This is a genomic window from Pseudobacteriovorax antillogorgiicola, from assembly GCF_900177345.1.
GTDB classification, from domain to species: domain Bacteria; phylum Bdellovibrionota_B; class Oligoflexia; order Oligoflexales; family Oligoflexaceae; genus Pseudobacteriovorax; species Pseudobacteriovorax antillogorgiicola.
In genome coordinates this window covers 1-57,671 of record NZ_FWZT01000007.1, presented here as the reverse complement: position 1 = coordinate 57,671, position 57,671 = coordinate 1, and the positions used below count along the sequence as shown (strand labels likewise).

At 47.9% G+C, this 57,671-nt stretch carries 57 protein-coding genes, 1 tRNA gene and 1 riboswitch (1 of these 59 running past the window's edge); of the genes, 29 read left to right on the top strand and 29 right to left on the bottom strand.

From position 1 onward, the window contains the following. The 4 genes in view from B9N89_RS10805 to maiA are tightly spaced (at most 18 nt apart) and all read left to right on the top strand, a layout consistent with a single transcriptional unit that may run on beyond the window. Positions 1–257, top strand: partial view of a protein-disulfide reductase DsbD family protein gene (locus B9N89_RS10805; RefSeq protein WP_132318551.1) — the 3' portion only. It extends 1,537 nt beyond the left edge of the window; the window shows 257 of its 1,794 coding nt (coding positions 1,538–1,794); its start codon lies off the left edge, out of view; the stop codon is at positions 255–257. Position 258: 1 nt separating this feature from the next. Continuing rightward, positions 259–1,827, top strand: coding sequence for a patatin-like phospholipase family protein (locus B9N89_RS10800; RefSeq protein WP_132318553.1), 1,569 nt, complete (start codon positions 259–261; stop codon positions 1,825–1,827). Further along, positions 1,787–2,485, top strand: coding sequence for a DNA/RNA nuclease SfsA (sfsA, locus tag B9N89_RS10795; protein WP_132318555.1), 699 nt, complete (start codon positions 1,787–1,789; stop codon positions 2,483–2,485). The genes B9N89_RS10800 and sfsA overlap by 41 nt, the downstream gene beginning before the upstream one ends. A gap of 18 nt (positions 2,486–2,503) precedes the next feature. Further along, on the top strand, positions 2,504–3,136 hold the full coding sequence (maiA, locus tag B9N89_RS10790; RefSeq protein WP_200820694.1) for a maleylacetoacetate isomerase: 633 nt from the start codon (positions 2,504–2,506) through the stop codon (positions 3,134–3,136). A 10-nt stretch (positions 3,137–3,146) separates the two neighbouring features. Here maiA and B9N89_RS10785 read toward each other — a convergent pair whose 3' ends face one another. Continuing rightward, entirely contained in the window at positions 3,147–5,519 is a 2,373-nt protein-coding gene (locus B9N89_RS10785) for a lytic transglycosylase domain-containing protein (protein WP_132318557.1), read from the bottom strand. Between the two features lie 252 nt (positions 5,520–5,771). Between B9N89_RS10785 and B9N89_RS10780 the strand changes: the two genes are divergently transcribed. Next, positions 5,772–6,446, top strand: a complete 675-nt coding sequence (locus B9N89_RS10780; RefSeq protein ID WP_132318669.1) for a YqaA family protein — start codon at positions 5,772–5,774, stop codon at positions 6,444–6,446. Here B9N89_RS10780 and B9N89_RS10775 read toward each other — a convergent pair. The 8 genes from B9N89_RS10775 to hmgA form a co-directional block, all read right to left on the bottom strand. Further along, on the bottom strand, positions 6,443–7,174 hold the full coding sequence (locus B9N89_RS10775; protein ID WP_132318559.1) for a tetratricopeptide repeat protein: 732 nt from the start codon (positions 7,172–7,174) through the stop codon (positions 6,443–6,445). The genes B9N89_RS10780 and B9N89_RS10775 overlap by 4 nt on opposite strands. After that, positions 7,168–8,907, bottom strand: a complete 1,740-nt coding sequence (locus tag B9N89_RS10770) for a BatD family protein (RefSeq protein WP_159455296.1) — start codon at positions 8,905–8,907, stop codon at positions 7,168–7,170. Before B9N89_RS10770 ends, B9N89_RS10775 begins: the two co-directional genes overlap by 7 nt. After that, on the bottom strand, positions 8,891–9,946 hold the full coding sequence (locus tag B9N89_RS10765) for a CDC27 family protein (protein WP_132318563.1): 1,056 nt from the start codon (positions 9,944–9,946) through the stop codon (positions 8,891–8,893). Before B9N89_RS10765 ends, B9N89_RS10770 begins: the two co-directional genes overlap by 17 nt. Further along, positions 9,943–10,461 (bottom strand): hypothetical protein, encoded by a 519-nt coding sequence (locus B9N89_RS10760; protein WP_132318565.1) that lies wholly within the window; start codon positions 10,459–10,461, stop codon positions 9,943–9,945. The genes B9N89_RS10765 and B9N89_RS10760 overlap by 4 nt, the downstream gene beginning before the upstream one ends. Further along, positions 10,461–11,441: an AAA family ATPase gene (locus B9N89_RS10755; protein ID WP_132318567.1), complete on the bottom strand. Its 981-nt coding sequence runs from the start codon at positions 11,439–11,441 to the stop codon at positions 10,461–10,463. The genes B9N89_RS10760 and B9N89_RS10755 overlap by 1 nt, the downstream gene beginning before the upstream one ends. A 13-nt stretch (positions 11,442–11,454) precedes the next feature. Beyond that, complete coding sequence (locus B9N89_RS10750) at positions 11,455–13,233, bottom strand: S8 family peptidase (protein WP_132318569.1); 1,779 nt, start codon at positions 13,231–13,233, stop codon at positions 11,455–11,457. 416 nt (positions 13,234–13,649) lie between these two features. Next, positions 13,650–15,128, bottom strand: coding sequence for a UDP-N-acetylmuramoyl-L-alanyl-D-glutamate--2,6-diaminopimelate ligase (locus B9N89_RS10745; protein WP_159455295.1), 1,479 nt, complete (start codon positions 15,126–15,128; stop codon positions 13,650–13,652). A 16-nt stretch (positions 15,129–15,144) separates the two neighbouring features. Then, complete coding sequence (hmgA, locus tag B9N89_RS10740; protein ID WP_132318573.1) at positions 15,145–16,452, bottom strand: homogentisate 1,2-dioxygenase; 1,308 nt, start codon at positions 16,450–16,452, stop codon at positions 15,145–15,147. A 148-nt stretch (positions 16,453–16,600) separates the two neighbouring features. Here hmgA and B9N89_RS10735 point away from each other — a divergent pair, with 148 nt between their 5' ends. Then, complete coding sequence (locus B9N89_RS10735) at positions 16,601–17,230, top strand: sel1 repeat family protein (RefSeq protein ID WP_132318575.1); 630 nt, start codon at positions 16,601–16,603, stop codon at positions 17,228–17,230. Between the two features lie 26 nt (positions 17,231–17,256). On the opposite strand, the gene B9N89_RS10730 is transcribed toward B9N89_RS10735, so the two are convergent. Next, positions 17,257–18,099, bottom strand: coding sequence for an alpha/beta fold hydrolase (locus B9N89_RS10730; protein ID WP_132318577.1), 843 nt, complete (start codon positions 18,097–18,099; stop codon positions 17,257–17,259). Between the two features lie 297 nt (positions 18,100–18,396). Between B9N89_RS10730 and B9N89_RS10725 the strand changes: the two genes are divergently transcribed. Next, positions 18,397–19,941: a S1 RNA-binding domain-containing protein gene (locus B9N89_RS10725; RefSeq protein ID WP_132318579.1), complete on the top strand. Its 1,545-nt coding sequence runs from the start codon at positions 18,397–18,399 to the stop codon at positions 19,939–19,941. A gap of 5 nt (positions 19,942–19,946) precedes the next feature. Continuing rightward, positions 19,947–20,459: an adenine phosphoribosyltransferase gene (locus B9N89_RS10720; protein WP_200820692.1), complete on the top strand. Its 513-nt coding sequence runs from the start codon at positions 19,947–19,949 to the stop codon at positions 20,457–20,459. Between the two features lie 77 nt (positions 20,460–20,536). Here the strand turns inward: B9N89_RS10720 and B9N89_RS10715 are convergent, their stop codons facing one another. The 7 genes from B9N89_RS10715 to lspA form a co-directional block, all read right to left on the bottom strand. After that, on the bottom strand, positions 20,537–21,796 hold the full coding sequence (locus B9N89_RS10715) for a tetratricopeptide repeat protein (RefSeq protein ID WP_132318583.1): 1,260 nt from the start codon (positions 21,794–21,796) through the stop codon (positions 20,537–20,539). Then, complete coding sequence (locus B9N89_RS10710) at positions 21,793–22,419, bottom strand: energy transducer TonB (protein WP_132318585.1); 627 nt, start codon at positions 22,417–22,419, stop codon at positions 21,793–21,795. Before B9N89_RS10710 ends, B9N89_RS10715 begins: the two co-directional genes overlap by 4 nt. 3 nt (positions 22,420–22,422) lie before the next feature. Continuing rightward, a complete protein-coding gene (locus B9N89_RS10705; protein ID WP_132318587.1) occupies positions 22,423–22,830 on the bottom strand; it encodes an ExbD/TolR family protein in 408 nt (135 codons plus the stop codon). An 11-nt stretch (positions 22,831–22,841) separates the two neighbouring features. Then, positions 22,842–23,366: a MotA/TolQ/ExbB proton channel family protein gene (locus B9N89_RS10700; protein ID WP_132318589.1), complete on the bottom strand. Its 525-nt coding sequence runs from the start codon at positions 23,364–23,366 to the stop codon at positions 22,842–22,844. Beyond that, a complete protein-coding gene (locus tag B9N89_RS10695; protein WP_132318591.1) occupies positions 23,363–24,733 on the bottom strand; it encodes a MotA/TolQ/ExbB proton channel family protein in 1,371 nt (456 codons plus the stop codon). Before B9N89_RS10695 ends, B9N89_RS10700 begins: the two co-directional genes overlap by 4 nt. Then, positions 24,733–25,512 carry a DUF3450 domain-containing protein gene (locus B9N89_RS10690; RefSeq protein WP_132318593.1) on the bottom strand — a complete coding sequence of 260 codons (780 nt, stop codon included), beginning with the start codon at positions 25,510–25,512 and terminating at the stop codon, positions 24,733–24,735. The genes B9N89_RS10695 and B9N89_RS10690 overlap by 1 nt, the downstream gene beginning before the upstream one ends. 437 nt (positions 25,513–25,949) lie before the next feature. Continuing rightward, positions 25,950–26,597 (bottom strand): signal peptidase II, encoded by a 648-nt coding sequence (lspA, locus tag B9N89_RS10685; RefSeq protein WP_132318595.1) that lies wholly within the window; start codon positions 26,595–26,597, stop codon positions 25,950–25,952. A 326-nt stretch (positions 26,598–26,923) separates the two neighbouring features. Here lspA and B9N89_RS10680 point away from each other — a divergent pair, with 326 nt between their 5' ends. Then, positions 26,924–27,172 carry a hypothetical protein gene (locus B9N89_RS10680; protein ID WP_132318597.1) on the top strand — a complete coding sequence of 83 codons (249 nt, stop codon included), beginning with the start codon at positions 26,924–26,926 and terminating at the stop codon, positions 27,170–27,172. A 23-nt stretch (positions 27,173–27,195) separates the two neighbouring features. Here B9N89_RS10680 and hisS read toward each other — a convergent pair whose 3' ends face one another. Beyond that, positions 27,196–28,635 (bottom strand): histidine--tRNA ligase, encoded by a 1,440-nt coding sequence (gene hisS / locus B9N89_RS10675; RefSeq protein WP_132318599.1) that lies wholly within the window; start codon positions 28,633–28,635, stop codon positions 27,196–27,198. Between hisS and B9N89_RS10670 the strand changes: the two genes are divergently transcribed. From B9N89_RS10670 to B9N89_RS10660, 3 genes are all read left to right on the top strand, one after another. Next, a complete protein-coding gene (locus B9N89_RS10670; RefSeq protein WP_132318601.1) occupies positions 28,629–29,516 on the top strand; it encodes a hypothetical protein in 888 nt (295 codons plus the stop codon). The genes hisS and B9N89_RS10670 overlap by 7 nt on opposite strands. Positions 29,517–29,617: 101 nt before the next feature. Then, a complete protein-coding gene (gene yhbY / locus B9N89_RS10665) occupies positions 29,618–29,908 on the top strand; it encodes a ribosome assembly RNA-binding protein YhbY (protein WP_132318603.1) in 291 nt (96 codons plus the stop codon). A gap of 108 nt (positions 29,909–30,016) precedes the next feature. After that, positions 30,017–30,412 carry a DUF983 domain-containing protein gene (locus tag B9N89_RS10660; protein WP_132318605.1) on the top strand — a complete coding sequence of 132 codons (396 nt, stop codon included), beginning with the start codon at positions 30,017–30,019 and terminating at the stop codon, positions 30,410–30,412. Here the strand turns inward: B9N89_RS10660 and B9N89_RS10655 are convergent. After that, entirely contained in the window at positions 30,409–31,101 is a 693-nt protein-coding gene (locus B9N89_RS10655) for an HAD family hydrolase (RefSeq protein ID WP_132318607.1), read from the bottom strand. The genes B9N89_RS10660 and B9N89_RS10655 overlap by 4 nt on opposite strands. 216 nt (positions 31,102–31,317) lie before the next feature. Between B9N89_RS10655 and egtB the strand changes: the two genes are divergently transcribed. The 3 genes from egtB to B9N89_RS10640 all read left to right on the top strand — a co-directional run bounded on the left by egtB (position 31,318) and on the right by B9N89_RS10640 (position 33,928). Then, on the top strand, positions 31,318–32,565 hold the full coding sequence (egtB, locus tag B9N89_RS10650) for an ergothioneine biosynthesis protein EgtB (RefSeq protein WP_132318609.1): 1,248 nt from the start codon (positions 31,318–31,320) through the stop codon (positions 32,563–32,565). Continuing rightward, positions 32,566–33,531 (top strand): L-histidine N(alpha)-methyltransferase, encoded by a 966-nt coding sequence (egtD, locus tag B9N89_RS10645; protein ID WP_132318611.1) that lies wholly within the window; start codon positions 32,566–32,568, stop codon positions 33,529–33,531. It begins immediately after the preceding gene. 76 nt (positions 33,532–33,607) lie between these two features. After that, a complete protein-coding gene (locus B9N89_RS10640) occupies positions 33,608–33,928 on the top strand; it encodes a translation initiation factor (RefSeq protein WP_132318613.1) in 321 nt (106 codons plus the stop codon). Between the two features lie 17 nt (positions 33,929–33,945). Here B9N89_RS10640 and B9N89_RS10635 read toward each other — a convergent pair whose 3' ends face one another. Continuing rightward, on the bottom strand, positions 33,946–34,245 hold the full coding sequence (locus B9N89_RS10635; protein WP_132318615.1) for a hypothetical protein: 300 nt from the start codon (positions 34,243–34,245) through the stop codon (positions 33,946–33,948). A gap of 180 nt (positions 34,246–34,425) precedes the next feature. Further along, complete coding sequence (locus B9N89_RS10630) at positions 34,426–34,920, bottom strand: hypothetical protein (protein WP_132318617.1); 495 nt, start codon at positions 34,918–34,920, stop codon at positions 34,426–34,428. 228 nt (positions 34,921–35,148) lie between these two features. After that, a riboswitch (TPP riboswitch) is annotated at positions 35,149–35,246 on the top strand. A 44-nt stretch (positions 35,247–35,290) separates the two neighbouring features. Between B9N89_RS10630 and thiC the strand changes: the two genes are divergently transcribed. The 9 genes from thiC (at position 35,291) to B9N89_RS10585 (ending at position 44,674) form a co-directional block, all read left to right on the top strand. Next, positions 35,291–37,045: a phosphomethylpyrimidine synthase ThiC gene (thiC, locus tag B9N89_RS10625; RefSeq protein ID WP_279433270.1), complete on the top strand. Its 1,755-nt coding sequence runs from the start codon at positions 35,291–35,293 to the stop codon at positions 37,043–37,045. Beyond that, the gene (locus B9N89_RS10620) at positions 37,042–38,091 is read left to right on the top strand and encodes an FAD-dependent oxidoreductase (RefSeq protein ID WP_132318619.1); all 1,050 of its coding nucleotides are present in this window, start codon (positions 37,042–37,044) and stop codon (positions 38,089–38,091) included. Before thiC ends, B9N89_RS10620 begins: the two co-directional genes overlap by 4 nt. After that, positions 38,088–38,288 carry a sulfur carrier protein ThiS gene (gene thiS / locus B9N89_RS10615; protein ID WP_132318621.1) on the top strand — a complete coding sequence of 67 codons (201 nt, stop codon included), beginning with the start codon at positions 38,088–38,090 and terminating at the stop codon, positions 38,286–38,288. Before B9N89_RS10620 ends, thiS begins: the two co-directional genes overlap by 4 nt. 1 nt (position 38,289) lies before the next feature. Beyond that, positions 38,290–39,078, top strand: coding sequence for a thiazole synthase (locus tag B9N89_RS10610; protein ID WP_132318623.1), 789 nt, complete (start codon positions 38,290–38,292; stop codon positions 39,076–39,078). Next, positions 39,075–40,511: a thiamine phosphate synthase gene (gene thiE, locus B9N89_RS10605; protein WP_132318625.1), complete on the top strand. Its 1,437-nt coding sequence runs from the start codon at positions 39,075–39,077 to the stop codon at positions 40,509–40,511. Before B9N89_RS10610 ends, thiE begins: the two co-directional genes overlap by 4 nt. Positions 40,512–40,603: 92 nt before the next feature. Then, positions 40,604–41,635 carry a transaldolase family protein gene (locus B9N89_RS10600; RefSeq protein WP_132318627.1) on the top strand — a complete coding sequence of 344 codons (1,032 nt, stop codon included), beginning with the start codon at positions 40,604–40,606 and terminating at the stop codon, positions 41,633–41,635. Between the two features lie 70 nt (positions 41,636–41,705). Then, positions 41,706–42,347, top strand: a complete 642-nt coding sequence (locus B9N89_RS10595) for an O-methyltransferase (RefSeq protein WP_234996091.1) — start codon at positions 41,706–41,708, stop codon at positions 42,345–42,347. Positions 42,348–42,472: 125 nt separating this feature from the next. Next, complete coding sequence (gene tatB, locus B9N89_RS10590) at positions 42,473–43,093, top strand: twin-arginine translocase TatA/TatE family subunit (protein WP_132318631.1); 621 nt, start codon at positions 42,473–42,475, stop codon at positions 43,091–43,093. Between the two features lie 192 nt (positions 43,094–43,285). Beyond that, on the top strand, positions 43,286–44,674 hold the full coding sequence (locus B9N89_RS10585) for a hypothetical protein (protein WP_132318633.1): 1,389 nt from the start codon (positions 43,286–43,288) through the stop codon (positions 44,672–44,674). On the opposite strand, the gene B9N89_RS10580 is transcribed toward B9N89_RS10585, so the two are convergent. Further along, a complete protein-coding gene (locus tag B9N89_RS10580; protein ID WP_159455292.1) occupies positions 44,671–45,486 on the bottom strand; it encodes an MOSC domain-containing protein in 816 nt (271 codons plus the stop codon). The two genes, B9N89_RS10585 and B9N89_RS10580, sit on opposite strands and share 4 nt — an antisense overlap. A gap of 224 nt (positions 45,487–45,710) precedes the next feature. On the opposite strand from B9N89_RS10580, the gene B9N89_RS10575 reads away from it, so the two are divergent. Further along, a complete protein-coding gene (locus B9N89_RS10575) occupies positions 45,711–46,652 on the top strand; it encodes a hypothetical protein (RefSeq protein ID WP_132318637.1) in 942 nt (313 codons plus the stop codon). A 12-nt stretch (positions 46,653–46,664) separates the two neighbouring features. Further along, positions 46,665–46,949 carry a DUF4389 domain-containing protein gene (locus B9N89_RS10570; protein ID WP_132318639.1) on the top strand — a complete coding sequence of 95 codons (285 nt, stop codon included), beginning with the start codon at positions 46,665–46,667 and terminating at the stop codon, positions 46,947–46,949. A gap of 69 nt (positions 46,950–47,018) precedes the next feature. Here B9N89_RS10570 and B9N89_RS10565 read toward each other — a convergent pair whose 3' ends face one another. The 3 genes from B9N89_RS10565 to B9N89_RS10555 all read right to left on the bottom strand — a co-directional run bounded on the left by B9N89_RS10565 (position 47,019) and on the right by B9N89_RS10555 (position 48,978). Continuing rightward, entirely contained in the window at positions 47,019–47,648 is a 630-nt protein-coding gene (locus B9N89_RS10565; protein WP_159455291.1) for a DUF4360 domain-containing protein, read from the bottom strand. A gap of 281 nt (positions 47,649–47,929) precedes the next feature. Next, positions 47,930–48,409 (bottom strand): STAS domain-containing protein, encoded by a 480-nt coding sequence (locus tag B9N89_RS10560; protein WP_132318643.1) that lies wholly within the window; start codon positions 48,407–48,409, stop codon positions 47,930–47,932. A gap of 104 nt (positions 48,410–48,513) precedes the next feature. Further along, complete coding sequence (locus B9N89_RS10555) at positions 48,514–48,978, bottom strand: STAS domain-containing protein (protein WP_132318645.1); 465 nt, start codon at positions 48,976–48,978, stop codon at positions 48,514–48,516. A 100-nt stretch (positions 48,979–49,078) separates the two neighbouring features. Between B9N89_RS10555 and B9N89_RS10550 the strand changes: the two genes are divergently transcribed. Further along, on the top strand, positions 49,079–50,170 hold the full coding sequence (locus B9N89_RS10550) for an ATP-binding protein (protein ID WP_132318647.1): 1,092 nt from the start codon (positions 49,079–49,081) through the stop codon (positions 50,168–50,170). Here the strand turns inward: B9N89_RS10550 and metH are convergent. Further along, positions 50,167–53,871 carry a methionine synthase gene (gene metH / locus B9N89_RS10545; protein WP_132318649.1) on the bottom strand — a complete coding sequence of 1,235 codons (3,705 nt, stop codon included), beginning with the start codon at positions 53,869–53,871 and terminating at the stop codon, positions 50,167–50,169. The genes B9N89_RS10550 and metH overlap by 4 nt on opposite strands. A 233-nt stretch (positions 53,872–54,104) precedes the next feature. Here metH and B9N89_RS10540 point away from each other — a divergent pair, with 233 nt between their 5' ends. After that, positions 54,105–54,440: a hypothetical protein gene (locus B9N89_RS10540; RefSeq protein WP_132318651.1), complete on the top strand. Its 336-nt coding sequence runs from the start codon at positions 54,105–54,107 to the stop codon at positions 54,438–54,440. A 33-nt stretch (positions 54,441–54,473) separates the two neighbouring features. Here the strand turns inward: B9N89_RS10540 and B9N89_RS10535 are convergent, their stop codons facing one another. After that, positions 54,474–54,824 carry a PilZ domain-containing protein gene (locus tag B9N89_RS10535; RefSeq protein WP_132318653.1) on the bottom strand — a complete coding sequence of 117 codons (351 nt, stop codon included), beginning with the start codon at positions 54,822–54,824 and terminating at the stop codon, positions 54,474–54,476. Between the two features lie 284 nt (positions 54,825–55,108). Between B9N89_RS10535 and B9N89_RS10530 the strand changes: the two genes are divergently transcribed. Continuing rightward, positions 55,109–55,192: transfer RNA gene (locus B9N89_RS10530), tRNA-Leu, on the top strand. 63 nt (positions 55,193–55,255) lie between these two features. On the opposite strand, the gene B9N89_RS10525 is transcribed toward B9N89_RS10530, so the two are convergent. After that, complete coding sequence (locus tag B9N89_RS10525) at positions 55,256–55,861, bottom strand: class I SAM-dependent DNA methyltransferase (protein ID WP_132318655.1); 606 nt, start codon at positions 55,859–55,861, stop codon at positions 55,256–55,258. Between the two features lie 60 nt (positions 55,862–55,921). Further along, complete coding sequence (locus tag B9N89_RS10520; RefSeq protein WP_132318657.1) at positions 55,922–57,217, bottom strand: helix-turn-helix domain-containing protein; 1,296 nt, start codon at positions 57,215–57,217, stop codon at positions 55,922–55,924. Between the last annotated feature and the right edge of the window lie 454 nt (positions 57,218–57,671).

The following is a 57,671-nucleotide window of genomic DNA, read 5'->3' as shown; positions in this document are numbered from 1 at the left end:
GTCGCGAGATGGATGCCACGATTTTCCAGGACCAAGAGGTTATTTCTGAGCTGCAAAAAAACTGGGTATTGATTAAGCTGGATCTAACAGAAATCAACGATGAGAACGAAGCTCTGGTGGAAAAGTATAATATGCCAGGCTTACCGACATTAGTCCTTGTGCCCAGTAACGGCGACCTTTCCAAGTCAGTGAGAATCGCCGGGGCCGTGAGCAAGGAAAGACTTTTAAAGGAGCTTCGTCAATTCTCTAGGAATTAACATGCTCCAGCATTTGCTCTATATTATTGCTCCCTCTCGACTGGAAGCATTCAAAGCGGCCATGGGTCGCTTAAACGCTGAGCCCTTAAGCGGGCCAGATATCACAGTCAATTTCATGGTCAAGCACCGCCTGCTCGAAGGCATGAGCCTACAAGTTAGCATTCTCACCGATGTCGATGGCGTGACACCATTCTTAAGACAAAACCCTGTTGATCTTCTTATCTATGACGAGCGTGGCCATGAGCTGCCAGACACTCTGGACGCGATTCGCCTGATTCGCTCTGATGTGAAGCAGTTGGCAGAACTTTGGGGCCCTGACTTTCAGTTTCCCATTAGCCGTGTGGTAGTCATACTCAATAAGGGCCAAGACACAGATAATAAGGTCTTTCAACTGGGTCGCCTGAATGTCCGCGATGTGTTGATTGAGCCTCGCAACACGGCGCTTGTTCTCCGCTGGCTGAAAAATATTCTCTATCATGGCATCATTCGTACTGAAATGGTTGGGCTTGCCCTTAGCGGGGGTGCGATTGAAGGCTTTCTCTATCAGATTGGCGTTATTCATGCCTTGAATCAGGCGATGATCAACCGCAACCTGCAAGACGTCGACGTGGTATCTGGAGTGAGCAGTGGCTCCATAGCTGGTTCTATGGTGGCCAACAAGATTCCGGTGATCGAAATCTTACGATCACTTCACGCAATGGATGCAGAGGTTCAACCACTGAAGCTTAGCACTCTTTTTGACTTTGCTGGCCTTCATATCCTCAGGCGGTTTGCCAAAGTATGGCTTTCCATGCGCACCACGCCACTATCCCAGTGGCTTTCAAACCTAGCCCGCAGTGTTCCCACTGGCTTTTTCAAAGGCAACAAGCTTGAAGAGTACTTCGAGACCACTATCACACAGTATGGTAAAGGCCCTAAGTTCAGTGACTTAGAGGGCATTCAGCTGTATATCGGGGTCACCGATCAAGATAGTTTCAAACACGTAACTCTAGGTAAGCCGCCTCTCCATGATATAAATATTAGCGCAGCCATTCGCGCCTCGGCAGCACTGCCGCCACTTTACACTCCCAAGTCCATCAAAGGACGGAATTACATCGACGGCCAGGTGACGAGAAGTTGCAATCTAGAGTCGGTGGTAGAGGCTGGAGCCCGATTGATATTCATTATCGATCCATTGAAGCCATTTAAAACCAATACAGCAGGCTCAACGGACAAAGAAGGTGGGTTCTACGGCATCGTACAGATGGTTAAGGCGCTTGTTTCAACTCGATTCGACGCATCTCTCAAGGCGATGAGTGAACGATATCCCGATGTTGACTTTATGGTGTTTCAGCCTGATGACCAATGCGCTAAGCTCATGTCCGGCTCGCCGCTCCGTGCTAAGTTTCGCACGGAAATTATTCAGCTTGCCTACGAGGGCACGCTACGCAAGCTTCGCGAGCGCCACAATGTCTATAATGCCATCATGAGCCGTTACGGATTTCACCTTCGCACCGAAGAGGAGATTCGCAGCTTAGAAGGAAGTTATTTTGAGATTCTCGAGCCCACTGGTTCAAGGAACCCTGATTAAACGCTACAAACGATTTCTTGCCGACGTCACCCTGGACGACGGCTCTGTGATTACGGCTCACTGTGCAAATACAGGTAGTATGAAAACCTGCGGCGATCCCGGAGACCGCATCGCGCTCCGCTACGACCCCAACCCAAAGCGTAAATTAGCCTATAGTTGGGAACTGACTCACACCAAAGGTGGGTTCATTGGTATTAATACGATGAACCCCAATCGCATTGTCGAAGAAGCTCTGGTGGAAGGCCGAATAGCGGAGTTTGGGGACTACACCAGCATCCGCCGCGAAGTAAAATATGGGGAAAAATCCAGGATCGACTTCTTGCTAGAAGACGACAGTCATCCCGATTGCTATATCGAAGTTAAGAATGTCACTTTGAAAGTGGGGCAACACCTAGCCTTTCCTGATGCTGTCACCAGCCGGGGGCTAAAGCATCTGCAAGAGTTGACAAGGATGGTCGAGCAGGGACATCGCGCCGCATTGCTGTTCGTCGCCAATCGCCCCGAAGGAAACCACGTCGCCATTGCCAACGATATTGATCCTGCCTACGGAGATGGTATTTTAAAAGCCCGCGATGCTGGAGTTGAAATACTGGCTTATCGGGTAAAATCAGACTTGAACGGCATGCGCATCCAAGGCAAGATTCCAGTTCACTTTTGATCGAGGAAGGACTGCGATATGAGCCAGCTGACACTTTACCATTATTGGCGTTCATCCTGTTCCTGGCGTGTTCGCTGGGCTCTTGAGCTTAAAAAGATTCCTTATCAATCAGTCGCTGTAAATCTTCTCAAGAACGAGCAACAAGATCCCGTCTATACACAAAAGTCTCCTGCTGGATTAGTACCATGCCTTGAGTTTGGTGGTCAGTACCTAAGTGAGTCCATAGCGATCTTAGAGTGGCTTGAGGAACGCTACCCGCAGATGCCACTTCTACCAAGAAACCTGTGGGATCGAGCAAAGGTGAGAGAACTCGTTGGACTGATTGCGTCTGACACCCAACCGATTCAAAACTTGAAAGTTCTCAAATTCCGCTCCTCGGATCAAAAAGAGCGAGCTGTATGGGCCAAGCACTTTATTAGCGAGGGACTGGTTGCCTATGAAAAAGCCATCCAAAAAACCGTTGGGACCTACAGCTTTGGCGGGCAGATCACCTTTGCTGATCTTTGCTTGATACCCCAAGTCTACAATGCGCACCGCTTTAATGTTGATATGAATCAGCTACCTTACTGTGAGGCCATCTACCAAAGATGCCTGAAGCTCCCAAGTTGTGACGCTGCAGCCCCTCATAATCAGCCTGGAGCCCAGCCTTAAACATTAAGCCCTATCGTGTTAATTCTTGAGGCCTCTCTCCAGCCTTTGCGAGTTCGATAGACTTTGGAGCCAGAAAGTCCATAAACGGACTCGGCTCATTGGCATCGCGATACCAGCGTTTGTAATAGAAGTAGTTACGCATCACAAGCTTCACGTAGGCACGAGTCTCGCGATACGGAATTCGCTCGATGTAGGCTAAAGTATCGCTGGCATCGATATTGGCCATCCATTTTTCAGTTGCCGTTGGGTTTGCGTTGTATGATGTGAGCACATGAATCGGATTCTTGTACTTTTTAAACAAGCGATAAACGTGGTGAATCCCCAAAGCTAAGTTCGCTTCAGCCTCATAGATCCTCTTTTTTCGTGCTTTATTGATAAGTGCTTTACGGTGCTTGTTAGGAACGTAGCCCCGCTGCAAGCTCCGGGCTTCCAGCCTGGCTGTCGCTGGCATCAACTGCATGAGCCCCGCCGCCCCTACTGGAGATCGAGCTTGTGGGTTGAATACACTTTCCTGACGGATGATAGCAAAGACATAGTCTGGATCGACATCCAATCGCCTTGCATAGCTCTGCACTGTATCAGCGTATGCCTTCGGAAAGAGCAGCCGCTCCATGCCCCTGGGCAGCGAATGCCGAAACGCTCTTGGTAGGTTGACAAACTTTTTGATCGAGGCCAACCAATCCCCGGATGCATGTAGATACATCGCCTTCACTAGATTCTTCCGGTGATCATCTGGCTCCCCGCCTAGCTCTTTAGTCTCACACGAGGCTTCGCCCTTGAGCCCTAGTTTTAACAGTGCTTCGATCCGATCCACAGTGACTTGCTCGTCCTTGGTGTAGACTTTTAAAAGATGATCTTTATCAAACTTCGGAACTCGAACTGGCTGCAAAACCAATCGTTTACCCATCAGAGTTTCGAGCATGTAGTGACCGACCGCACCATAGAAAGTCGAGTAGAATTCACTAGCCAAGCGTCGCCAGTATTCCATCGTCTTGATACGATCGCCCATGGACAAACTCAGCTTGCCGGCCCAAAAAAGTGCCAAAGATAGAGTTGACGCATCACGATCATCCATCGCTTTCAGGGTTTCACTGGTGATCAATTCTTCCGCATAGCGCAGCGCCGTCTGAGGCTTGCCTGTGATGGTATGAAGCATCACTAGCGAGGTTTTGGCTTCGTTGACCTTTTCATCTTTCGGGAACTGATTCACATAGGACTCGTAGCTCGCAACAGCCTTCTCCAGCTTGCCCTCGTTCTCATCAACCCTAGCTGTCGTGTAGAGAGTACGCGCTAAGATTTCCTTGTGATTGCCTTTCTTGGCATTTTCCACAAGATAGCTAAGGATCTCCCGCGTCTGCTCAAACTTATCTCTGGACCAGTAGATTAAGGCCTTCCGTCGGAGTACGATTTCTTCTCCTTGGAAGCCATATTGAGCTTCCAGGTGCTTTTTCATACGACTCAAGAAGCGAAGGCGAGCCCTACGCCCTTGGCGACGAAAGCAACTCTCCACCTTGTTTGTCATGGTTGCTACTTTCATAAGTTGAGACTTATCGGTGTCTTTACGAATCCCCGAAATCAGATGTTTCTTTGCGGTGTTACAGCGCCGTCGCTGGGTATTCTCGGTAACCTTCGAAAGGCTCAAGTGGGGCTCTTGTAAGGTCTCATCCTCCGCCTTGGTCTTTTCATCAAGCACCCACTTGTGATCACTGACTAGCTTAGAGTGTGGCCTTATTGCTTCTGCAAGCTCCTCTCTGATCTCATGGTGCTTCTCTTCATCTGTCATTTCCAGCAGGTCTTCTAGGGCCATCCGTTGAAATCTCTGCGAGTTGAAGCCACTGATTTTAGTTAAAAAGCCTCTCACCTCAACCGCCGATAGAAGCTCTCGATCCCCTCGATCGAGCTGTCTCAAGATCATCTCCTTTTGGGGACAAATATGCCCAGGCCATGCAGCAATATCTTGGTCGAGACGAGCAATCAGCGATTTCGAAGCAAGGTTTGACTCGATCACTTCATTTAAAACATCTGGGTAAAGAATATGCTCCTTTAGCTTGTTTCGATAAGTTTCATTGGCAAAGTTTCTTTCGAAATCGGCAATAAACTGACGGCGCTTCTTCCGCGAAAGCTGACGAATCCGCTTAAGATCGACAAATAACCTTTCCGTTAGACTCAGACCTTGAACGAACTCTTCAAATTGCTTTGTACTCATGTCTGTTGGCTCAACAACAGCATTGACGGACTCTTCCCAGGCAGCAAAGGCCGGATCAACTAAGGCCTCTCCAGGCTTGAGCTCCTTTAGTGCATAGGACTCGGGAGGGGTTGGAGCTTCGATCCTAGGGGCCACCGAAAATGATAGGAAAATAGAGATTGCCACAAAATATCTCAAAATGGATAACTCCTGTCATTTTTTACGGGCGCGAAAGGCAACAGGCCAAGACAGCCAGAGTCATTGCCTTCGATTAGCGCTGGAATAAACGCATCGTCCTTAGTATAGCAGAGTTCCCAGATTTTTCTTTGTAAGTCAGTCAAGTCTTCTGATTACTCCTATGAATTCTGACTGCTTCTAGGTTATTGTGAGTGAAAGTTCTTGTCACTTAGAGGTTCATGGATGCAAAATACCGCTCATTCAAAAGAAGCTATGAATACAGAAAAGCCTTCGATTGTTCGCAGACTCTACGACTGGGTCCTCCATTGGGCTGACACCCCTTATGGGTTTACGGCATTGGTCCTCATCTCGTTTGTAGAAAGCAGCTTTTTCCCTATTCCTCCCGATGTGCTCCTCATGGCTCTTGTCTTAGCAGCACCCACAAAGTGGGCAAAAATTGCCTTTGCATGCACACTGGCCTCCGTTGCAGGTGGAGTCGCTGGCTACGGAATTGGCGTCCTAGCCTGGGACACCATGGGAATGTGGATTGTGGAAAATCTGGTACGAGTGCCTCTAACGCCAGTGGACGGCCGCATGGATATAGCGTTACCAGCATACATGACCAAAATGTTTGGTGACTCACTTGGTGGCAGCTACCTGTTTCAAGTCTACGACACTTGGGGTGCCTGGATTGTTGGCATCTTCGGCCTGACACCCCTGCCTTATAAACTTGTGACCATCACAGCTGGGGTTGCCCAACTCAACCTGCCGGTGTTCATCATCACCTCGATCGTTGCCCGGGGCTTTCGTTTCTTCGTGGTGTCCTACATCTTGTTCAAGGTTGGAGAGCCAGCAAAAGCTTTTATTGATAAGCATTTTAACAAGCTAACGATCATCTTCGTCGTTCTGCTTATCGGTGGCTTTGCTGTGCTCAAGCTGATTTTTTAGAAAAATAATGCCTGGTCTTCTGGTAGCCAACCACGCTTTTGATCAGCCAGCTCGATGGCATACCAGCGACCTTGCTTCTCTAATAATTTTATTGCTGCTCCCTCGTGGAGCTTAAAAACAACCACACTATTCTGATCGCTCGGGCCAGCATAAACGTCAACGGATTTGGCAGTGACGGCCCCCCACTGTTCTTGTTGGACCATGCGAAGACCCAGCACTGAACCAGTCATAAGCCCAAGCAATCCTAGCAAAGCTGCTCCTGACCACGTAACCTTGCGCCAGGGGATTGACCAAAAGCCAAAGCTAATCAAAATGGCGGCCCCCGAGACCAAGATCATAACGACGAAAAACAGTTCTTTGAGGCTCAGAAACGATTTGAGCGTAAGACTATCTTGAATGGACGACTTAGTGGTCACCTGATCTTTCAACTGCTTCTGTAAAAATTCAATATTGGCTTTAATGTCGGGATCTCTAGGAGCTAGGTCCTGCGCTCTCAAGTAAGCTGCCATAGCTCGCCCCTTGTCGCCGGCCTTGTAGTAGCTATTTCCCAAGTTGAAGAGAACTGATGCATTTTGATGCTCTTCTGAAAGAGCCTGTCTATACTTCTGAGCAGCAGCTTCAAACTTACCTTGCTGATAAAGACCCAAGGCTTCACCTAAAGGTTCCCCAAAACCCAAATTCTCGGGAAAGAAACTGAAACATATCAAAGGTAGGATCAACTTTAACATTGCTTCTCCAGAGTTTTTACAATTTCATCTGTTTTCGCTACGAGAGCTGTGACATTTTCTGGCTCAGCTTTTGAGTAGCGAACCCGATCCATCTCGCGAAATAGCGTAACTGCTGCTCCCACCGTTTCGGAGGAGATGCCTCGGTCCTGCAATCTTTTTGAGATGTCTTTTTCAGTGAGAGCCTTGCCTTTTACATCGAGCTTGTTTCCCAAATACTTTCGGAAACAGTCCTGGACCTCCATCACACCTTTCACCGGACTCTCTTCCAGAGCCTGATTCACTCTTGAACGTTCCTTCTGAAAGTATCGAAACGCTTGGCTGTAGCGGCGGCGACGAAGCTTCTCAGCATCATTGCTGTTCCAGCTCTGATAGGCCAGCACAGCTGGGATACTCAGCAAACTCAGAATCATCACCAGCATTCCTAAGGCCATGGTTGTGGTATTTAGCTTGTCGTTATTCAAAAGCTCATCAGGACTATGGAGGCCGATAATATCGGTGCCCAAAACTTTCACCTGCTCTCTGGTGTCTGGCTGCGTTTCGACCACACTTGCTGCATTGCTACCCCCTACTGGAGCAGGCACGGTGCCCTGAGATACGTCCAAGGAACCAAGATCTTCCCGTAGCCATCGATAACTTTTGGAGTCTGGGTCAAAGTACTGAATGTTGACCGCACCTAGTGGAACCTGACCAACCCGATTCGGGACAAGAGCATAATTAAACGTCTTCTCTGCCCGGATTTCGGCTCCGAGCAGCTCCAGCTCATCCACAGCTTTATCCTTGTAAACCTTGAATGCTGCAGACGATTGAAAGTCTAGGACTGGATCAGCCATAGCCTTGGTTTCACCGTTACCTTCCAGCTTCAGAGACACCACCACGTTCTCGCCAGTTTTCACCTGGCGCTTTTCAACCTCAGTTTTGAGTTTAAAGGTACCTACAAGCCCACTAAAATCTTTGGAGCGACCGGCTGCTGGCAGCGGCTTCACCTTTAGTTCGATGTCATTGCTGGGCACAAGCTCCTTGCGAATTGATGGCTGAAAAAAACCACGGCGGCCAGTAGGAAGATAGGCAATCACGCGAGTCGGCGGAACGGTGAGATCTCCCGCCTGATCAATAACCAAGAGATATTTCTGCTCAACTACTTGAAACTGCTTATCATCTCTCTCACGAACGTCAACCTTCGGCTCTCCCAAAGGCTCAGCTCTCATGCCAGATGGAATCTGAGGGTGGAATTCCGGTGCATTTTGCATCTCATAGCGGCTAAAAAGCTGCACTGATAGGATAGCAGTCTCCCCTTGAAAAAGTTCGTCTTTGCTCAAAGACTGCTCGGCATAGATCGATCTTTGCCGACGGACAGCCATGGTCAGTTCGCGAACCTTTATGGTTAGTGGTAAGGTCTTTTCGAGGCGACCATCCAGCAAGAGTTCAATCGCAGGAATTTTAAAGGTACCAGCTCTCTGCGGTTCTAGTATGTAGGTATAACGAACTTCGCTCGAACGCCGACCATTAATAAACTGCTCAAAACGTGACGTGCCCGCGTTCGTTACAGAGAGTCCTGGAACATCAGGAAACTCAGGGGCGCCTGTAGCGTTGCCTTGAACCACTAAGGTATACTGAAACTGATCCTCTGTGGTGCCTTCCGTGCGATCTAAGCTACCTGTAAGAACTCCTGCTTGCAAGGAGGCGCTGACAAGCATTGTTCCAATGAGGAAAATAAGATTACCAATCATTGCCATTACGGGGCTCCTCTTGCACATCGTCGCGTCTCAGGTGAAATTTTCCCACTTTATCTTCTACACTTCTCAATAATTTTTCTGCATTCTGTATCGCCATTTCTTTGTCACTCAACGCTTGTTTCTCAGATTCTTGACCAACAACTCCCACTGGCTGTGAGTTTTCTGCTTCCGCCTGCGCTTCGGCTTCTGCCTCTTGACCGCCTTGCTGTAGTGACTCTTCTTGCTGTTTTAGAGCCTGAGCATCTTGAGGTCGTTCGGCTTCAGCTTCTTTCTCACTTAATTCCTTGGATTCACTGCCGCTTGAGCCTGCTTGCTGCTCCTCACCTTGATCAGGGGAAGCTGCCTGATCTTCACCATCTTTGTCATCGGATGGTGTTTGCTCTTGGCCTTGTTCATTGGCCTTCTGCCCCTCTTCCGAGCCGTTTTCAGACTCCTGCTGGCCTTCTTGCTCCTGCCCTTGTTTGGAGTCAGAGGACTGCTGCTCCTGCCCCTCTTGAGCAGCATCCTTGCTCTGCTCGGAGTTTTTGGAATCTTGCTGTTCACCCTGCTGGCTCTGATCGCCGTCTTGACTTTGGTCTTCTTGCTCGTCGCCCTGCCCTTCAGGAGGCTGTTCTTGCTCACCCTCTTGCTCCTGGATGTGCTTTTCGAGCCACTGGATGTTTTCCTGAATCATCTTGCTCTCTAGGTCGAAACTCAGGGCTTCACGCCAACTATCCAAAGCTAATTTCGGCTTTTGCAGCTGGAGTTGAGCCATACCTCGATTATATAGAGCCTTAGCTTTTAGCTCCCTGTCACTCGTTTCAGAGGCCAAGGTGAAAACGGCTTCGGCTTCTTTAAACTTCGTTTCTTGAAAGTAAGCAACTCCAAGATTGTAACGCTGCTGATGATCATCAGGTCTCTCGCGAAGGTGATTCTTAAACAGCTCTATTGCTGATTGGTATTCACCATCGCGAAAGTAATCATAGGCTTCTGAAACTACTTCGCCCATGGCAGAGCTAGCCCCAAGGAGCGCCCACACAAAGATAATTGCAACCTTCATGAATACCTCACAAAGCTTTCCAAATCCTGTAGGATGTTCAATGTCTGTTCCTTAAGGCTATGAAGCTCTTCAATTTTTAAACGATGGTTTTGGTAATTCACACGATCCGAATGCTCCAAAACATCTTTGAACGCCTCTAGGTGATTGGTCAAAGGCCAATGCCTCTGTATGGCGTTATTGATTTCGAATCTTGTCATATCAGTGAAGGGTAGCTTGACAATGTGCTCCAAGGCTCCCCTCAGCCCGATGCTGAGGCGCGATAAGAATGGCCCTTGGGTTTCTTCTGAAACCTCAAGAGTTTCAATATCCCTGCGAATTGCTGCAATCTTTTCTTCTGAACGAACCACAAGGGTGCCTTTATTAGACTTAGCTCGTACCAGAAACCAACGCACTACTGCAAAGATTACCAGCAAGCCTAGCCCAATCAAAAGTAGCCAGAGCCAAAGAGGATCACTCGTCGTTGTATCAAGCCCCATCAGACCATGGGGTGGTTGCGGAATAGATGCTGTTTCCATTAGGGAACATCCACCCGTTCAAACAACTTCGCAACTAAGTCTTCACTTGTAACGTTTTCCGCCTCGGCTTCATAGGTAGGCATGATTCGATGCCGTAAGATATCAGGACCCACATCCTTGACATCCTGTGGTGTTACATAGGAGCGACCTTCCATCAGGGCCTGGGCGCGAGCGGCCTTTTCCAGATTGATCGATGCCCGTGGGGAAGCTCCCACATGGATCATCCCTTTCAGATCGTAAATCCCTTGCCCCCCAGGATCTCTGGTAGCAAAGACGAGCTGAACGATATACTGGCGAACTTGATCGGAGACATAGATCCGATTAACAAGCTCTCTCATCCTTAAGATATCAGAAGCCGTGATCGTTTCTTCAAGATCGATTTCGACACCACTCGCCATTCGGCGCATGATTTCCTGCTCTTCGTCCATAGAACCATAGCCCACTTTCACCTTAAATAAGAAGCGGTCTACTTGGGCTTCTGGAAGGGGATATGTTCCCTCTTGCTCGATGGGGTTTTGGGTTGCCATAACTAAAAATGGCTTGTCGAGGCGATAGGTTTCATCGCCCAAGGTCACTTGCTTTTCCTGCATCGCTTCAAGTAAGGCGGACTGGACTTTTGCTGGCGCTCTGTTGATTTCATCCGCGATCAATAGGTTGCAAAAAACGGGTCCCTTCTTAACTTGAAACTGGCCCTCTTTAGGATCGTAGATCTGTGTTCCGATCACATCCGCAGGCAACAGATCAGGAGTGAACTGAATCCGCTTCACTGCGAGATCAGACGAATCTCCCAAGGCCTTTACAGCGGTTGTCTTAGCCAGACCTGGCAAGCCTTCCAATAAGACATGACCGTCACACAAAAGACCCATCAACAACCTTTCGGCAACGTGGCTCTGGCCCACTAGGCGTCGCCCCATCATAGTAACGACTTGTTTTAAGGTCGTACCTTCCTGTACTATCTGTTCTTCAATATCACGATCCATAGCAACGACTCCTTCAGCAACGATGTCGACATTTTTTTCGATTAAGCAAATATAGGGGTAACAGCAACAGGGCCAAAGACCACCAGCTTGACCCTTGAGCACCAATGCTGCCGCAGCCAGGGCGCACAGCATCACGCTTCTCCGTGAATATAGGGTCACTTTTCTCAACGGACAAATCAACCGCCGCCAGTGCATTCACAACCCCTCCACCCAAGAGTGGCACCAGTTCTTGCCCAGAGACTCGCGGGCGGAACGCGTTATTCACACCATCGCGGTAGAGATTATCGGGCACCGCCGAGTTTAAGACCCGCGATCGGAGTTGATCGTAGTCCAGAGTGGGCTCGGCAGCAAGCACTAAGCCAGCCACACCAGCTACCACCGGAGATGCCATTGAAGTGCCCTCGGTGCAATAAGATAGTCCCCCAGGAATCGAGGATAGAATCCCTGATGTGATTCGGCAGCTACCAGAACCGGGAGCAGATATATCAACCCACATTCCAAAGTTGGATGAAGGTGCTTTTTGGGGGGTATCAGAGCTACTATCCACCGATGATACTGCGATCACATCTTCGAAAGCTGCGGGGTACTGAGGCTTCATGGTGTCCTCGTTGCCTGCCGCTGCAACAGTCAATATCCCACGCCCAAACTTCGTGAGAGACTCGATGAAGAGCCCTACAGAGCGCGACTTTTGAAATTTGCCAAAGGAGGCATTGATCACCCGCACCAGCGGCTCTCCCCCTACAGTGAAGCCAGACACATAAGCTAGTCCAGCGATAATCGCGCTATCTTCAATCTGGAAGCTTTCCCTCCCATTCTCCTCTTTGATGCCAACCACCTTAACCACCAACACCCGGCAATAGGGGCAAACTCCAACATACGAGCTGTCTTGAGCAGCGATAATCCCAGTTACATGAGTTCCATGGGCACAGTTAGACTGTTCGTTATTGCAGGATTGATTGAATCCCGAAGTTCCCGCGGGGTAAACAGTTCCGCGGCCTAAGACATCTTTCTTGGTATCAGTGGTGTCGCACCCATAGAGATCCTCAAGACAAAGCTGATTTTGTCCGTCGGTATTAAGGTAAATGTTATCAGCTAGCGCAGGATGAAGAACATCCACCCCTGAGTCTAAAACTGCTATAACAGGAGAATCCACCGCGGGATTCTCGTTAAAATATTGGATCGTACTGATATAGGCAATCTGATCGAGCCAAGGAAAGGACACTGGATCGTTGAAATTGGTGATGATGTCATCTTCTAAAACACCCTTAGGCTTACTGATATAGTTCGGCTCAGCATACCAAATCACACCCTGCTCATACCAGGTGTGCAGCTGCGTGTGAGCTGCTTCTTGAGAGCTAAACTGCACTTTCGAGATAGCGGCTCGATCTTGCTTCGGATTATGAAACCGAAGCTCCAGACCCGAGGGGCCTGGCAAACGATCGAGAAGGGGCTTGAAGCTGAATTGAGGATCGCTCAAGTTTAAGTTCGCAAGAAGGTCAATACTAATCAGCTCTGACTTACCCAAAGCCTTATCTGCAAGTCCGTGCATGGTTTGCTTGCGGATACCATAGCTATTGATAGCAGCAGATGATGTGCCTGTGGGGACTCCTTTGAAAGCCACAAGATAGGAACCCTCCACAGCATCACCACGGATCAGCTCTTCTTCAGTAGGATGGGTCAGCCAACCATGATCAGACATGGTGTCAGCTGGCGATGATTCTCCATTCACGTCTCCCTCACGCCCGCAAGCTAGAGTGAGCCAAAGTAAAGTAACTGTAAACAAAGGACGCAAAAGCTTCTCCTACAGCGATTTCCCACCCATTCTAAAAGGTCCGACCAAACTTTTCACGAGAAAAACATGGTGATATTGAGGCCAGATTACACAAGTGATTTTATGTAGCCAAAACATCCACAGATATAGATATCCACAGCCTTCTTCCCGAAGTTATCCACAGGAAAAGTGGATAAACCCTGTATAGGCCGATAATTACCCCATGATTCCAAGGCGTTAATTGAGTTGTTCAAAAAATATGCATAGCGGCCTACGACGGATCGAGGCGCTATATATAGTAGGGTGGTCTAAACCAACCAGCCTATTACCAAAAAGGCATAGGCATGAGATTATATGTCTAGGTGGATGCTTATACCTATAATATGACAGGTTGCAATGATGGTACAGAGAAAAATGACGGAACACAAAATTGCCTTCTATATATTATCCATGGCATCACGAGCGACTAGACGATCATCAAAGTCTATCCTATCTTTGCCGATGATCTGATAATCTTCATGGCCCTTGCCAGCAATCAGCAGGCAGTCCCGAGGGTTGAGCATGCCGACAGCGGTTGCTATTGCCTGTCGCCGATCGATCTCCACCGTACAGCGGGCTTTAGCATCTGCCGGAAGCCCTGCGACGATGTCATCGATGATTTGCTGCGGATCTTCAGTTCGCGGGTTGTCAGATGTGATCAATAAGTGATCCCCATAGCGAGCTGCCGCTTGTGCCATCAGCGGCCTCTTACCCCGATCCCGATCGCCACCACAACCGAAGACCACGACAAGTCGCTTGGTAGCGAGAGGTCTCAGGCTTGCAAGGCATTTCTCCAATGCATCTGGCGTATGAGCGTAGTCCACGAGAACCACACGCTCGTCAGATCCTTGCGATTGCACCCGCTCCAACCTTCCAGGCACCGTCGAAAGTTGGTTCAAGAGTTCTTGTAGACTTGTGCTTTGCCAATGTTCTCTCAGTAGGATTAATACCCCCACTAGGTTTTGAACAATGAAGTCGCCCACAAGGGGAACGTTCAAATTACACTGATGACTTTCATATTGCAGTTGCAAACGACAGCCATCTAAAGACGCTTCTTGCAAGCTCATTTGCCAATCGCCGCGACTCCCATAGGAGATCACTCGCTCCTCACCCTTAGCCTGCAAGAGCGGCATCACACTTTCATGGGCAACCTTTGCTCCCCCCGCCTCCAAATAGGTACGAAACGCCTGCAACTTGGCATCAAAATACTCTTCCATGGTCTCATGAAAATCCAGGTGATCCCTTGAGAAGCTTGTGAACAAAACCCCTTGAAAACGGATAGGGCCAAGCTTTTCCTGAACAATCGCGTGAGAGGACACCTCCATCACAATAAGATCAGCGCCACGATCAGCAGCAGCTTTTAAAAGTGAGAAGAGTTCGTCTGGATCAGGTGTTGTGTGACGGGTTGGAAAGAACTCATCGCCTAGGAAAGCCCCCATGGTACCAATAACAAAAACCTTCTTGCCAACTGGCTTTAAAAGAGACTGACTCAACCAAGCTGATGAGGTTTTACCATTGGTTCCAGTGACTCCATACATGGGGACACGAGTTTCGGGATGACCATGAACCATCGCAGCAATATACGCCCAAACCTTTCGGGAGTTTTTCACCAAGATATGATTGAAGCCCTTTACATCCGGCAAAAATTTGGGTTTATCGAGAATGACCAGGCCTGCACCGTTTGCCGTCATATCACATAAGGTCTCGTGAGAATCGAAGCTCACCCCTTGATAAGCGATAAACACATCACCAGCCTTTAGCTGACGGCTATCGCTAACGACTTGCCCCAGACTTTGCGGTTGGACAATCTCTTCAGCCTGAATCAAGTTTTCTTGTCGAAGATAAGCAAGCAGTTCCGATAATTCCGGCGACTTCACAGCAGCCCTCCTCTCGTTAGGGCTTTTTGGGGTCAAATCGCGGTTTCAAGCCCTGCCAGCATTGGTGATAGTCCTCTTGTAAAGTGGGAGTATCCATTGCAAAAGCTGTGGTTTTATAGATGTAAGACGACTCAAACATGAAAGCTAACGTGTTGCCTTGATACTCTGGTTTTAGCTCCACATCACTAGCACGATCAAAAACCTTGGCCTCGGGACCATGGGCAGCCATGCAAGAGTGCAAGCTTCCCCCACCAGGCTCAAAGCCTCCATCAGGTTTGGCATCGTAAGCCCCATGAATCAACCCCATGTACTCACTCATCACATTGCGATGATAGTAGGGAGGGCGAAAGGTATCCTCTGCCACCATCCACCTCGGTGGAAAAATTACGAAATCAACGTTGGCACAACCAGGGTGCTCTGACGGCGAGGTCAGTACGGTGAAGATTGAGGGATCAGGATGATCGTAGCTGACTGTGTTTATCGTATTGAACAGCTTGAGATCGTATTTATAGGGAGCATAGTTTCCATGCCAAGCTACGACGTCCAGTGGCGAATGACTGATGGCTGCTGTAAAGAATTTACCACCATACTTGCAGAGTAGCTGAAAGTCACCAGATCGCTCCTCGTAGGCGGCCACCGGGCTTTGAAAATCACGAGGATTTGCAAGCCCGTTCGAGCCAATAGGGCCAAGATCAGGGAGGATCATATGGTTGCCGTAGATTTCCAGCATGTAGCCGCACGCATCGCCCTTGGGCAGTTCCGCTTGAAACTTCACTCCTCTAGGAATCATCGCAATTTCCGTCGGTTCTACTGACATTGTGCCGAACTCAGTTTTCAGGAGCAGCTCTCCCGATTGGGGAACGATCAACAAATCACCGTCTGAGTTGTAGAAATACTCATCTTTCATTGACTCATTGGCAGAGTAAAGATGAATGGCACTACCAGCACGCATTGCCGCATCCCCATTGGCAGCAACTGTAACCATCCCTTGAATCAAATGGGTCGACCCAGAGGGTTTTGGCATCGGGTCCCAGCGAAGTTGCTGCGGAGTAATATGGTCATCACCCAAGGGGGCTGATTGAATCGCTTCGAATCCGGTCGCAGGGGCAAAGGCCCCTTGGAGTACAGATGGCCGGATACGATAGAGCCAAGTCCTTAAATTTTCATGCCTTCTCGCCGTAAAGGCAGTTCCAGAAAGCAGCTCAGGAATCAAACCATAAGGGGGCTTTTGGGGTGAGTTTTTTCCATATGGCAAAGCTCCGGGCAAGGCCTCGGTGCTGATGTGATTGCCGAATCCCTGAATATACTGATAGTCCTGTGTCATAGTCACCCTCCAGTTTCAAATTCGCCATTTGTCAGCCAATCATATCGATTCCGCCAGCGAATGCAAGGCTCAGCGACTAGGCAAGACTTGCCTTCATTCTTTTTAAGATTCACCGATAAAAAGCCAAGGTGTATCAAGGAGGTGGTCGGTGAAACCCATTTTGATCCTAGCAGTAGCCATCGGGTGTATGGCTTGTGAACCGAAGAAATCCAAAAACGCAAGCGCACAAAAAGAGCGAGTCAGAGGAGGGCTTTCTGCCAAGGCTCCCCCGAAAAAGCCGATCGCTGAAAAATCGATTGTGGAGCAAATTCGTGAAGAGGCTAAGTCTGAGCAAGCCCTGGTCGATGACCTCGAAGTACCCCCTCCTAGCGACCCAAGCCTAAGCACCGAGGCACCAGCCCCAGCAAAACAAGACAAAACTACGCCAAGCTATGCGGAAAGACTCTTCGCCCATGGCCGCATAGCAGCCCGCAATGGTAAATCAGACGAAGCTAGGCGCTATTACCTTGATGCTTGTCAGTTGGGCTACTATGAAGCTTGTCACAAGTTCGCTTACTATGAACATAAACAAGGCAATTTCAAGAACGCTCTGCGCTTCTATAGGTTGTCTTGTAAGCACGGCATCCTCAAAAGTTGTAACAATATGGGCTTTGGTCTAGAAACCATGGGCCAGCATGAACAAGCAAAGGACTATTATTCTAGGGCTTGCCTCAATCAGCATGAAGGTGCATGTGATAGCTTGCGACGGGTTATTGATAAAACAAAAATGGCTCATTGAACTAAGCAAACATCAAACCATAGATGCTAAAAGCTGCGAGCTGATAGTTCTGTGTCATCGTCCTCCACAGCTTCATCCATACTCTCAAACTCAGGCACTCTCTTGGCCATCCAAGCAATCATTGGTTCAAAAACGCTAGGCGCACTAGGATGCATATCATGCAAGGCAATTTCTTTTGAATAGCTGAGAGTCCGATCGAAGAATCTCTGATGTTCAGCTCCATGACTTTTTTTGCAAACGACATAGAGCGGGCAAACGAGCTGATCCCCTTTGCGCTGCAATCGATGGTGCCCCTCGTCCAGTTCCACAGTAGCCATCATTGTTAGGGCTTGGTGGTGGAGAAGCTCATCGTTGGCCTGGACAGCGCCCAGAAAGTCTTGGGCTTTATGCTCAGACTCGATAGGCAAAAATACTTTTAGCAAGGGCTTGATGATCCTTTGGACACTGCTTGACTCGATATGAAACGGTAGGTGACTAAGTAGCAATCCACCGATATGAGGCCTGGTTTTGACGGTATAAATAGCCGCAATACTACCCCCGATGTTATGACCAAGCAAAAATAGAGGCTTCGACTCATAGCGTTCGTTGGCCCTGGCTACCAACAACTCTAAATCATCAACCACATCACCAAGACTACCGAAATCTCCACGTTCACCAGGAGATTTTCCGTGACCGCGAAGATCGTAGGTAAAGACTGCAAAGTTTTGATCCTGAAGAGCATCTGCCAGGCTTTTATACACCCCACAATGTTCGCCAAAACCGTGGCTAATGATAGCGACCCCTTGTGGTTCGTCAACGGGGTAGGTTTCGCAAAAAAGATCGAGCCCATCACAGGTTTCGATGGTTTCTTGAACCGTTTTCCTTTTCATAAAACACCCCACAATACCTTGTCGTGTTGCTACCAAAGAACGTCCCGGACTCTAATAATTTAACATGATCGAAAATTAGTTTCATAACGAATCAAAAAAATCTGAATAAACGATATTTATTAATGAGAAAGGCTCGGCGTAGGAGCCCACGGAACGCCTGCGAGCAAAGGCGAAACAAAGGATTTCCACAGCTAGAGCACCAACTGTGGCTCGTAGTTTTAGTAGCTGAAAAAAACTTTGAAACAAGGTAAGATCCCCCGCCTTACTGACCTAAATCGAAACAAAAGGAAAACTAGGATGCGTTACGATGAAATAAAATGGGAAGACGACGAAGAACTGGAATCAGAGAAAAAAAAGTCTTCCAACGCAGACCAAGGTGATTCGGAAAGCTTCGCTGACCTTTTGGCTCAGGCTGATGGAAGCTTCGAACGACAGTCCATTCGCGTAGGCGGGCAAGTTACGGGAATTATTTCTGCTATTAATGAAGCTTCCGAGTCGATCCTTGTAGAGATCGACCCTCTTCATACAGGTGTCATCGATCGCCAGGACCTTTTAGACGATGAAGGAGTCCTTCAAGCAAGAGCTGGTGATAAGATCACCGCTTACGTGGTGTCGCGCAAGGGTGGTGAAGTCATCCTCAGTACCTCAATGAGTCAATCTAGCCAGAGTCTGGACGATCTCTACCTTGCTCAAGAAAATGAACTGCCGGTTCAAGGCAAGGTAATAGGCGAGAACAAGGGTGGTTTTGAAGTTACCGTCCTTGGCAAGCGCTGCTTCTGCCCTGTTTCACAGATCGACACCCGATTCGTTCAGTCGAAAGCTGAGTTCATCGGCAACGAATACAAGTTTTTGATCGAGAAAATTGAAGAAGGTGGTCGCAATATTGTCGTATCACGAGCCAAACTGCTTCGCCGCGAAGCGGAGCTGAAGATCCAAGAGTTGGAAGAGCAAATTTCTGAGGATCTGATTTTGAATGGTACGGTCGCGGAGCTGCGTGATTACGGCGCATTCATCGACCTCGGTGGCCTTGATGGCTTTCTGCATGTCTCTGAAATGAGTTACTCAAGGATCAATCGCGCAAGTGACTTCCTAGGTAAGGGCGACAAAGTCAGAGTTAAAGTTCTTAAGATTGAAACCGTCAACGATAAGAAACGCATCTCCCTATCAATGAAAGCTGTTGAGGAAGACCCCTGGAGCAGCATTCGGGAGGAACTAAGCGATGGCGCATCTTACTCTGGCAAGGTAACCAAGCTTGAGTCCTTCGGGGCTTTTGTGGAAATCAGGCCCGGAGTTGAGGGGTTGATCCATATCTCTGAGATGTCCTGGGAAAAACGTGTTCATCACCCGTCTGATATTGTAAGTGTCGGCGATCAAGTCAACGTCCGCTTGCTTAACATCGACGAGGCCAACAAAAGAATCTCATTGAGCCTAAAGCACGTCGATGATGATCCTTGGGTTAAAGCCAAGGAGCTTCTTATTGAAGGTCAGTCTACGACCGGTCAGGTTATTAGCCTCAAAGGCTTTGGTGCCATTCTTGAGCTAGGCGAAACCAGCGTTACTGGACTTCTACCTATGGCTACCTTGAAAAAAGCCTACGGTGAAAGTTATCGCAAGCAAGCATCACCGCCGAAGCAACTCGAAGTTCTGATTCGCTCCGTCAATGCCGATGAGAAGAAAGTCCTTTTGTCTCTTCCCAATATCGAGGATGATGAAGAACCTGATACCTCTTACCAAGACTACCTTGCCAAGCAAGAATCTCAGGTAAAGGAGAAAAGCAGCCAAAACCAAGGCACTTTTGGAGCTTTATTGGCCGCTAAACTAAACGAGAAGAAGAAGGGATAATCTACATGGAACTCAAGAGCTTTATCCGAGAAATTCCAGACTTCCCCAAGCCTGGTATCAATTTTAAGGACATCACGCCCCTTTTAAAAAGCCCTGCTGCCTTGCAAGCTACTTTTGATCAACTAGCGGCACCGTTTCGGGATCAGAAGATCGATTTTGTCGCCGGCACAGAAAGTCGTGGCTTTATGTTTGGAGTCGGTGTGGCACAAGCTCTTGGTGTCGGCTTTATCCCCATTCGCAAGAAAGGCAAGCTTCCAGCTGAGGTATTCAGCGAAACTTACGAGCTAGAATACGGCACCGACTGCCTGGAAATCCACAAGGATGCTATTGAGAAAGACCAAAAGGTATTGCTTGTAGACGACCTACTCGCCACCGGCGGCACTATGAAAGCAACGGCCAAGCTAGTGGAAGCCTGCGGGGGACAAGTTGTTTCCTGTGCCTTCCTCATTGAGCTATCGTTTCTTGGTGGCAAAGAGGCACTGGGAGACTACTCGATCCACACGCTGATCAGTTACTAAATGCCAACACGGGCAATAAAAAAGCTAGGTTCTTTTTGAACCTAGCTTTTATTGTGTTTGAAACTTGAAGCTATCTTTTAGTGAGTGATGGCGACCTCAGTATTCACGTGGTTGATCCACTCAGCAGCCTGCTTTTTAAACTTAGGAAAGGCTTTGGCTTTTCGAAAGCTTTCGATGGCCGACTGAGTTGCGCCCGAGTTGTAATGAGCGATACCAAGTGCAACGTAAGCCAAGCCTTCTTTTTTAAGGCCACCCTTTTCGATACCCTTCTTAAGAGCAGCAATAGATTCTTTCCACTTCTCTTTCTCAAGATAAAGCTGACCCTGGCGAACGTAAAGCTTACCATCGCTCGATAATGGAGCAGCTTTGTCCAAGGCAGTCAGCGCTCGATCAACTTCTTGAGCTTGAATCCATGACTCAGCAAGGAGTTCAAAATGCTTTGAAGTCTTCGCAACAGCACCATCGTCGAGAGCTTTTTGCAGATAGACACCAGCCTTGTAAGGAACCCCTTCAAAGAGGGATAACCTGATTAGCTGCAGCAAGTCTTTCTCTTCTGTAAGAACCTTGTTCTTGTAGGCCACTTCCAAAACAGCAAGAGCCTTACTATCCTGGTTCATCGCGATATAAACACTCGATAGCTGCTTCCAGTACTGATTCTTATCGGGCTTGATGTTAACTAGCTTTTCTAAGATCACCGCAGCCTTACTGTAGAGCTTTTGCTCAAAATAAAGTGCCACGAGCAAACGCAACCAACTTTCCTTAGGCGAATCCGTCAGCTTTAGAGCTTTCTCCACCTGTACAGCAGCCATTCTCATCTGCTTTAGCTGCGCTAAGACCTGACCATAGAAAAAGAAAGCTTCGGCTCTCTGCGGCTCCTTATTAAAGAGATAGTCTTGAATATAAGGTACTGCATCGATGTAGCGCTCTTCTGCTACCAAGACCTGAGCCAATGAATACATGGTATTCAGGGTAGGGGTTTTTGGTAAAGAATTGAGTTCGATGGTCTTACGAAAGTATTCCGATGCCTTAGCAAAGCGATCTGACTGAGCGTAAACGTAACCGCTGGTTTGGTAGACCTGAGCTAAACCAAACTTGTTGCCACTTAGCGACTTCTCAAGACCTTGAAGAATTTCAAGGGCAGCATCGTACTTCTCCGTGGACATCAGTTGCTGGGCCTTAGTTAGACGCTTCAACGAGCGCTCTCTAATGGTTCCCGATCGGCCGCCTTCAATGGTCTGCGGCTTACGATTCACCACCTCTTGCACAGTTTTACCAGTGGCTAGAGACGGGACAGCGAACAACTGCAGAGCCATCAGGATGGTCCAAATTGGTCTCATTCCTCTCCCTCCAGCTTAAAGTCAAGTCGGATGGTTTGGGGAATTTCTACCGCCTTGCCATCGACTATCTGGGGTTTGTACTTCCATTTCAAGATAGCACGTTTGGCTTCTCGGTTGAAAATCCTGGGAGGTTTAGCTTCCACAATCTTAACATCCGAGACAGAGCCTGATTTTGTCACTGTAAACGAGGCAACAACGTAGCCTTCTATACCTCTCATCCGTGCCTTACGTGGCATCTGGGGAGCAATACGCACAATGGGCATTACCTCACCATCGGAGTTCCCTCCGCCGCCACCACCGCCCAGATAAGGACCCATGCCACCTTTCAAGCCGTTGGCAATTTTAGGTTGGGGCATATCTAGCTGTTCGGCCTGAGGCTGATCGTTTTCAGCAACCTGCATCTTTGGTTTCGAAGGCGCAGCCTTGGGAGGAGGCGGCTTCTTCGGAAGTTCACGACTTCTTGTTTTCGTTTCTTGATCTCGCTTGACCCGGATGAATTCCACCACAGGGCCGAGATCGTTTTCGACAGGCTTCTTCTTACCCTGAGAAATCAGAACGGACATGAAGTAGAACAGTCCCAAGGTAACGAGTCCACCTGCACCTAAAGCAACCAGATAACGCATAGATTATTCCTGTGGCTTAGCAGCAATGGATACGGCGGTTACACCTGCCAACCGAACTTGGTCCATCACCTGGATCAACGTACCGGTCTTGGCTCCCTTGTCTGATTGAATCACAACGGACCCTTCAGGGTTTTCCGCGTGTAGTTTCTCAACGTTGGCGCGAACAGATCGCACATCAACGCGTCTTTTTTGAATCCATATTTCACCTGCATCCGAAATCGCGATCAAAATATTAGCTCGCTCTTTCTTCGTCGCTGTAGCTGCTGAAGGACGATTGACATCGATCCCCGACTCTTTGACGAATGAGGTGGTAACGATAAAGAAAATCAGCATGATGAAGACGATGTCTAGCATCGGCGTCATATCGATACCAGCTTCTTCTTCTGCATTTCTTCTAAAACGTGCTCTCATATTAGAACCTTTCAATTATAGGGGAGCTGGTCTGCAAGCTCATCCCTTGCCTTCTTTGCCTTACTTTCTAGTCGTGATCCAAAGTAGAGACCTGATAGAGATGCCACCATTCCCGCCATGGTGGGGATGGTCGCCATCGAGATACCAGATGCCATCAAGCGAGCGTTGCTCGTTCCTGTGTAGCCCATGATTTCAAAAACGCTGATCATACCGGTCACCGTTCCCATCAAGCCGAGCAAAGGACAGATAGCTACCATGGTTTTAATTAAGCCAACCGACTTGTCGAGACGTGTCCCAACATCGGAGATTAAGGCTTCTCGAATCCGGTGGGCAGCCCAGGACGACTTGTCCTTGCGTGCCTGCCACTTGCCAACAACCCCTTTGGCTTCTGCAGGGTAAACCCTAAAGAAGTAATAGTACTTCTCAAGAATCAAGGTCCACAGAACAAGGGTCGCCAAAGCAATCACTAGCAAGACCTGGCCACCAGTCTCTAAAAAGTCGCGAATCACTTCCCATGTTTCGAAAAGGAAGATCACGCTTTACCCTCCTCTTCCACGCGAGAGGCCATCAAGCCAGCACTCTGCTCTTCTAGAACAGAAAGAACTGCTTTACTGCGGCCCGATACGAAGCTGTGGAGAAGAATAAGTGGAATTGCAGCAACAAGACCTAGAACCGTCGTTACAAGTGCCTGTGAAATACCACCGGCCATAACTTTCGGATCTCCGGTACCGAAGAGCATCATGGATTGGAACGTGCCAATCATACCAGTAACCGTACCAAGAAGACCAAGAAGCGGTGCTACCGAAGCAAGGATCTTAATCGTGCCTAAGCCCTTCTCTACGGAAGACGTTCCTTTGATGATTGCCTCATCGAGCTTTAGCTCAAGACTCTCAATATCTTTGTCTTTATTTTCTTCGTAAGTTGCAAAGATCAAACCCAGAGGGTTGCTCTTGTCGAAAGATCGTGATGACAACTGATCTTTGATCTGACGCCCAACTTTTGTGAGGTAGAACATACGCTCACCAGTGAGGATCAAGCCCACAAAGAGCACGGATGCGATAACCCAACCGACGATACCACCCTGCTGAAATCTCTCCCAAAGGCTTGGTGCCTGAACAAGGGCGCTCAGGATAGAGCCTCGTGATGGGTCAATTCCTAAAGCGCTAAGCTCACCAGGGCCAGCACTTTCGAAATCCTTAATTTGAGAAAGGAATCGTGATGCAGGCTGACGACCAAGTTCGATCATCTCATCAACTGTGTCATCATAGCGAAGGTACTTGCCCTGAGATACTAGGTTGAAAACACCGATACGGGTCACTTCTTGCTCAGCCTTAGTGCCGTCCACAAGAGTCACCTGACCTTTGAAAGTAGAAACCTTACCAGACTCTGTCATCTCGGTAAGTAGCTCAACCCAAAGCTGAGCCAAGTCGCTGCTGTCAGGCAGTGATTTACGACGAGAAAGATCATCGACGAAAGCTGTACGGCCAGGATTCTCAGCAGTTACTAGAGAGGTTTCAAAGCTTCCCTTGGCATCTCCGGCAACTTGACGAACGACGCCAAATAGCTCGCCCAAAGTTCCCATTGTCATCTTTAGCTTGGTTTCAAGCTCAGAAAGTTGCTTTTCGTTGGAGTCAAACTGAGTTTTAAGAGTTTCACCCCGAGCTTTTTGAGCCGCCAACTCAGCCTTGGCCTTGTTGAGAATCGCCTGTTGCTCGTTCTTATTTGCTAAGAATTTTGCTTCACGCTCTTTGTTTATCTTATTGTCTTTCGCTTTGTCTCGCTTCACCTGCTCAAGCAACTGATCGAGAGAGTTTGCCTGCGCATTAGCAGTCAAGCTAGCGCTACTCAATGCCAGCCCTAGTACGGCTGCAAAAGGAACTACTTTTGATTTAAAGAATGTCATTAGTTTGCCTCCGGAGCGGGAACGGGTAAGGTCAACAAGTCAGGTGCTGACTGCTTCTTAGCAATCTTAAGGCCCTGCTTGATAGATGACGCGTACTGGCTACCAAGCTCTTCCCATTTACGGTTGGTCTTGTTCCAGATCATTGCTGTTTTGCCATCAAGCGTCTGATAGATTAGGACAACGCGACCAATGCGCAAAAAGTCCACAGTTTTCTTCTCACCGTCCACATCTACTGTCGCTGAGTACGCCTCGATAGAACGACCATACTCATTCTCAACCTGGTAAGCTTCTAAAACACGACGGTACTTTTCAGATGTCGAAACGTCAGCACGATCCATCATCTCGCGAAGTGTTTGAATCCGATTCTTTCGCTCTTCCATGAGGAATGGAACATCCAGTTCCACAAACTGCTCTAATCCATCGATCATCTTGATCATCAATGGTACGACTTCTTTGTTCGTTACCTCGATGCTGTCGATCTGCTTCTGGATCGAACCGACTTCTTCATTTTGCGATTTGATGAGTTTTTCAAGCTGGTCGTTGTAAGTCCGAAGGCTCTCTGTTTCGCTGACAACCAGTCGGTACTCGTCAAGGAGGCGGGATGTCTTATCTGCCATCCCATCGATGTTCTTCTGAGAGGTTTTGTTCTGAGCCACTGTTGTTGTTTGCACATCAACAGACTTTTTTACTGCATCCCCGAAGGATGCCTGCGTCAGGGATAAACCAAGCACTGCCGGTAAGCAGTACCGAGTAACCTTTTGTGAAAGCTTGTGAGCCATAGTCGCTAACCCTATAAGATGCAAAATTAGAGATATCAGATTGACTTAGCTATATAATCGAAACTACATAGCAAGTCATCAGAAATAAGTCTTAAGGTTCTAAGCTGATCTGAACACGTTGGCAAAGAATTGATCTGGGGCACTGACACGAAAAACAAAACACTTCCAAACCGTCGCTTTTGGCATAGGGTCTAAGTTTAGTACAAATAAGCCCAATACCACTTTGGCCATTCAGCCAGCCTATTTTTAAAAGTTTATTGAATATATTTATAATTTAGTCAATCGATAAATCAGACTTGCGCGTCATTTTTGCAAAATCAGATCCTACGATTTAGTGAGGTGTAGAGCAGTAATCATGCGGGTTTTGAGAGACTTTACGGAATTTGAGAGCCAATTTTCACAAAATTTTGACCGGCTCTCTAGTCTCTTTTACCAACCTACTTTGACGCAATCAACTCGCCCTGGAGTGTCACTTCGACTGGCTTCTTTCGAAGTAGCGACTCAATGATGAAACAGATGATCCCGAGGTTGATCGCTACGTCAGCAATGTTGAACACCGCAAAATCGTGATGCCAACCAAACAGGTTCCAATCAACATCTAAAAAATCGATGACGTATCCAAATACCACACGATCCAAAAAGTTGCCAATCGCGCCAGAAAGTATTAGGACAAGTCCGAGCCGCGTCACATGGTAATTTAGTGGCAGGGTTTTAAGGTAATAAGATACAAAGAAGATCGCAATCAGCGTTACGGCATAGAAAAACGGCACGCGATAGGTATCATCAAGATCTGCAAGCATGCTGAAGGCAGCCCCTGTGTTCCTCTGGTACTGAAACTTAAATCGAAAATACTCCCCGCGCTGGTTATCTTCCGTCCGAACTTCACCAAGGGTAAAGACATGGTAAGAATCGGTTCGAAACTGCCTTTTATTGGTCTCGTGCTCCCAAGTCAGAAGCGTGCCGTGAGCGTGCCGTTTAGAAACTTGGTCGAGACCCACAGAGCCTAAAAAGACTAGAGTCAGAGCCAAGAACATGAGTTTACCAATACGAGTGGAAAGAAATGGGAATCGAATGTTTTTTAGCATATATGGATGACCTTCAGCTTCCTCAAAGGTTTAAAAGGAAAAAATATCATGGACTTGATACCTTTTCTATGCAGGATCACAAATAGTCGAGCCCACTAACTGAGAACTTTCCCATAAGCTATTATATTTATTTATCTTTTAAGAGGAAATAAACTTATCCGTAAGAGATCAGCCGGCGGTTGTTACGTTAAAATGAACCCTTACCCCGCCATAAGATGCCAGTATCACCGGACAATCACGCCATCGGCTGCTGCCCTTAACTCTCCCCCCTCGCAAGCACCGAGATCTATCATGACTCAAGTGAGAGTCCACTAGAGGAGATAATTATGCTTCGATTAGCCCTATGTGCACTTCTAACTGTTTCATGTAGCCATACCGGTTCCAAGGACAAGAGTGCTAAGTCCGAAAAACTTTCATCCACTGACGACTTTGCCTTGGCAAGCGACAAGGACTTAGAATCCGACTTATTTGTAGAGGGTCAAAAATACAGGTTTTCAGAGGCATTCGAGCTGCCTCAAAAAGACGAGGATGAGGTCGCGGTCCGAAACGAAGAGCAAAGCGTCCAGACCAACTAAGAAGCAATTTTTGCCTGAAGCCTCTAGTGAGGCTTCATACTCGCCACCATATCCACCAGGGGCAATTGCTTTTCCTCGACTCCTGAATCCAAATCTTTAATGCTATAGGTTTCCTGAGCCAGCTCTTCGTCGCCGACTGTCACAACCTTGGCAAAGTGCTTCTTATCTGCATACTTAAATTGCTGGGCAAGTTTGCCTGGCTTTAGAGCAATGTCAGCTTTTAAGCCCGCGCCTCTTAACTCTTGCACAATGCGAAAGCCATAGGCCCGAGCATCTTCTGTTGCGACAGCCACAAAGATACCACCACGCTCAGGTTCGCTAGCCTTCTCTAGCTCATCTAGAGCTGCTAGCAATCGGTCTACGCCGATCGAGCCACCAATCCCTGGAATTTCCTGCTTGCTGAAGCGTGACACGAGTCCGTTGTAACGACCACCGGATGAGATCGACCCAAAGTTTGGCAGGTCGTCGAGAAAAGTCTCAAACACGATTCCGGTATAATAGCCAAGCCCACGGGCGATACTCAGATCCAAGCGAATCTTGCCCTTACTTATCTTCAGGTCGCGTAATATCGAGAGCGTTTGATCAAGTCGATCGATTTCCCCCAAAGCCTCCTCTTGGCTTGCAAGGGTACTACGAACCAAGTTTAAGTCAGAGTCTCCTTGCACGTCTTTAGCGGTCACGACCTTCAAAAGACTTTGTGCTCCCTCCTCGGTTGTACCCTGAACTTCAAGAATGAGCTCCAAAACTTTTTCATCACCGACCTTAGCTAGTTTATCCAAGGCGATCAAAACCTTGATCTCTCCATCACCATCTACATTTGGCAGTGACGCTTTGATCAGCGCCGAAAGCAAGACCCGATGCCCTATCAACATCGTAAATGAAGACGGCACGAACTGGTCTAAATTCACAGCAATATTTGTAATAATCTCCACATCTGCAGCTAGGGAGTCGACTCCCACAATATCGACATCAGCTTGGCAAAACTCTCGATAACGCCCCTTCTGCGGTTTCTCGCCCCGATAGGAGTTGCCAATCTGCACCCTTTTAAAGGGCATTGTCAGAGTCCCTTGATTTTCAGCCACAAATCTCGAAAAAGGAACTGTAAGATCGAAGCGCAAGCCTACCCGACGACCACCATGATCTTCGAAGAGATAAACCTCTTTATCTGCTTCTTCTCCTCCAGAGCCGAGAAGCGTTTCAGCATACTCTAAAACGGGGGTTTCGATCGGCTCAAAGCCCGACTGAATCGCGTGATGCCAGATATGATCTGTAATGGCTTTACGACGCAGGGCCAGTGATGGACTGAAATCCCGAAAGCCTTTGAGGGTTTTGGCAGGAACACGATCTTTTTTAGCCAAGGTGCTTGCTCCTTTAATACGAGTTTTGGTAACGTCATCGTTCGGCCCATCAAATTGGCCTAAACGAAGTGGAATCCCATAGCAGAGGTTCGAAACAAATGTCAAACAGACTCCCGCTAGTCGTCCTCTTAGCGGCCTCTATCATAGGCCCTGGGAAGGCTTTTGCAAGTGCTCCTTCAACCACTGAGAACCCCGGCTATGTTCAGGACTTCACCGCCTATACGCTGCCGTCTGGTGCTATCAAACTAGGGTTTGCAGCAGAGTATGGGGTGAGTGAGACTATAGATGTGGGCCTCGACACTCTCGCCTTGGCCGCTGGTGCTCCCAACTTGAAAATGAAATATCAAGTTTGGTCCCGTGGCCTGCACTCGGTTTCCATCGGTGCTAGCGTATCTTATCTAAACCGAGACACCGCTCTCTGGGGCTTTGTCAAAGATCACTTCGATGAACTTGACGCCCAGATAGTTCGACCGCAAATTTCCTGGTCGCAACGCATGTCCCCCAGATTAACCCTTCATAGTCACTGGAGTATAGGTCTCGGAGATGTCAATGCCTCGTTAAGCGAAGAAGGGCGAAAGTATTTTTGGGAGAGCAAGTACCCCCAAGGGGACTACGAGACCCGCACCCAGGATGTGTCAGACGAGACGAATACTGAGGCCAACCTTGGCCTGGCTCACCGCACTCTCCAAGCCCAGTCGCTTATGGGTCTTAGCCGAGATTTTTTCCAGATATCCGGCGAGTTTCACCGAGATGAAAGTAAGCGCATTTTACTTTCCAGCCGGATCAGTAACTTACAATTAGAGAGCCTCAAATCACAGGACTTCAGGGTCACCGCCGCTCAAGAATGGCGCCACGGAGCCTTCAACTTCCGTCTGGGCCTCGGCATTCTATACCAGGTCCTTTCGGGAGCCGACTTAGACGGTGAGAGCGTCGATGATGCAGGCTTCCTGCCCATCGGAGACTTTGATATTTACTGGATATTCTAAAGATTGCCCATCTGACCTCAATATGTCAATTTATACTTGAAATTCTTAGCCTAACGGGCTAAGCAAGGGATCCCTTTATTTCTTCAAAAGAAAGTGTCGGTTTGGAACTCAATAATAAACAAAAAAAATACCTCAAAGGTTTGGCACATAACCTGAACCCCGTGGTCATGGTAGGTAATAACGGAATCAATGACGGTGTTCTCAAAGAAATCGAGACCACCCTTGAAGCCCATGAATTGATCAAGATTCGTATCCGCTGCGAAGGCCAAGAGGAACTCAAGCCACTGGTCGATGATATCGCTCAGAAGGTAAACGCTACCCTAGTACAAGTACTCGGCCACTCTGTCACTTTGTATCGGCAGGGCAAAGAACCGAAGATCAATCTTCCTTAGCTCTAAGCGAGAGGCTTGCCCTAAGGGCAAAAAAAGTCTCGCTGCTGAACACTGATCGTGAGAAGATTTTCGATCCCACTTGGGCTGATTGAGGAAGAGGAGCTGACCATGGATCTTGGAAAACCGAAACTGCGGGCCATAGCGCTGCTACGCTGCCCTTATTGCCTCGAAACCCCTCTCAGAAAGCCGAAATCTTGGTTCGAGTTTCGAGATGGCTGTTCCAAATGCGGCTACCGTTTTGAGCGAGAACCTGGCTACTTCCTAGGATCGCCATGGATGATCAATTACCCCATCACCAGCTTGGTTTGCTTTGCACTCACTTATTATCTCTTTCAATACCAAGAAGACATGGCTGTTTTAATCAAGGCCGCCGTTGTTGCCCTTGCTGGTATCGCCACTGGTCTGATTCTATATCCTTTTTCACGAGCTATTTGGCTTGTCGGGGATCACTTCCTTCATCCACTAGGGGACGAAGACTTCAAACAAAAACCTCAAGCCGATTAGAATTTAAAATGCTGATCAAGGATGCCCACAACCTGATCGGTGTTTTCTAGGTCTTCCAGCAAGTATTCTGGTGACTGAGCCTCAATCGCGTCCCGAGCTGCATAACCTGTACAAACAGCCATGCAAGCTGCACCTATGGCCCGACTGCACGTGACATCATGAGGTGTGTCGCCAATAATCATCAACTGATCCGCTGCCAGGCTACCCTTGGCAAACTTCTCCGCGTCTCGCTTCCCCTCTCTCGCAATATCGTCGCGACTTTCCTGACGATCGCCGAACCCGCCGAAATGAAAGTAGTCGTGAATTCCGTGGGACTCCAATTTCGTATAGGCTCCCGCTTCGATATTGCCTGTGATCAAGCCTAGATGATAGCGATCATCGTCCTGCAAAGCCTCCAGGAGTTTCGCGACACCCGGCAGCAGCTTGCCCTTTGAAACGATTAATTCCTGCTTCAGCTCTTGGTTATAGCGAGTTATAAACTGGAGAAATGCATCATCGGCAAAGTCCACATGATTCAGCTGAAAAAGCTCCTTGCAAATGGAAAGATCCGTGCGCCCTCCGTAGTCGATGTCAACATCGGCATCTGCAATGTTAAAAAGACCTCGAAACGCGGAGGCCAAAGCTCGTTTTCCTGCACCATTCGTAAGAATCAACGTACCGTCAATATCGAAGAAAATATAACGCCCCATACCACTCCCAAGAAAAGTTATAGAATATCGTTATACCAAAAAAATGACCGTGACCCTATTGTTGCTGCTAATAGGAGGGTGCATAAGTTTCCCCTTTGACGATTCCTTTAATTTTCTATACTCTTTTTTTAGCTATCAATCTAAATTTGAGAGTAGATACGGACGTGAGCCGGGCTTAAACTTACAATTCCCGCCAATTACAAAATCAGGTCTTACATGAATATCGATCATAGACGAGGGATCACCGATCTCTACGCATCAACAAGAAATCTCAGCCTCAACATCTGTGCAAAGATCTCAAACGAAGATCACATTGTCCAGTCTATGCCGGATGTAAGCCCACCTAAATGGCATCTGGCACATACAACTTGGTTCTTCGAGACGTTTGTCTTGAAGAATTTCTTAACGGACTTCAAGCCATTTCACGAGCAATTTGAATATATTTTTAACTCATATTACGAGACTGTCGGTGATTTTCATCCCCGTGCTCATCGTGGGGACCTATCGCGCCCTGCCTTGGACGAGGTTCGTGAATATAGGAGCCATGTCGACCAACAGATTCATGGCTTGTTCGATTCTGGACAAGACGACGAGAACTTTCTAAAGCTAATTGAAATCGGTATCCACCATGAGAAGCAACATCAGGAGCTGCTGTTCATGGACATTAAGCATAATCTCTTTAAAAATCCTTTATACCCTGCTTACCACCAGCACGCTCCCCACACTTCACCAGAGACAAAACCTTACCAGTGGCTGCCAATCGCTGCTGGGATCTATGAAATCGGTGCTTCGGCCGATGGCTCGTTTTGCTACGATAATGAAGGCAAGCGTCATCGGGTTTTTATCGAGCCCATGGAGATCGCCAATCGCCTCGTGACCAATGGCGAATACCTTAACTTTATCGAAGCTGGGGGCTACGTTCGGCCTGAGCTTTGGCTTTCTGAGGCTTGGAATTCATTTAAGGACCAACCCGAGTCATCACCGCTTTATTGGGTTCGTCAGGATGACAAATGGTATGAGTTTACCCTCCATGGACTGCAGCCTTTAGACCTCAACGCACCTGTCAGCCACGTTAGCTACTACGAAGCAGATGCTTACGCACGTTGGGCTAACGTTCGATTACCTACAGAGCAAGAGTGGGAAGTCGCAGCACAGCTCTACGATCATAGAGACCGTATCTTCGATATTGATCACCTATATCCTTCGGCCCAGAGCGATGACTCGTTCGATATCATGGGCCAGCTTTGGCAATGGACTGCTAGCGCTTATAGCCCTTACCCCGGCTTCAAAGCGGAAGCAGGTGCATTGGGCGAATATAACGGAAAGTTCATGTGCAATCAGTATGTATTAAGAGGAGGCTCAATAGCCAGTCCACCCAACCATATTCGTAGTACGTATCGCAATTTTTTCCCCAGTCATAGCCAATGGATGTTTTCTGGAATTCGCTTAGCAAGAGAGGTATAAATGTCAAACATAGAGTTATTCGATCTAGAGCCAAAAACAAGCGACTTCCTAGCCGATGTTGTTCAAGGCCTACAGGCGAGCCCTAAAACGATCCCTCCAAAATATTTCTACGATGAAAGAGGATCAGCACTCTTCGATCAAATCTGCGAATTGGATGAATACTATCCTACACGGACCGAAACTGCGATTCTCGATCAATTTTCTGATGATATAAACGATGCTCTGCCTGAGCAGTGCTTGCTACTGGAATATGGCAGTGGCAGCAGCATAAAAATTCATAAGATTCTAGAAAGCAGCGCAAAGATCAAAACCTACATTCCGCTGGATATCAGTAAAGAACATCTTCTCAATGCAGCAGAAGCCATTGCTGCAAGCTACCCCAAGCTCACGGTAAAAGCTGTATGTGCAGATTATACCGAAGATAAAATAAAGACACTTGATCCAGGGGTCAATGATGAGCGTGTGATTTTTTTTCCTGGTTCAACAATTGGAAACCTAAACAAAGGCGATGCTCGCAACCTTCTCGATACGGCACGGGAATTTTTAAGGGTTGGTGGCCTATTTATCCTTGGGATCGACCTCATCAAAGATCGCCGCACGCTCTTGCAAGCCTATAATGATCAAGACGGGGTCACAGCAGAATTCAATCTCAACATGCTAAGTCGTATTAACCGAGAGCTAAAAGGCGACTTCGAGCTAGATCAGTTCAGGCATGAGGCCATTTTCAACGAGGACTTGGGCCGGATCGAGATGCACCTTTTTTCAAAGGTAAATCAAACCGTACGTATCATGGATCAAAGCTTTCATTTCCGAGAGAATGAGTCCATCCATACTGAGAACTCCCAAAAATTTAGGGTTCACGACTTTTTGGAGTTTGCTGGACACTCTGGTTTCAAGGAGCGAAAAATCTTCACCGACGAGAAAGAAACCTTCGCTGTCTTGATGTTGGAAGCCAAAGCAGACTAGCCGCAGGAGGTGAACCCTGCTTGCAAATCCTCTCGGATTCCTTCAATCTCTTGAGGCACTAGAGGAGGAGGTAAGCATGAGTGGCAGACTATTGTATTCAACAGACGGTGGATCGAGCAAGAAACCAGAGAAAAAGAAGAAAAGTTACGAGAAAAGCGACGGGCCAACCAAGATGAGACTGGAAACAAAAGGACGTGGTGGAAAGTCGGTAACAGTTCTTTTTAACCTGCCATTTGATTCAGGTGAAGCCAAGAAGCTGATGAAGGAGATGCAAACTCTGCTTGGTTGTGGAGCCACGTTCAAAGAGGGTCGGATCGAGATGCGAGGCGATCTGCGGGATAAAGTTGAAGCGCATTTTCAGTCTAAAGGCCTGAAAATCGTCCGGGCTGGAGGCTAGCGGCCTCCCTCTGACTTTTATACCACAGTAAGATGTGGCTTCTTTCGCTCTTCAAAGGGGTTGTTTTCATGAATAGAATCCCAAATATCTTCGATGGTATCGGCCACACTGTCAATGAACTCATCTTTAATTTCACTCAGCTCGATATCATTGCCAGATTGGATGCGCCCTAAGTTATAAAGGATGATCGTTGATGCGCTGAGGAACATTTCAACCAAATCCGAAGCTTCATCATCGCCCATTGTCAGCTTGCCTGAGGCAAGGATTTCATCGATTTCATTGATATGGCGAAGCATATCTTGGTAGGAGTATTTCATGCCATCTTCCTATCAATAATTGTTCGGTTTTGGTTGTACGGTTGGTCTAATTATAGCCTGAATTACTTTCAATTTCTTCTGAAAGCTACGATTTTTTGCGGAATTATGGCGAAAATCTGGCAAGTATTGTTCAACAACGCTATTATTGCGCAGCGAAGTAGGGGCTTAGCCTCCCCTTCCTTAGAAACCTTCGATGCTTTCCTGCGGCTTGCCATGCTGCGCTTGGCTTTCTCGAAGCCTTTTCTCTTCTATAAAGGCTTTGAGAGATATCACCTCGGCCTGCTGGTCTTCGACCCCACTGATACGTACATCCAGCTTCTCAAGTTCATCCACGTCAAAAATCATTCGACTGTCAGACAACCCTTCAAGGCTTGCCCCCACTGAGCCGGAAGAGCGGGGTCGTTTTTCGAAACCACGCTTGCCAATGGTGTAACCAGCCCACAAGCAGATGCCACCTATCGACAGCACCGCTACGATCGGGGCGTAGATCATTCCCAATATGAAGGCTATGGGTAAAACCATGGTGCAAAGAATCGCTCCGACGATGACACCAGCCATACGCAGGTGAGAAACCATATGATCGTGACGAATCGCTCGTTCGTGCTCTTCCGCCGCTCTCTTCATAGCTTGACGCTCTTGGATATACGATCGATTAAGAAACGGATAGTGAGTCATACTCTCTCCTGCCGTAAGGGATTCAACCTCCCTATCGCCTCCGAGCCGGCAAGACCTACCTCACTTTTTCGTAAGAGATTTTAATTAGTATAACTAAGAGTTTGCAAGGCTATTTCAGGTTTCCTCGCCAGTCAAATCCCAGGCCCTCTTCGAACTAGGCCCAGCTATGAGAATATTCACCTGGTATTATGAAGCATTGTGATCAATATATCCGTGTGGTAAGACTTGTCCATTCGCCAGGGGTGCCGTACGGCTGAGAGGAACTTTCCGACTCTTTGGACCTGAACTGGATAATTCCAGCGTAGGGAGCGCGAGCGACGTCAGCCCCATCCCATGGCCTCTCATGCACGACCTTATGGAGTTGACTAATATGACACAAACCCCAACCACTAGCCCCGTAGAAGAAAAAATCTACGTCTCTGGAACCATTCACAAAGATGTCCGTGTCCCCATGAGGAAGATCAATCTGCGTCCCGTAGAAGGTCAGGAGCGATCTCTTTGTGTCTACGACACGTCCGGTCCCTATACCGACCCTATGGCAAAGGTTGATATTCGCAAGGGATTACCTCGTATTCGCGAGGGCTGGATCGAAGCTCGTGCTGATACTGAGTTCCGCTCAGGGGATGTCACAAGCGCTCTGAAGAAAATCGGTAGTCGCATGCCGGAAATGGATCACACGGCTCGTCGCGCCCTGCCTCGCCGCACCGTGACCCAGATGCACTATGCGAAGCAAGGCACCATCACTCCTGAAATGGAGTTCGTGGCGATCCGCGAAAATCAAAATCGCGCGATTCTTCGCAAACGCTTTGAAGAGCTTACCCCCGCTGAGCAAGAGCGAGAGACAAGGCTCCAAGGGGAGTCGTTTGGAGCGAAGCTCCAGGAATACATCACACCAGAATTTGTTCGTGACGAAATCGCTAAAGGCCGGGCTATTATCCCAGCTAACATCAATCACCCGGAAACTGAGCCGATGATTATTGGCCGTAACTTCCTTGTAAAAGTGAACGCCAACATTGGTAATTCAGCAGTTAGCTCCGGAATCGACGAAGAGGTTGAGAAGCTTGTGTGGGCGACCCGCTGGGGCGCTGACACAGTGATGGACCTTTCAACTGGCAAAAATATTCACGAAACTAGAGAGTGGATCCTTCGCAACTCTCCCGTTCCTATCGGCACGGTTCCTCTTTATCAGGCATTTGAAAAGGTCAACGGCAAGATTGAAGACTTTGGCTGGGAAGTCTTTCGCCAAACTCTGATCGAACAAGCGGAGCAAGGAGTTGATTACTTCACGATTCACGCTGGCGTTCTTAAAGACCATGCAGCTCTTGCCAAAGATCGCGTCACAGGAATAGTCTCCCGAGGCGGTTCGATTATGGCTCAATGGTGCTCCTATCATAATAAAGAGAACTTCCTGTACACCCATTACGAAGAGATCTGCGAAATCATGGCTGCCTATGATATTTGCTTCTCATTGGGTGACGGGCTCAGACCTGGCTCAATCGCTGATGCCAACGATGCAGCTCAATTTGCCGAACTTGAAACCCTTGGTGAGCTAACCAAGCTCGCTTGGAAACATGATGTTCAAGTGATGATCGAGGGCCCTGGTCACGTGCCCATGCACATGATCAAGGAAAATGTCGATAAGCAACTAGAGTGCTGTGACGAAGCTCCCTTCTATACACTCGGGCCTTTGACCACTGACATTGCTCCAGGCTATGATCACATCACAAGTGCTATCGGTGCTGGGATGATCGGGTGGTTTGGTACTGCGATGCTATGCTATGTAACTCCTAAAGAGCATTTGGGTCTCCCCAATAAAACCGATGTTAAAGATGGAATGATCGCCTACAAAATCGCGGCTCATGCAGCTGACTTGGCCAAAGGCCATCCATCAGCGCGGGATCGCGATGATATGCTGTCATACGCACGCTTTAACTTTCATTGGGAAGATCAGTTTAATCTCTCCCTCGACCCCCAGACGGCTCGTAAGTTTCATGATGAAACTCTACCCAAGGATCGTCACAAGGGAGCCCATTTTTGCTCCATGTGTGGCCCCTCTTTCTGCTCTATGCGAATCTCTCAAGACATCGCCAAGCAAGAGGCGGCACGTGAGGCAACTCAGGGATGAAGTTTGCAGTTGTCGGCGGCGGAGTTTTGGGACGAACCCTAGCTATGGAGTTGCTCCCATACGGACCCGTCGATATTTGGGACCCTCATCCCAAAAATGGCCGAGAATCCTCGGCCTACCAAGCCGGAGGAATGCTCGCGCCTTATAGTGAGCGCGAGAAGGGGGAGCCCCAAGTTTTTGCATTGGGCAAAGCTTCCCTTGAACTCTGGCCCCAGCTTTTTGATAAGCTTTCAAAGTTTGGTCTACACCATCAGAGCCAAGGTAGTCTGATCGTGGCCCACCGACGAGACCACGGCCTTTGGCACGAGGTTCGCGACAAGGTCTGCCATAGCCTCCCAGACCAATCCTTCGAAGAAGGCCCAGCTCATCACTACGAGGCAGAGCTAAGTGCTAATCTTGGAAAGGCCTTATTTTTGCCCCAAGAAGCTCATGTGGACCCTCGTAGCTTTCTCGAAGCAAGCTATAGCTTCCTACTGGAACATGGCGTTCAATGGATTCAAGAACGGGTTCCACAACTAGCCCCAGGGAACGTTCCCGTCCTCTTTGATCAATACGACTACACCTTTGACTGTCGCGGCTTGGGAGCCCTTCAGGACACCGAAGACCTGCGGGGCGTTAGAGGTGAAGCTGCTATTGTTCACGCACCCCAAGTCAATCTACATCGACCGGTGCGGGTGATGCACCCTAGGTACTCATTGTATGTGGTACCGAGACCGAACAACCGGTACTACCTAGGGGCGACTCAAATTGAAAGCAGTAGTAACAGCCCAGTAACCCTTCGTTCAGGGCTTGAGATTCTATCAGCTGCATTTGCAATTCATCCTGGCTTCGCTGAAAGCCATATCGAGGAACTTTGTGTTGGCCTAAGGCCAGCATTCTTCGACAACAACCCAGAAATCAGAGTGTCTGGAAGGTTTATTCAGGTGAATGGCTTATTCCGCCACGGATTTCTTCTAAGCCCCATCATCGCTCACCTAGCAGCCGCTCATGTTTTGGGGAATCACGATCAGCAGTTATTCGACACGATTGTAAAGGATATTTCATGAATATCATGGTCAACGGCAAGGCTAAAACCATCGACCAAGAAACGAATGTTTCGGGCTTACTGGAAGCTCTTGGTTACAAGAATCCTTTTGTAGCTGTGGCTATCAACCACCAGTGTGTGCCCCGCAGTAGCTTTGCCACAACAGAAATCAAAAATAACGACGATATCGAAATTCTAGCTCCGATGTCGGGAGGATAAAATGTGGACCATTGCTGATAAGACGGTTAGCAGTAGACTGCTACTCGGCACAGCCCGCTACCCCAGCCCCGCCACTATGAAAGAGGCGATCCAAGAATCAGGGTCAGACATTATCACTGTTTCCTTGCGCCGAGAGTCAGTAGGGGAAAACAACAACGAACGTTTTTGGGACTACATCAAAAACTGTGGAGCCCACATCCTGCCTAACACCGCCGGTTGCCACAGTGTTCGCGATGCAGTGACCACAGCACACATGGCTCGCGATCTATTTAGCACCCACTGGATCAAGCTTGAAGTGATTGGCAACGATGAAACCCTGCAACCCGATCCTTTTGCTTTGGTCGAAGCTGCTCGGATTCTGAATGACGATGGCTTTGAAGTGTTCCCATATTCAACTGAAGACTTGATTGTCGCCGAAAAGCTGGTGTCTGTAGGGTGCAAGATCGTAATGCCTTGGGGTTCACCCATCGGTTCAGGGCAAGGCTTGCGCCACAGGGAGGCTTTGAAAACACTCCGTCAGCGCCTTCTAGGCATAACCTTAATTGTCGATGCCGGCATCGGTAAGCCCTCCCATGCCGCTGCTGCAATGGAAATGGGGTTTGACGGGGTCCTACTCAATACAGCGGTGGCCCTAGCTCAAGACCCGGTGCGCATGGCCACGGCATTCGGCCAGGCTGTAACAGCTGGTCGCACAGCCTTTGAAGCTGGAATGATGCAATCTAAAGATGGAGCTGAAGCATCAACCCCCACAATAGGAGTTCCCTTTTGGCACGAGGAGGCAAGACTATGACATGTATTTGGTCCATCGCAGGGTCAGACCCATTGGCTTGCAGTGGAATTCAAGCCGACCAACGAGCGGCCCAGGCCCAAGGAGTGCATTGCTGCACCATCCTTACCGCTCAAACCAGCCAGAACCATGAAGATTGCCACACGATCACAGCCGTCCCTGCAGCCGATATTCTGGAGCAGTCCAAAGCTGTGCAGCTTAATTCCCCAGCCGATGCGATAAAAATTGGCATGCTTGCCGCGGGCCATAGCGTCACTGCGGTCGCAGAAATCACTCGGAGCATGAAAGTTCCTGTGGTGTACGACCCCGTTCTCAAGACAAGCAGCGGCGGGCTGGCGTTGGGCGACAACTCCATTGCGATCATTCGTGAACAGCTTTTGCCGACAGTCACAGTATTAACTCCTAATATTCCTGAAGCTGAAGCTTTGGTAGGATTCCCCATTACAAGCACGGATGATTTCCGCCGTGCCGCGCAGGAGCTACGCAGCTTGGGTGCCCACGCCGTCCTTATCAAGGGGGGACATGGCCCCGATGACGAAGATGCTACCGACTACTTTCATGATGGCGAGCGCGCCATGTGGCTTACAAGCCCTAGGAGCGAAGGTGAATACCGCGGTACTGGCTGCTATCTTTCAACAGCCATTGCCTGCGGATTAGCCCAGGGTTTAGACCCTCGTGAAGCTGTCGTCCAAGGCCGTATCCACCTGATGGAAGCGATGGATTCGTCCTACCCCCTGGGAGCAGCGAGGATCCTCATTGAGACTAAGGAACCTCGCCAGATGCCGCTCATCACTTACGAATCAACAATGAGCAATGGTGCGCCGTTCCTCGGCACGGGACTCAGCCCACTTGGCTTTTACCCCGTAGTGCCATCAGTAGACTGGCTCAATAGGCTGTTACCACTTGGGGTCACCACTATACAGCTTCGCATTAAAAACCTATCTCCTGAAGAAACTGAAGATCAGGTGAAGCAAGCTGTCTCCCTGGCCCGCAAATATCGTTGTCGCCTTTTTATCAACGACTATTGGCAGCTAGCGATCCGACACAACGCATACGGTGTCCATCTGGGGCAAGAAGACCTCGAAGATGCTGATGTAGCTGCGATTCAAAAGGCCGGGCTTCGACTTGGCATCAGCACCCACTCTCTGGAAGAGCTTGGTAGAGCTTTGGTATACCAACCGTCTTACATTGCCCTTGGTCCAATCTTTCCCACAACCTGTAAATCTATGTCATTTGGACCACAAGGAATGGCGAAGGTTGCGACATGGAAGCGCCTATCCCCTTGCCCGATCGTTGCCATCGGTGGCCTAAAGCCAGAGCATGTCACCGAATTAAAGAGCCTTGGAGCTGATGGTTTAGCCCTAATTTCGGATGTGACTGAAGCAGAAAACCCTGAGGAGCGGGCTTGTGAATGGCTTCGGCTCGTGGAGCCTTGAAGATTCGCAACACGGACTAATTGAGGCTGCAACGGGGCTGTGATAGTATCCTGCCCGGTTAGTCTAACAATCTGTCAAATAGGATACCAACTATGTCAGCACTAGAGTCACTTGTGAAATCTGGGACTAAGCTTTGGCTTGATTCCATCGATCCGGACTTGGTTCTCAGCAACAAAGAGAAGGGAGCTACCGGAGCTACATCAAACCCCATCATCGTATCAGATATAATCAAGACCGGTCGTTACGACGATGAGATCCGTAGGCTCAAAGGTGAAGGCAGAGATGCCCACGATGTGGCATGGACTTTGACCAACCAGCTGGTGAGTCAAGCTGAAGAAGTTTTTATGCCCGTTTTTGAAGCCACACAAGGTAATGACGGCTACGTTAGCTTCGAGGTAGACCCCTTGTTGGAAGACTTAGAACTGGCACCCCCCCACGACGAGCGCGTCCAGAAATACGTCAGCTTAGCGAAGCAGTGGGCCAAAGGCCACCCGAACAGATTGATCAAGGTTCCCGCCACACCAGCTGGTATCGGTTCCCTGGAGGACATGGTTGCTGCAGGTGTCAATGTCAATGTCACACTGATTTTTAGTGAAGACCAGTATAAAGACGCACGTGACGCAGTTTGGCGTGGAGCTCAAAAACGGGATAGCCTCGTCAACTTCAAAAGTGTTTTCAGCATCTTCGTATCGCGGCTTGATGTTTACACTGACAAGAAAGTTACCGAGCTTAGCGCAGATGCCCAAGGCATGGCCGGGATTCTTAACGCCAAAAGAGTCTGGAAGATGAATCAGGAATTCTGGGCTGACAAAAAAACTCCTCTCCAGCAAGAGATGATCTTTGCCAGTACTGGTACCAAGAAGCCTGAGGACCCCAAGTGGAAGTACGTGGCTGCTTTTGCGGGAAGTGATATTGAAACCAACCCACCGGCAACCAACGACGCCGTTGAAGCATCAGGCAAAACTTTCGTCCGCGAAATCGATAAGTTCCCTAGCGATGCTGTGGTGCAAGAGATCGATAGCAAGGTCGATTGGAAAGATTTGGAAAAGACCCTCATGGACGAAGGTCTATCGAAATTTGCAGAGCCTCAAAAAGCTCTTCTCAAACTGATCGAAAGCATTTAACGTGGCTGCCATACCATCATTAGTTGGTATGGCACGATCTTTCTCAAGGACGATGATGAAAACCAATCCTATGACGGATGAGCTTTTTGCCTACGTGAGCCAACATTCACCAGCACCTCATCCCATCCTAAATGACATTGTTGAAGAAACTCAAGAACGCTCCGACCGAATGATGCAAATATCCCAAGACCAAGGTCGATTTATGCATCTTATGACCAAGATCTGCGGCGCTCAACGGGCGGTCGAAGTAGGGTGCTTTACAGGCTACAGTGCAGTATGCATGGCTTCGGCACTGCCTGATGGTGCCTGTCTCTACAGCCTCGATATTAACGAAGAAACGTCTCGGATTGCCCAACGCTTTTTTGACGAGGCGGAACTCAGCGATAAGATCGAGCTCATGGTTGCTCCGGCATTGCAATCTTTGGAAACTCTGTTGAAAGCACACGGGCCAGACTCCTTCGACCTCGCCTTTATCGACGCTGATAAAGTGAACTACCCCCACTACTACGAGGCCTGCTTAAGCCTCCTTCGCCCTGGCGGCGTGTTGATTGCTGATAATGTACTTTGGGGTGGTAGTATTGTGGATGAAAGCAATCAAGAAGACTCGACAATAGCGCTCCGCGCCTTTAACGAGAAGGTTTTCAATGACGATCGGGTTAGCTCAACCATGTTGCATATTGCGGACGGGCTCTACCTTGTCGTAAAGAACTAGGGATCGACAAAGTAAGATATTAGAACCAGTGTGATTAGGGCTAAGAGGCAGCTCTAGCTCTCGCAGGTAATTGCTAGTACACTGAGGAAGACCCCAGTGACTGCTTGATTGATTGAGGTGAAAGTATGTTTGGTATAGGCCCTATGGAGCTGATTGTTGTGGCGGTTCTGGCCATTGTTGTTGTCGGTCCCAAACGCCTTCCCGAAGCGATGAGAAAAATGGGCAAAATGTTTGTTCAACTCCGTCGCCAAACCCATGAAATTCGTCAGGGCTTCAATGATGTGGTGCGGGATGCCGAACGCGAACTTGAGCTAGAACGGATTCGTGAACTGAAAGAGCAGGTCGATAAACTGCGAGATACGAGTTCAATCAAATCTAAAATTAACGAACATATCAACCTCTCTGACGAAGACCTTAAAATAGACCCAGATACCTCCAAAAAAGAAAAAAAGAGAGATGAGCGGGAGTATCATGACTCCCACTATCAAGACGGCGAGTACGCCCACCATTCTGATGGTTTTGTAGACACCGATGCCCTCCTCGCTAAGGCTAAGGAAATCGAAGACCAAGTTCTCAATCGCAAGAAAGATGAGGCCGGTGACCATGAGCCGAAGCCTGCCGATCAAACCAGTTCTGAATCAGCAGCAGCCACTGAAAAGCCCAAGTCAGATGCATCTCCCGCTGAGCTGCCTCAGGATATCGGCAAAGAAGAGCCTCAAAAGCCCGACTCAAAGGAAAAGCCCTAGAGAGTCGCACCCTCCTACTTTGGCATACACATCAGACCTATGGTAAAATACTATAGGATTTAACCCCTCTTCTATGGGTTACCGCAAACCAGGTATACCCCTCATAGGATCTGATATCGTATGCCGTGCTATCGATTGGTATTCTTGCGCTATATTTGTTTTTTGGCCTTCTGCCTAGGCAGTGAGATTGGGATGGCTGAGCCCTGGCTTGGAACTCGATTCGCTCAAAATTGCTCTGGCTGTCATGCGCCGGGCCGCAAAAATTTACCTCCGGTCCTGCGCCGCTGTAGCTTGTCTTGTCAGGGTTGTCATGTAAATCCCAATGGGGGAGGCCTTCGTAGCTTCTATGGCAAGTGGAATGAAAATTACTGGTTAAGATCATTTCGTGTGAAGCGTTTGAAGCAGCCAAAACTGATCGCCCCATTTCATAAGCAGTTCTACGGCCGGAAACAAAAAAAGCTTTCAGTCCAAAATATCAGAAAGATCATCCGCAAGGGCTTTCCTCTCGTACGAAGCAACGAAGAGTTCGAAAATGAGCTGCTCTACGATCGCTATCACGATAAGTTTTACCATGTAAATGCGAAGTCTCGGCGGGAGTTCGAGTTTAGTATCCCGCAAACCGATCCGTATCGCTTGATGGATGAGCAGAAGATCGATGGCGGCGGTGATTTTCGATTCTTTGCCTACAAGTATATGGACGGCGAAGACCAAGACCTTCACCCCTTTTTAATGGAGGCGACCTTCGGCATTCGTTACCGCCCGCTGCGCCATACTCATTTTGTCTACGAGGCACGATACCTTGGAGTTCCCATCGGCCAGCAAATGGACACTATCCCAGGCCAAGAACAAACCCGCAGCTTATATGTCATGCAGGACGACCTGCCATGGAATATCTTTGTGATGGGTGGCTACTATCGGCCACTTTTTGGCAACTATACCCCTGATCACACTGCTCTCGCTCAAGAAATGGCTAGCTTTATTACTACGGGCCAAGCGAACTCTACAAGAAACCTATACAAAGCCTTATCTGTAGGCTCCGCACCAAACGTTCCCTTTGGCAACATCCACTATATTATGAAGCGAGTGGGGACCAATGGCAATGACAAGGAAACCGGAATTGCCGGCAATTTCGGACTGCGTTTTGTAACATTTGGAGCGCAAGTGAACTATAGCTTCTGGACCACTACAGATGCCTCGGAGGAGGCCAACAGCAAGCGGGTCGAGATGCATGCTATCGAGTTTCGTGGCACCTGGCGAGAATACATCGTCGGGATCGAAGGGGTTTCTATGGCGCGGGACGAGGAACTTTCTGATTTTCGTGAAGGTGGTGTGATCACTCTTGAAGGCAAGTATCGCTTCTGGAGAGAGAATTATGCCACTCTTGATATCGCTCAAGCCAACGTAGCTCGCAACGTTCTGCCAGGATCCTCAAGCCAAATCAAATTAGGCACCAAGCACTTTCTCACACCCGGCCTGGAAGTAGGTGTGTCTTACAGTATGGACAGCGATGACCAAACCTTACCAACGGCCGCAAAGACTGATCAAACGACACTGTCCTTCATGGTGCACACCTATTTCTAAGCAGTTCCCAGTATCGTGACTTCATCACCAACCCGAATCGTAGTACCTGAACCATGATGTAGAACCGCATTTTGGCCGAAGGTTACACCTCTCAGTTCCTCATGATACCGATACTCCATGAGAGTTTTTAGGGGCTCAGGGCCTGGCTTCATGGTGTCTGGATCGATAGTCGTGATCCGGCAGCGGGTACAAGGCTTCACCAGCTCAAAGACAGCATTCCCTATTTTGATTTGCGAGACACGATCTTCCTGATAAGCCTCCCACCCTTCGATGACTATGTTGGGCCTAAACCTCGTCATAGAAATGGGCCTATGGTCTTTGGCCTGCAATCGGTCGTTGAGATCTACGAGTGACTGCTGATTGGAAATCAGATATGGAAAGCCATCAGCAAATCCATAAGGGACATCCCGATCCACGAAGTTGCGGTCCGCCCAACGCCTAGCAGCGGGATTCCAAGCCACAACTCGCAGGGCAATACCTAGCCATTGAGACAATTGATGAGCAATGTCGTCACCGAGGTCATCGGCTTGGACTTCATCCCCCCAAACTTTCACTCCCAATTGGCGATGGATCATTTTAGGAAACCGGCGTGACTCCCCAGCGCGGCTTAAAACAAGATCGCCACCTTCGACATATAGCCCTACCTCGCCCATCTTGGGATAGGCTCGTTGGGTGAGGAAGGTACCATCAGGCTTAACTAGCATCATGAGCCGATCGCCCTCTAGACCCCAATCCCCAGCCTGACTTTGATCCAAAGCCAAGCCTTGGCATGATTTTGTCGGATAGATATGAATCTCTTTTACTTGGGCCACCATGCACCTCCTCCAAAAAGCCAATTCGAAATGGACTGCTCTTGTCTTAGGCACTAGAGTCACAGAACTCAAGAACTATCGCTCTGTGTCTCTCTTCCTGCCAAGAAAAGCACTCAATAAGGTGCCTAAAAGTTCAGCCAGATCTGATTCTTAATCCATGTCAATTTTAATAGTAGAATGCTATTATGATAGGAAACACGACCATAAAAAGTTAGAGCCTGGATTTGCTGAAACTCGCTAAGATCACGATTCTCATGTGTCTCCTTGCACCTTACAGCGTGGCCAAGCCCGCTCCTGCTGTAGCCTGGAATGGGCAATACTTGGGTAAAGGGCAAGGTGCCGTCTATGTCAACTTAAATCTAAAAGGCTTTAAACGGTCCAAGAGAGGCAAGACGCTGCTAAACGATATTGTGATTCGTCTCAAACACAATAGCAGTGGCCGCTACTATGTGATTTCTCAACAGGCATCGAATAAAGCTCAGCCCCAATATATGTGGATTCTTCCGGTTGGCATTTATACGGTGCGGCGGATTACTTTTATCGATAATGCTGGTCTAAGGCGCGTTTTTCAAAGTCAGCAAAAAACCATTGCCGTCAGCTCTTTGAACCTCAGTTACCTAGGCCTCTGGGATATTTCGCCAGGGCCCAAGTCGCGCCTAAAAGTCAATTTCAAAGCCAATAAAAGTCGCTACAAGCATCAGTTTGAACACCAAACCTTTGTCGCATTAATAGATGGGCTGACTGGTAAAGAGATTCGGCAACTTGGCGGAGAGGAGGTACGCCTCCAGTCTCAATCCAACTTCGGGTCTCAGGCAGAAGCTCGGGCCGTGTTCACAGAACAAGTGAATGTTGCCATGTACTACAAAATAGACCTTGGTAAATACAACCAATATGCTAGCAGCATAGCCAAAACGATCCAAAGCCAAGAAGTAAGTTTTCGCAAGTGCTATACCGATTATCTGCAAACTGAGACTGGGCAAGGGAGTATGGGTTTTCGCTTTATCATTGAGAAATCCAGTGGAATCATGGGTGGGATCAAGCATATCGGCGGCAGCCTGAAAGACGACAAACTTCAAGAATGCTTGTACTATAACCTTGGCTTGATGCAGTTTCCTTTGAGCCGCAAAATACTGGGGAAGATCACGTTTCTGTTTAAAACTCAATGATGAGGAATTGACATGGACACAGAAGACATCAAAGAAAACATCCAAAAGCCTTATGTCTGGACCAGGCTGGTTCATATGGTCATTCTATTTGTGGCTTTCCGAATCACCGAGCTGATTCTCTATGCGATCATCATCCTTCAGTTTTTCATGACAATGATCACGGGCAAGCGACTTGAAAACCTTGACAAGCTAAGCTCAGATTTGAGCCACTACATGAAAAACATCATGCTTTACCTATCCTTCAATCACGATGAACGGCCATTTCCATTTTCAGAATGGGACCAAACCAAGGGCTAAGCAAAATGGGCCACCGCTTCCACGGTGGCCCTCATGTTGCTCTTATAGTGTATCGAAAGCCAATAAACTCTAGCAACGACGCCAGCGGATTCCCCAAATTTGCTTGATAGAGCCATCGACAGAGTCAGTGCCGATAACACCTAGCGCATCAGGGTTGTCACGCTTATTTAGGTTACGTACGCTAATAGCAGTGTTGATGTTAAGAGCTCGCTCAGCATTACAGCTAGACCAAACTAGAGACTCAAGACCAACATTTTCGCGGAACTGATAGTACTCATCCATGAATCCTCTCATGCGCTCACGGAAACGGCCTGTGAAGCCACTGCCTTGGAAGTAGTATGATGTAGAGTGCTCAGCTTGTACGTCCTCATCAAGGATGACGAATCCACGGTAGTCAAAGGTACCGACGGAGAATTGCCAGCCTTGAGGAATCTTTAGATTTAAAGTGATTTGACAGTTTTTACGACCATCGCTAAATGTGAGGCCAGGACCAGCTTCAGCGATATAGTCAGAGAAAGTCAAGGTGAACGCTTTCTTGTCTTCCGCTAGGTTTTCTGCAACAGTTCCAAGAGGACAACCGCTACCGTTGTACGAGATGTCTTTGATTGTAACTTCACCAGAAGGTGCAGTTGCGAAAGCTGCTGAAGAAACCATGATTGCTGCTGGAGCTACAAGAGTTGCAAGACGTGATAGGTTCATACGTATCCCTTTCATTCGAGTTTAAAGGTTCAGGTGCTAAATCGTTTAAGCACGCTATCTATTGCAGCCCCCGTGCCACGGCGATAACTTCGAAGTGTTCATCGTGATTTTTATTTTAATTAGCTGTTCTAACTGATGTTTTTAAGCGAACCTAGGCATATCACCCAGCCCAAAAACAAAAAAGATAATCAAAGATGAAGATGAGTTTCTGAGATTAGCTAAGATAAAAAAGATTGAAAAAGATAGGATGATGAAAAGCTATGCACCTTGATTAATGCTTATTAAGATGCTGGCTTAATAAACTTTAGAAACGCAAAGTAGATATCCGGATTGTGATCCAGTTCAAGCACAGCCCCACAGGAAGGACAGGGATCGTCTAGCTGCTCCTTATAGGACTTATCACCACCGATATCTTTACCAACTTCCAGCAGTTCTCGTGCTTCATGACCACATGAGTCACAGATATAATGCACATAGAAGGACTCGATGGTGCCATTCTTGCCAATGAATTCGGGAATCATGGAAAACTGATCGACCATAACAGCGGAACAGCGTTCGAGATGAAGCCTTGCGGATGACGATAGGACAGCTTGTACCCACTCCCGTATTCCCGAACTATTGATTCGGGTCACTTCGGAAAAGTCGATCCAAATTTCTTCCTGGCCTTTATTAAAAAGTTCGTCGAATGAACTGAACTCATCAATGACACCTGAAACTTTGGCCCGTTTGGAATCTAACCACTGGATTTTACATTTATTCACAGATGACTCCGCCTATTCCGACATTGCATTCGCTATCGGAATCCCAGACTTGATCTTTAACCGAAGGTAAAGACATTGGTCGCAGGACACCTAAATATATATAATTACTCTAGAAATATGAGGTAGTTCTCGTCATCTTCATCGAGGGAAAGGATGGTGCTGCACTTCTCACAAGGCTGTTCTACCAGATCCTTTTGCAAATCACTATCTTCGGTGACCTCGAAACGTATAGCTTGCTCATGGCCACAATTATCACAGGTGTAGTCGCCATAAAAACTCCTTACTACGGCATCTCCCCGGAACATCGCCATCATATTCATCTGCATCACAACGTCGGATGTGCACTCCTCAAAGAAGATCTCGCGCCCTTCCTGGATATGCCTAAGAAAATTCACCCATGACCGAATTCCAAGGGAATTGATATAGGCAACTTCTTTAAAGTTAAAGACCACTGTCTTCAACACGCGACTATGGAGGTCAGCGAGGACTTGGCCTGCATTCTCATCGATCGGGCCTTTTAAAAAAACAATTGTTTCCTTGCCCTTATCGCTAACGCTTATTTCCAACATAGAAAACTCACCGATAGGCAGTTAATGCTCTGTATTCGTGCATGGTTCCATGGAACAATCTATATCATAACACAATTCCAATTTGTGTAACGACGAATATATGATTGAATGGACCATCACAGACGCAGTCAATACCAGTCCCATCTTGATTTTCATTCTTGATGACACCGGTACCATTGTCCGCATTGCAGGATCTCTAGCCCAACAGCTAAACATTGATTCAAGCAGTGCTCTTGGATCCTCTGCGTTTAAAATTTCAAACTTTCCTTGCCGCCGTTCTCACTTCAAGAGAGCTATGAAAGGCAGTAGTTTTAGCATTAATACAACTATTTCCAATCGCTCCTATGAAACTGAGTTTACCCCTGCAAAAGATGCTAGCGGCGTCATTAGCGGTGTTGTCGGTATGACTTTAGATGTTACGAAGAGTCTTGAAGTAGAGCAATTCCTAGATGAGGAACGACATAAAATTTTCGCCTCCCAACGGCTAAATTCCCTCGCCACAGTAACGAATGGAATCGCTCATGAAATCAATAACCCACTAGCCATCATCAGTGGCTATGCAGAGCAATTAAAGCAGCTTTGTAAAAAAGAACCTATGCCGATTCGAAGAATTGACTTTGTAACCAGCAAAATCATCAGCGCCAGCAATCGCTGTAGCCGCATTATCGATAGTCTCAAAGATTTCTCCCGCGACGGATCTCAGGACGAATTTGAGCTTTCACCTGTGGGCCAACTAATCGATGACACCATTGAACTTTGTGGTCAGAAGTTTAAAAGTGCTGGGGTGAAGCTGAAAGTGGGAATGATCGAGGATCAACTTGAAATCAAGTGCCGTAGGGTGCAAATGATCCAAGTACTCTTTAATCTGCTCAACAACGCTCTAGATGCTTGCAAGCTACTAGATCGGCCTATGGTATCTATAGAAGTTGCCGAACTTCAAAATTCAGTTGCGATCTCGATCACTGATAATGGCCCCGGAATACCCGAATCCATTAAGAACAAGATTTTCGAACCATTTTTTACCACGAAAGAAGTGGGCTCGGGAGTCGGCGTCGGTTTGAGCATTGCCAAAGGCGTGGTGGAAGAGCACCAAGGAAGCCTTGAGCTAGAGTCGCAAACAGGAAATACCGTGTTTATTATTACTCTACCCAAGGCAGGCGAAGAACAAAGCTCTACAGAATCCGCCTCCTAATAGGCCAGATTTGGTGCCAACCATCGCTCGACTTCACCGATGCTCATTCCAATTCGCTTCGCATAGTCTTCAACTTGATCCTTTTGAATCTGACCAACGCGGAAGTAAGCAGCCTCGGGATGCCCAAAGTACCAACCTGAGACTGAACTTGCCGGAGTCATTGCACAGCTTTCCGTCAGCTTCACACCAATCTTATCTTCGACCTGAAGCAGTCTCCAGATCGTCTTCTTTTCCAGGTGGTCAGGACACGCCGGATATCCAGGAGCTGGCCTGATACCTCGATAGCTCTCCTTAATCAAATCATCAATAGTTGTATTTTGAGAGTCTGGAAAACCCCAGAGTCGGCGAATATCCTTGTGCAGCATTTCTGCGAGAGCTTCCGCAAAACGATCGCCGATTGCCTTGATCATTATTGCGGTGTAGTCATCATGTTTGGCCTCAAAATGGGCAGCGTATTCCTCAACTTCAGAGCCAGCTGTCACCACAAAAGCACCGATATAATCAAGGCGCCCCGAGTCTTGAGGTGCGATAAAATCTGCAAGGCTGCGCATCGGCTCATTGTCGGAACGCTTTCGCTGCTGCCTTAGGAAATGAAAGCGGTCGATAACCTCGGACTTTGAGGCATCACTATATAAAACTACATCATCGCCAATGGAGTTTGCCGGGAAGAACTTGGTCATGGCTTGAGCGCGAAAGCGCTTGTTCTTTATAATGTCATCCATGATTTTTTGGGCATCAGCAAAAAGCTCTCGTGCCTGAGGACCCCACTTTTTATGATCCAGTACTTTCGGATAGAGGCCACGCAGCTCCCAGGTCCAGAAAAAAGGTGACCAATCAATATAAGGCACGATCTGATCGAGAGGAATATCATCAAGAACTCTTGTTTCGAGTGTCTCTGGCTCACTGATGTCGATACCTTGCCAATCGAAAGTGAGTTTATTGCTCTGAGCTTCAGACCAAGGCAAATATTCAGCGCCCTCAGCATTAGCAAAGAAACGATTGCGGATATCTTCCTGCTCTTTTTTCAAGACTTCTCGAAAATTTATCCGTGATTTTTGACTCATGAGCTTATTACAAACATCAACAACCAAAGAAGCATCCGCAACGTGTTTGACGATCCCATCATAAGAAGGAGCGATCTTAATGGCAGTGTGAGCTTTACTCGTGGTCGCTCCACCAATGAGCAAGGGCACATGGAAGCCCTGGCGCTCCATCTCCTTTGCATTATGGGTCATTTCGTCTAGCGATGGTGTAATAAGCCCTGAAAGACCGATGATATCTGCATCGATCTCTTTGGCTTTTTTCAAAATTTCTTCACAGGAAACCATCACCCCTAAGTCTGTCACCTCGTAGTTATTACATGCAAGAACCACCGAGACGATATTCTTGCCGATGTCATGAACGTCCCCTTTTACAGTTGCAATAAGAAAGCGGCCCTGACTGCTCTTTGCCTGGGATTGTTCCTTTTCTTTTTCCATGTAGGGCTGTAGGTATGCCACCGCACGCTTCATAACTCGGGCGCTCTTCACAACTTGGGGCAAAAACATCTTGCCTTCGCCAAAAAGATCGCCAACCACCTTCATGCCATCCATCAACGGACCTTCGATCACTGACAAGGGCCGCCCTAGCTTTTCTAGAACTTCAGCTGTGTCCTCATCAATAAAGTCTACGATGCCTTTTACCAGAGCATGGGACAAGCGAGCTTCGACAGGATCATCCCGCCATTCCATGTTGCTTTTGGCACGCTCCTCAGACTTAACTCCCTTAAACTGCTCCGCATAATCGATGAGCCTTTCCGTAGCATCATCCCTTCGGTTGAGAAGCACGTCTTCCACATATTCGAGCAAGGTTTTATCGATTTCATCATAAACTTCTAGCATTCCCGAGTTTACAATTCCCATATCCAAGCCAGCTTTGATGCCGTGGTATAGAAACGCGGCATGCATCGCCTCCCGAACAACATTATTTCCCCTGAATGAGAAAGATACGTTGCTAATGCCACCACTAGTGTAAGCCCCTGGGCAGACTTTCTTGATCTCCCTGACTGCTTCGATAAAGTCGACCCCGTAGTTATTATGCTCTTCCATTCCTGTTGCGACGGTCAGAACATTCGGATCGAAGATAATGTCGTGTGGGTCCATCCCAACATCTTCAGTGAGAATTTTGTAGGCTCGCTGGCAGATTCTAACTTTATCTTCTTTTGTTGCTGCCTGGCCTTTCTCGTCGAAAGCCATCACCACCGCAGAGGCACCGTAGCTCATGATTTTCCGCGCATGATCCTTGAATACCTCTTCCCCTTCTTTAAGAGAGATAGAGTTGACGATGCACTTTCCTTGCACACACTTTAGACCCGCCTCGATAACGTCCCACTTGGAACTATCAATCATGATGGGCACCCGGGCAATGTCTGGCTCGCTGGCGATGAGATTTAGGAACCTTGTCATGCAGGCTTCACTATCAAGCAAGCCTTCATCAAAGTTAACATCGATAATATTGGCGCCATTTTCAACTTGATGCCGTGCCACCGCCAGAGCCGCATCAAAATCGTCATTTTTTATTAGCTTAGCAAATCGAGGTGAACCGGTAACATTGGTTCGCTCTCCAACCATCAGAAATGGACGATCGCTATCAGCAGAAACAAACAAAGGCTCCAATCCGCTGAGACGCATACCCTTTTCTAAGTCGGGAAGTGCCCTTGGGGCAGCTGTTTCACTTGCTTTTACAATTGCGTTGATATGATCTGGGGTCGTGCCACAGCATCCGCCCAAGAGATTAACAAACCCAGACTCGACGAAATCTGACACCTGCTCGGCGGTCATCTCTGGTGTTTCATCGTAGCCAGTTTCACTTAATGGATTGGGCAAACCTGCGTTAGGGTAGCAGTGAACGAACGTGTCAGCTACAGTGGATAGCGCCTCTACGTAGGGCCTCATCTCCCGCGCACCCAAGGCACAGTTTATCCCCACGGTGAGGGGTTTGGCGTGACGAACCGAATACCAGAACGCCTCAACTGTTTGGCCACTGAGTGTGCGCCCAGATTGATCCGGAATGGTTACCGATAGCATCACCGGCATCCGCAAGCCAATCTCCTCGAACAGACGATCCAGGGCAGCAATAGCAGCCTTGATATTGAGAGTATCAATAGATGTTTCGGGGAGGAAGATGTCAACGCCACCTTCGTAGAGGGCCTTCGCCTGCTCGTAAAATGAATCGGTTAACTGGTCAAAGGACACAGCCCGATACGCCGGATTATTGACATCTGGGGAGATCGAAGCAGTTCGGTTGGTTGGCCCAAGTGCGCCTGCTACGAAGCAGGGTTGATCGGGATGCTGCTTTTGAAAATCATCAATAGCTTCCCGAGCGACCTTCGCAGAACATACGTTTATGTCGTAAACGGCCTCTTCGAGCTTGTAGTCAGCTTGGGCTATTGAGGTGGCGCTGAAGGTATTCGTTTCAATGATATTCGAGCCAGCCTTGAGAAACTCGGTATGTATTTTTTTGATAATGTCAGGCCGCACAATCGATAGCAGGTCGTTATTGCCTTTGAGATCGACGTCGTGATCCTTAAAGCGCCCACCACGAAAGTCTCGCTCTTCAAGCTTAAAGCGCTGAATCATCGTTCCCATAGCCCCGTCGAGATATAAGATTTTCTGCTGAAGCAGCTTCTGTAATTCTAGTCCTTTATCAGACATGGGCAACATGATGAAACTCCTGATGGTGGTAACTTCCATATCGAGAGCCAAGACTTCTTTTCGTCAGAATCTTACCGGCCCAAGCACCAGAATCCTAAGATCTCTCACGGCGCTCGATATGATATCGTCTAATGCAAACTCTTAAACTACTATATTTGTGACTGAATTCAATTCATTTTAAGGTGCTGGGAAGGCCCCCGATACTTTCTCTTGCAGGCTTAAATTCTGCCGGAGGTTCAATTATGTTCAAGCCCGAATACGTTGCTCAGCATGACACCATGCTCGAACGAGAGTACTTCTACAAGAAGGATCGCGAATTGATCGATAAGATCAAGGAGAAGGAGGCTCTCAAGCTACTGGACCAGGAGCGTTCCAGCCACCAAAATAAATGCTCCATGTGTGGGCATGAGATGGAGCAAAAAAGTATGGAAGGCGCGAGTTTTCTTTACTGTTCAGAGTGTAAGAGCCTCCACATGGCGGTCCAAGATCTAGACAACCTGAGCCTTCGGCACAAGCTACGCAATGTTGTGAGCGACCTACTCATCCACCAGAATTCCAAAGTGAAAAAATCAGCATAGCAGAACTGAAAACTTCGGCTACGGCCGAAGAGCTTAGTCTTCCTGAACACTTTCCAATAATCGATTGAGAAGGTCCTTAAGGCTATCTTCATCAGGATCTGCGACTTTTAGGCCAGCACGAAACTGCCCGGTTTCAGGAACTTCAAAGCACCAGGCAACCCGACATGGGACAGCAATCATGTGAGGAGCATCGAGGCTGACTATACGAAACTCGGTCACCTTAAGAGGCTGAGCAGCCAAAATACCTAGCCCACTGAAGGAGAGGTCAAAAATTTCGACACTTAGCTGATCGATGCTTGCCAATGGCGAAGCCTTAGCTTGCAAGCCAAACCTCTGAACTCGATAGCGTCTCTCTTTCCTCTGCTTGGAGAAATAACGACTCACGGGAACACCTCAAAATCATCACCGCGAAACTTGGATAAACTATCCTACGTACGACGCCCTATCGTCTTATTTTCCAGGACCCTGACGAAGAAATATTAGTCTATATTCAATAACTTAGGTGTAGAAAGCATTATTGACGCGATAAATAGCGAAGATTTCTGGGAATTTTTAAGATTTTTAGCTTTACAAGTCCCACTCAGTTCTTTAATAATCAGCCTCCCTGATGCAGGGACGTGTTCCTCAAGGCCTCATCGATCTACCTTGCCTTGTGGAGACAGGCTTATGCCAGCGTGGCGGAATTGGTAGACGCAGTGGATTCAAAATCCACCGTCCGCAAGGACGTGCCGGTTCAAGTCCGGCCGCTGGTACTACATATTCTTACCAAAGATCAAAAGAAGAAAACTTCACGATATCTATTTCAAAAACTTAATTCATCCTCGAACGACCACAGCACCTAACCAAACCTGTTGCTCTTCAGTGTGAGTTACTAGTGACTCCTGCCGCCAAATCTTGGCAATTTTAAAGCCATCGACGGACTCAAGAATCGCCTCAAGCTCATCCATTTCATAGGTGGAAAAGTACCGCCCTTGATCATCAATGAAGTTTTTCTTGCCTTCCTTCAGCGAAAGGTAAAAAACGCCACCCAAACTCAGCGAGTCTCTGATCAGCTCCAATACTGACCTAATCTTCTCCTTTTCAATGTGTAGCAGTGATGCTGATGACCAAACGAGATCGAATTCGCAACAATAATCTAGGTTTTCAAACTTTAGAAGCCTACTATTCTCATTAACCTTAGACACTAAATCAATCATTGCCCTAGAACCATCGACGGACGTAACAGAGAATCCGCTGTCTATAAAGAATTTGCTATCTCGCCCTGGGCCACAGCCCAAATCAAGTACCTTGCCTTTTCTGCCACCAAGAAATCGAATCACTCTATCGTAATGATCTTCGAGATTGATATGATCAGTCCGGGTCTTATATGATTCCGCATTTCTATCATACAAATTGAGTGTTTGGTCTTCCAACGTCATCATTGGTCTGCCCTATCTGTATAAAATCCTTGATATAACATAGAACTTTTAGAATCACCTTTGTTATTCATAACCTACCTTCAATTCAGAGAAAGCTAGTTTCATTTCCTCTATTCTTGGGTAAGCCTCAGCCTTTTCAAAATGTTTCATCGCTACTTGCATGGAGCGTACGGCGGCCCTGTTTTTGTCAAGTTCCAAAAATATTTCAGTTTTCACCTGAGCAAGCAGACCCAGTTCGGTATTCCAACCATCAGCTCGCGCCATTCCCTGATCGATCAATTGCAAACCTTCTTCAAACATCCTATTTCTCTTGTGAATGATCGCTCCAAAGTAGTACCAGTAGGGATCATCAACGATCGCCTTGATAGCCGAAAAAGATTTTTTAAAGCGCTCGATCTGAACCTTCGAGGGTGATGATATTGCATCGTTTACAGTTAGCAATATATCGATGTAATGGACACCTCTTTGGTAACCAATATCCTCTGAGCATTGTCTTGCCTTTCCTAGATAGTCGGTTGCCTCCTTATCACGATTGATAAAAATGAGAGGCTTGCCCACAGCGATATATGATTTGATAACAGAAATCTTATCAATTGAATAAGAAGGATCCTCAAGCCGATCCACCGCCATAGCATGAGACCTAAGATAGTCTCCCCGGAGCCAATGGGCCTCTATGATATTATGCAACGCTCTATGACGACTAATAGGATCGTGAACCTTCTGAGAACATAGCTGGAGGCTCGCAATTGCTTCTAGAAGACTGCCACAGGCTGTATCTATAGTAGCCCTCCAGCGCTTAGCTTCCCAATAACTCACATCATCCCGGATCTTTTGAAAAATATCGATGCTGACATCGATGTACTCGATGCTTTCCTGCAATTTGTACTGCCAAAAGCAAGCATTGGATAGATCAAAGTATAGCCTTGCTAATAAGTTGAGTGGCAGTTTATCTGAAAGGCTCGATTTGATGCAGTACTCTAGAAGATCGTAGTTATGATCTATCGAAACAAGCTTCTTCATGTTCTTTTTATAGATCAAGTTAGCTGCTTTCAAAACATCAGCATCCGATGCCCGTGCCAATTGAGGGTTGTGAATCGTAATCTGGGTGACGGGTACTTGCAGCACTCTTGCTAGAGACTCTAGGTTTGACTTTTTGCCCCACTTAACCCGTCCGCTGATCCAACGACTAATTGTGGCTCGATCAACCCGAATCTGTTCGGCGATCCACCAAATCTTAAGCTCTAGCTGCTCAATACGGGACTTGATGAAATAGCCATTCACTGCAAATGTTTCTTCCATATCGCCCTTCCCACATTTAGGCATATATTTCTGAGGGATCGTCACCGTGTGAATCGCCATGAATATGCCATTAAGACGCTACCAACGTCAACCTCTTCCTTAAGAAAGAGCGTTGCTGATCTATACCAACTGCGATCATCAGTCAAGTTAACTACTGGCAACTTAATGTCGATTATACAAAACATAGTTTAGTACGGTTTGAGTTGTTACTAGTGCTTAGTCACATTGAATTCTCGGCTAGGCGTCGAGGAATGATTGAGGAGATAGTACTCCCGTACAGCGACGATTGAGAGACGAAGACAACAACGCCGAGAATTCAATGTGACTAAGCACTAGATCTATCATGGAAGGCCTAATGGATACCGCAATCACAATTGATAACGTATTAAGAGTTGTGCACATTTGGAACTAAGCGAAACGGCATAGAAAAGCCCTCAATCTGATAAAATTAGGAATACAAAATTTCAAAAACCTAATCAGATGAGGGAGAATATAATGTCTGATGTAAAGTCTA

Bases quoted from the DNA above. Each gene is read 5' to 3' on its own strand.
- B9N89_RS10565 (WP_159455291.1), bottom strand. From the start codon at position 47,648: ATGAACCTATCACGTCTTGCAACTCTTGTAGCTCCAGCAGCAATCATG.
- B9N89_RS10720 (WP_200820692.1), top strand. From the start codon at position 19,947: ATGGAACTCAAGAGCTTTATCCGAGAAATTCCAGACTTCCCCAAGCCT.
- thiS (WP_132318621.1), top strand. From the start codon at position 38,088: ATGAATATCATGGTCAACGGCAAGGCTAAAACCATCGACCAAGAAACG.
- egtD (WP_132318611.1), top strand. From the start codon at position 32,566: ATGTCAAACATAGAGTTATTCGATCTAGAGCCAAAAACAAGCGACTTC.
- B9N89_RS10585 (WP_132318633.1), top strand. From the start codon at position 43,286: ATGGCTGAGCCCTGGCTTGGAACTCGATTCGCTCAAAATTGCTCTGGC.
- egtB (WP_132318609.1), top strand. From the start codon at position 31,318: ATGAATATCGATCATAGACGAGGGATCACCGATCTCTACGCATCAACA.
- metH (WP_132318649.1), bottom strand. From the start codon at position 53,871: ATGTTGCCCATGTCTGATAAAGGACTAGAATTACAGAAGCTGCTTCAG.
- B9N89_RS10695 (WP_132318591.1), bottom strand. From the start codon at position 24,733: ATGACATTCTTTAAATCAAAAGTAGTTCCTTTTGCAGCCGTACTAGGG.
- B9N89_RS10660 (WP_132318605.1), top strand. From the start codon at position 30,017: ATGGATCTTGGAAAACCGAAACTGCGGGCCATAGCGCTGCTACGCTGC.
- B9N89_RS10765 (WP_132318563.1), bottom strand. From the start codon at position 9,946: ATGAAGGTTGCAATTATCTTTGTGTGGGCGCTCCTTGGGGCTAGCTCT.
- B9N89_RS10730 (WP_132318577.1), bottom strand. From the start codon at position 18,099: ATGAAAAGGAAAACGGTTCAAGAAACCATCGAAACCTGTGATGGGCTC.
- B9N89_RS10800 (WP_132318553.1), top strand. From the start codon at position 259: ATGCTCCAGCATTTGCTCTATATTATTGCTCCCTCTCGACTGGAAGCA.
- B9N89_RS10655 (WP_132318607.1), bottom strand. From the start codon at position 31,101: ATGGGGCGTTATATTTTCTTCGATATTGACGGTACGTTGATTCTTACG.
- thiC (WP_279433270.1), top strand. From the start codon at position 35,291: ATGACACAAACCCCAACCACTAGCCCCGTAGAAGAAAAAATCTACGTC.
- B9N89_RS10570 (WP_132318639.1), top strand. From the start codon at position 46,665: ATGGACACAGAAGACATCAAAGAAAACATCCAAAAGCCTTATGTCTGG.
- B9N89_RS10690 (WP_132318593.1), bottom strand. From the start codon at position 25,512: ATGGCTCACAAGCTTTCACAAAAGGTTACTCGGTACTGCTTACCGGCA.
- B9N89_RS10600 (WP_132318627.1), top strand. From the start codon at position 40,604: ATGTCAGCACTAGAGTCACTTGTGAAATCTGGGACTAAGCTTTGGCTT.
- B9N89_RS10725 (WP_132318579.1), top strand. From the start codon at position 18,397: ATGCGTTACGATGAAATAAAATGGGAAGACGACGAAGAACTGGAATCA.
- B9N89_RS10680 (WP_132318597.1), top strand. From the start codon at position 26,924: ATGCTTCGATTAGCCCTATGTGCACTTCTAACTGTTTCATGTAGCCAT.
- tatB (WP_132318631.1), top strand. From the start codon at position 42,473: ATGTTTGGTATAGGCCCTATGGAGCTGATTGTTGTGGCGGTTCTGGCC.
- B9N89_RS10595 (WP_234996091.1), top strand. From the start codon at position 41,706: ATGACGGATGAGCTTTTTGCCTACGTGAGCCAACATTCACCAGCACCT.
- lspA (WP_132318595.1), bottom strand. From the start codon at position 26,597: ATGCTAAAAAACATTCGATTCCCATTTCTTTCCACTCGTATTGGTAAA.
- B9N89_RS10705 (WP_132318587.1), bottom strand. From the start codon at position 22,830: ATGAGAGCACGTTTTAGAAGAAATGCAGAAGAAGAAGCTGGTATCGAT.
- B9N89_RS10620 (WP_132318619.1), top strand. From the start codon at position 37,042: ATGAAGTTTGCAGTTGTCGGCGGCGGAGTTTTGGGACGAACCCTAGCT.
- maiA (WP_200820694.1), top strand. From the start codon at position 2,504: ATGAGCCAGCTGACACTTTACCATTATTGGCGTTCATCCTGTTCCTGG.
- thiE (WP_132318625.1), top strand. From the start codon at position 39,075: ATGACATGTATTTGGTCCATCGCAGGGTCAGACCCATTGGCTTGCAGT.
- B9N89_RS10635 (WP_132318615.1), bottom strand. From the start codon at position 34,245: ATGAAATACTCCTACCAAGATATGCTTCGCCATATCAATGAAATCGAT.
- B9N89_RS10610 (WP_132318623.1), top strand. From the start codon at position 38,290: ATGTGGACCATTGCTGATAAGACGGTTAGCAGTAGACTGCTACTCGGC.
- B9N89_RS10710 (WP_132318585.1), bottom strand. From the start codon at position 22,419: ATGCGTTATCTGGTTGCTTTAGGTGCAGGTGGACTCGTTACCTTGGGA.
- B9N89_RS10760 (WP_132318565.1), bottom strand. From the start codon at position 10,461: ATGGAAACAGCATCTATTCCGCAACCACCCCATGGTCTGATGGGGCTT.
- B9N89_RS10540 (WP_132318651.1), top strand. From the start codon at position 54,105: ATGTTCAAGCCCGAATACGTTGCTCAGCATGACACCATGCTCGAACGA.
- B9N89_RS10715 (WP_132318583.1), bottom strand. From the start codon at position 21,796: ATGAGACCAATTTGGACCATCCTGATGGCTCTGCAGTTGTTCGCTGTC.
- B9N89_RS10670 (WP_132318601.1), top strand. From the start codon at position 28,629: ATGTCAAACAGACTCCCGCTAGTCGTCCTCTTAGCGGCCTCTATCATA.
- B9N89_RS10775 (WP_132318559.1), bottom strand. From the start codon at position 7,174: ATGTTAAAGTTGATCCTACCTTTGATATGTTTCAGTTTCTTTCCCGAG.
- B9N89_RS10525 (WP_132318655.1), bottom strand. From the start codon at position 55,861: ATGATGACGTTGGAAGACCAAACACTCAATTTGTATGATAGAAATGCG.
- B9N89_RS10770 (WP_159455296.1), bottom strand. From the start codon at position 8,907: ATGGCAATGATTGGTAATCTTATTTTCCTCATTGGAACAATGCTTGTC.
- B9N89_RS10755 (WP_132318567.1), bottom strand. From the start codon at position 11,441: ATGGATCGTGATATTGAAGAACAGATAGTACAGGAAGGTACGACCTTA.
- B9N89_RS10550 (WP_132318647.1), top strand. From the start codon at position 49,079: ATGATTGAATGGACCATCACAGACGCAGTCAATACCAGTCCCATCTTG.
- hmgA (WP_132318573.1), bottom strand. From the start codon at position 16,452: ATGACACAGGACTATCAGTATATTCAGGGATTCGGCAATCACATCAGC.
- B9N89_RS10630 (WP_132318617.1), bottom strand. From the start codon at position 34,920: ATGACTCACTATCCGTTTCTTAATCGATCGTATATCCAAGAGCGTCAA.
- B9N89_RS10780 (WP_132318669.1), top strand. From the start codon at position 5,772: ATGAATACAGAAAAGCCTTCGATTGTTCGCAGACTCTACGACTGGGTC.
- B9N89_RS10640 (WP_132318613.1), top strand. From the start codon at position 33,608: ATGAGTGGCAGACTATTGTATTCAACAGACGGTGGATCGAGCAAGAAA.
- B9N89_RS10520 (WP_132318657.1), bottom strand. From the start codon at position 57,217: ATGGCGATTCACACGGTGACGATCCCTCAGAAATATATGCCTAAATGT.
- B9N89_RS10555 (WP_132318645.1), bottom strand. From the start codon at position 48,978: ATGTTGGAAATAAGCGTTAGCGATAAGGGCAAGGAAACAATTGTTTTT.